This window comes from Agrobacterium sp. SOY23, from assembly GCF_027212525.1.
Taxonomy (GTDB): Bacteria; Pseudomonadota; Alphaproteobacteria; order Rhizobiales; family Rhizobiaceae; genus Agrobacterium; species Agrobacterium tumefaciens_I.
In genome coordinates this window covers 170,652-228,322 of sequence record NZ_JAPWDT010000003.1, presented here as the reverse complement: position 1 = coordinate 228,322, position 57,671 = coordinate 170,652, and the positions used below count along the sequence as shown (strand labels likewise).

Sequence of the window (57,671 nt, the reverse complement as noted above, 5' to 3'; positions counted from 1 at the left end):
TTGTTGGCGATGACGGCATTGAACTCGACGCCGCTGGAAAGCCAGTTGGTGACGAGGTCGGAACCCTGAGTGCGCTGCCAGTTTGCGGTCTGTTCTTCCACGATCGAAATACCCTTGCATTCGTCGGTTTTCAGAACATCGTGAACCGCCTGCGTGCGCATGCGAGCGCCCTGGTTGGACAATTCGCCCATCATGACGACGGCCTTGCCCTTGCCACCGAGAAGGCGGCAGACTTCCTTGGTTTCCAGCGTGCCGGCAACTGTTTCTTCAGAAGCCACAAATGCCTGGCCATCCGGCAGGCTGTCGACGTTCACCGGCTGGCGGTTGACGTAAACCAGCGGGATTTTCGCATCGGCGGCGAGCTTCGACATGGCCGCGGTCGCATCCGTATCGACCGGGTTGACGATGATCGCGTCGACCTTGGAAGCGATGAAATTCTGAATCTGGCTCTGCTGCTTGGCAACGTCGTTCTGCGCGTCCTCGACCTGCAGGGTGACGCCCTTCAGCTCCTTGGAATAATCCTGCATGCCGTTACGCAGCACGGTCAGGAAGTTGTCGTCGAACAGCGCCATCGAGACTCCAACGGTCTCCGCATGTGCCGCCGTGCCGAGAAGCACAGACATGGCTGCGCCGATGATAAGCTTCTTCATTTGTTTTTTCTCCTCCATGGCGTCCGGCGCCACCTCTCCCAGCCGGAAGCGAACCCGAGAGCCCGCCGCTACCTCCTCACATCCAGAAAACGGAATAATGAAACCGATTTTCTGTTTGTTCGATATATTTATTCCATTTTTGGTCCGAACGTCAATGCTTTCTTCACGGCAGCGCCGCAAAGCGGCACACAACGCGGTGATGAAAGGTGTTTCCGCAAAGACAGATGCACCGCATTCCGCCTTGAGAATGCGGGATGCCGTTCAAATCCTTATGAAATTTTGTCGGAAGCCGCCGGAGGAGCCGCTGGGGAACTCAACGTTCCGCAGGCTGCGATGCCGCCTCGTAAACCCTATCGTAGGTTGCAGGCTGTTCTACGGGAGACGCAGACACGTCGAACAGGGAGAGCACCCTGACGTTCAAACATCCCGGAATGGGCGGTGAGATTCCATTTCGGAAACCTGTTCCGAAAGTTCTATTGCGAACGCCGCGCGGGGGTGATCCGCGCGGCGAAAGCCTTGGCTGGCTTTGGGCTCAGCGGTTGTTCTTCTTGCGCCATTCGGCAAAGGCCGTCTGGTGCTCTTCCTTCGTGCAGGGATAAAGCCCGATGATGGTCTGGCCCGCCTTGACCTGTTCCACCACGAAATCTTCGTAAGCCGTCATTTCCACCGCTTCCGTCGCCACTTCATCGGCAATGCCGGCGGGGATGACGATGACGCAATCCGCGTCGCCGACGATGATGTCGCCGGGGAAAACCGGCGCATCACCGCAGCCAATCGGGCCGTTGATTTCGATCGCCTCGTGTTTGGTGAGGTTGGTCGGGCTGGAGGGCCGGGTGTGGTAGGCCGGAATATCCAGCTCGGCTATGGTGGCCGCATCACGGAAACCACCGTCGGAAACGATGCCGGCACCGCCGCGAACCATCAGGCGCGTGACCAGAATATCGCCGGCCGAGGCGGCAGTGGCGTCCTTGCGGCTGTCCATGACGAGCACATGGCCCGGCGGGCAGGTTTCGATGGCGACGCGCTGCGGATGGGCGGGATTGCGGAATTCGACAAGCTGGTTGCGGTCTTCGCGGGCCGGCATGTAGCGCAGGGTAAAGGCCGGGCCCACCATGTTCTTGCCCTTGTAACCCAGTGGGCGCACGCCCTGGATGACCTGGTTGCGCAGGCCACGCTTGTAAAGCGCCGTCGCCAGCGTGGCGACGGAAATCGTCAGCAGTTTTTCGCGCGTTTCATTGTTCATGTCTGTCTCCTCGCAATGGCGGATAAATGCGTTTCAGGTTCTGTGAATGGGCTCGTCGATAAAAACGCCGCCCTGATATTTCGCGATCGCGGCCTCCGGATCGGGGCGCGGCACATCGCGTTCGATTTCCGCCCGGTAGTGTGCGGCATTGTCGCGGCGCTGCCAGCCGAGAAAATCAACATGGGAATTATCCCACCAGCTGTCGTCATTGGCTGAAACGCCCCAGATGACCGGGCATCCGAGTTTCGGCGCGCGGAATGTGGCCTCGATCAGCGAGACGAAGTCGCCGTAGCTGAGCCAGGTCGACAACATCCGCCAGTTGGTGGGTTTTTCTTCGCAGGAGCCTATGCGGACAATCGCCGTCTCCTGCCCGAATTTGGAATGATAGAGGCTCGCCATCGCCTCGCCGAAAATCTTCGAGACGCCATAAAGGCCATCAGGCAGAAAGGGTGTCTCGGGCGCAAGCTGCTTGCCCTGCGGATGATAACCGATCGTGTGGTTGCTGGAGGCGAACAGAATACGCGGCATGCCGTTCAGCCGTGCGGCCTCGTAGAGATTATAAACCCCACGCAGATTGGCGGCCTCGATCGGGTCGAATGCCCTTTCCACGGAAATTCCGCCGAGATGGACGATGCCATCGCAATCCTTGACGAGATCGTGCACCGCCTGCTCGTCTTCCAGCGCGCAGGCAACGAGCTCTTCGTGAGGGGCTGGCGTACCGAGATCAACGACATCGGAAAGGCGGATGGTCTCGGCGACATGGCCAAGCCGTCCGCGCAGCATGCTGCCCAGCTTGCCGCCGGCACCGGTGATGAGCAATCGCTTCAACATGTCACGTCCTTAGAAAATATCAGGCTCGCCGGCGGTGCGGCCGAAATCCGTCTGCAGGAAGTCGAAGTCACAGCCCTGATCGGCCTGGGTAACATGCTTGGAGAAAAGATAACCATAACCACGTTCATACCGCGGTGCCGGCGCCTGCCAGGCCGCCCGGCGACGGGCGATCTCCTCTTCACTGACCAGCATGTCGAGACGACGCTGCGGCAGGTCGAGGCGCACGATATCGCCGGTTTTCAGGAGCGCCAGCGGGCCGCCGACAAAGCTCTCCGGCGCGACATGCAGCACGCAGGCACCGTAGGACGTGCCGGACATGCGGGCATCGGAAATACGCACCATGTCACGGTGGCCCTTCTTGATCAGCGCCTTGGGGATCGGCAACATGCCCCACTCGGGAAAACCGGGGCCACCGAGCGGGCCGGCATTGCGCAGCACCAGAACATGATCCGGCGTGACATCGAGGTTCTCGTCGTCGATGGCTTTCTTCATCTCCGGATAGCTGTCGAAGACCAGCGCCGGGCCTTCGTGAACATGATATTTCGGATCGCAGGCGGCGGGCTTGATGACGGCGCCGTCAGGGCAGAGATTGCCGCGCAGCACCGCAAGCGAGCCTTCCGCATAGACGGGATTATCGAGCGAGCGGATAACGTCGTCGTTATAGACCTTCGCGCCTTCGAGATTTTCGCCCATGCTGCGGCCGGTCACGGTCAGCGCCGAACAGTCGAGACGGCTTTCCAGCTGCTTCATCAGCGCCCGCAGGCCACCGGCGTAAAAGAAGTCCTGCATCAGATAGTCCTTGCCGGAGGGGCGGACATTGGCGATGAGCGGCGTAACACGGCCAAGCTCGTCCAGCTCGTCCAGCGTCATCGGCACACCTGCGCGACGCGCCATGGCGATCAGGTGCACCACGGCATTGGTGGAACAACCCGTCGCCATCGCGACGATGGCGGCGTTGCGGAAAGCTGCCGCCGTCAGGATATGGTCCGGTGTCAGGTCTTCCGAAACCATCTCGACAATGCGGCGGCCACAGGCTGCGGACATGCGCTGATGTTCGGAATCGACCGCCGGAATTGAAGAGGCGCCGGGCAGCGTGATGCCAAGTGCGTCGGCAATGGCCGTCATGGTCGAGGCTGTGCCCATTGTCATACAGACACCGGCAGAGCGGGCGATGCCGCCCTGCACGCCACGCCATTCCTCGTCGGTGACATTGCCTGCGCGGCGCTCATCCCAATATTTCCAGGCGTCCGAACCCGAGCCCAGAACCTTGCCGGCATAATTTCCGCTCAGCATCGGGCCGGCGGGCAGATAGATCATCGGCACACCGGCTGAGATCGCACCCATGACGAGACCGGGTGTCGTCTTGTCGCAACCGCCCATCAGCACCACGCCGTCGAGCGGATGCGAGCGGATCATCTCCTCCGTCTCCATTGCCAGCATGTTGCGGTAAAGCATCGATGTCGGCTTGGTGAAGCTTTCGTCCACCGAGAGCGACGGCATTTCGACGGGGAAACCGCCGGCCTGCAGCACGCCACGTTTCACATCCTTCACCCGTTCGGGGAAATGCGAGTGACAGGTGTTCAGCTCCGACCAGGTGTTGAGGATACCGATGACGGGTTTGCCGACAAAATCCTCCTCCGCATAACCGAGCTGCATCATGCGCGAGCGGTGGCCGAAGCTGCGCAGGTCGTCGGGGGCGAACCAGCGGTCGGAACGGAGTTTTTTATCGGTCATGTCAATGGTCCTGCGTTGCGGGTTGCACCTAAGGCTGTCAGTCCTGCCGGAGCGTCAGCCCGCTCGTCGTATCGAAAAGATGAATGTGTTCCAGCGGTGCCGACAGGCGGATGACTTCGTCCGCCGATGTCGAGGTCTGGCCGGAAAGATGCAGCGTCACCCGGGTGCCATCCCCGAGAGTACCGTAGAGATAGGATTCTCCACCGAGTTGTTCGGCGGTGCGCACAGACATGGTCAATGCGCCTTCGCCACCCGCCTGCACATGGTTCGGGCGGATGCCGAGCGTCACCTTCTGACCGGGCTTGTAGGCAAAGCCGGTCTGCGGCAGGGGAATCAGTTCGCCCGTTGCGATCTTGAGCGACGGCGTTGCATCCGAAGTTACTTCGCCAGCAAAGAAGTTCATCTTCGGCGAACCGATAAAGCCCGCCACGAAGAGGTTGGCCGGGCGATTATAAAGATCGAGCGGCACACCGAACTGTTCGAGCTTGCCGGCGCGCAGAACGGCGATCTTGTCGGCCATGGTCATGGCCTCCACCTGATCGTGCGTAACATAGATCATGGTATTGCCGAGCCGCCGGTGCAGGCTGGAAATCTCGCCGCGCATATCGACGCGCAGCTCCGCATCGAGGTTGGAAAGCGGCTCGTCGAAAAGGAATACGCGCGGCTCGCGCACCACGGCACGGCCGATGGCGACGCGCTGACGCTGGCCACCCGACAGATCCTTCGGGCGACGCTCCAGAAGCTGGTCGATCTGCAGCATCTTGGCGACCTGGTTGATCTTCTCGGCTATATCCTTCTTGGGGGTGCCGATGTTTTCAAGCCCGAAAGAGAGGTTTTCGCGCACGGTCATATGCGGATAAAGCGCATAGGACTGGAACACCATGGCAAGGCCACGGTCCGCGGCCGGTACCGTGTTGACCACGTCGCCGCCGATGACGATATCGCCGCCGCTCAGTTCCTCGAGACCCGAGATCATGCGCAGCAAGGTTGACTTGCCGCAACCGGAAGGGCCGACGAAGACGCAGAATTCGCCGTGCTTGATATCGAGATCGACACCCTTGATCACGTCGAGGGCACCATATGTCTTTTTGACCTGACGAAGCTGAATACTTGCCATTGTCGTGTTTCCTCCCTGAGGATTATTTGCCGCCCGTCGATGCAATGCCGGTGGCGATGTATTTTTGCAGGAACATGAAAACCAGCGCGATCGGGGCGAGTGTCAGCACCGTCATGGCCAGAAGATTGCTCCATTCCGTCGTCATCTCCCCCTGGAAGGAGTTGAGCGCCAGCTGCAGGGTGAAGTTGTCGTTGCGGGTCAGCACGATCAGCGGCCAGAGGAAGTCGTTCCAGCGCCACATGATCGCAAGGATCGCCAGAACCGCGAGAGCCGGGGCCGACAGCGGCAGGATGATGCGCCAGTAGATCTTCCACTCGCTGGCCTTGTCCATGCGTGCCGCATCGAGGATTTCATCCGGGATCGTCAGCATATATTGCCTGAGCAGGAAGACGCCGGTCGGTGTCGCCGCACCCGGAATGATGACGCCCCAGAGACTGTTGATCATGCCGAGCTGGCTGGTGATGAGGAACAGCGGCACGAGCACGACGGTCTGCGGGATCATCAATGTGCCGACGACCAGCGCCAGCACCACGCCCCTGCCCTTGAACTGATATTTCGAGAGCGCGAAGGCCGCCATGGAATTGACGATCAGCATGATGAGGGTGGAGGTCACCGTGATGAAGGTCGAGTTACAGAAATAGAGCGGGAAATTGAAACGCTGGAAAAGCTCGGTGTAGTTTTCCGTCGCGAGCGCCACCTTTTCGGCCGGCTTCAGCTCGTTGAACGGTATCTTCAGCACTTCCGCCGGCTTGGCAGGGTCGACCACCTGGGCCACGAGGCCGATGCGGCGAACCATGCCGAGCTTGCGGCCATCCTTGTCGACATAAGCCGGCAGCGGCGCTGCCTGCCCATCCACCACCACGGTTTCCTGTGTGTAAGGCAGAAGGCGCGGCGGAAAGCGCTGGAGATCGGCTTCCGTCTTGAATGAGGAGAGCACGAGCCAGACGACGGGACCGAACATCATCAGCACGGCCACGCCGAGATAGGCGTAGGACAACCAGTCAGTCCAGTGCAGCTTGCCGTTGCGGCCGCGGGTACGGGTCAGAAATGCGCCAATCCTAGCCATCGACCTTGCTCCTGTTTGCCCGGAATTGCAGGGCGGTCAGCACCACGAGCACCACGGCGAGCAGCAGCGAAGCGGCAGCCGCAAGGCCGAAATTGCGGGGCGTCCCGGCAAAGCCGGTCTGATAGATGAACTGAATGATGAAGGTGGTCGCCGAACCCGGGCCGCCACCCGTGAAGGCAAAGACTTCATCGAAGGTCTGCACGCCCTTGATGAGCGACAGGACGAGAACGACGAGCATGGTGGGTGCGAGCAACGGCAGGGTGATGCGCCGGAAGATGCGCCACGGGCTTGCCTTGTCGAGCTGCGCCGCCTCGTAGACATCACGCGGGATCGCCTGCAGGCCGGCCAGAAGAATGAGCGTGTAGAAGCCCATATGCGCCCAGACCGACAGGAAGACCGACCAGCCGAAGGCAAGATTGGCTTCGAGCAGCCAGTCCACCGAACCGAGGCCGAGCCCCTCCATCGCCGCATTGAGAACGCCGAAACGCTGGAGGATCCACTTCCAGATCAGCGCAACAACGACGGGCGACAGCAGAACCGGGAAGAAGAACACCGCGCGGAAGAAACCCCGGGCCCGGATATCGCGGTTGAGGACGATGGCCGTGATCAGCGAAAAACCGACCATGAAACCCACCTGCAGCACGACGAAGAACAGCGTGTTCCAGACGGAGCGCCAGAACAGGTCGCGCTGACAGGAATTGGGGTCAAGGTAATTCTGACAGGAGAGAAGGACCGAAAAGTTTTCGCCGCCCACCGAAGGGCGTTCCGAAAGCAATATGTGTTCGCTGCCGGTCACGGAATAGGCCATGTTCAGCACGATCGGCAGAAAGGCGAAGACCGCAAACAGGATCAGGTTGGGTGTCAGAAACGCCCAGGCGATCCGCCGGTGGCCGAGAACCTTCTGCAGGAAGGCAAAGGGCAATTCGACAATGCCCATGACGGGCGCAAGAAATTTATACATGAGGGTCCTCCTTCGATCCGGCGCGGCGCGGCATGCGCCGCGCCGGAAGGCGATGGATCACTTCGCCTGTTTCAACGCTTCCTCGAGGTCCGTCTTCGCACGGGCCATGGCTTCATCAACGGTGCTTTCACCGACGATGGCCTGGGTGATGCGCTGGACGGAGATGTTGAACATGGCGCGGTTGTTCTTGTAGCCCTGATAGGTATAGGCAATCGGGCTAAGGCTGGGGATCTGATCGAGCCAGGCATTCATGGCCTTCTGCGTCGCAGGCGTTGCACCCGTATAGGTCACGCCCTTTTCAGCCACGGCCTTGTGAGCCGGAACGTTGCGGGTGCGAACCGAGAAGTCGAGATAATTCTCATCCTGAGCGAGGAAGTTGAGGATATCGGCAACGATCTTCGGGTTCTTGGTCTGCTTGAAGCCAACGACGCCGGTACCGCCCGGCATGCCGGTGCAGGCAGCGCCACCGCAGGGCTGCGGAACGACTTCCCAGTCGAAGGCATCGCCCACCTGGCTGTCGAAGCGTGCAGTCTGCCAGCTGCCGGAATAATAATAGACCAGCTGGCCATTGATGAATTCCTGCGCGGCATCACGATAGGTATTGCCGCCCTGCCCGGCCCAGACGTCACGCGCCATGGTGCCGTCCTTGTTCCACTCCACGAACTTCTTCACGAAGGTGGTGAAACCTTCATCGACGAGGATCGGCTTTCCATCCGCGTCGAAAATCTTCGCGCCATAGGAGATGGCCGGACCGGCAATGCGGTGGCCGGAACGGTCGATTGCCATCGGATAGGGCGTGCCGGTTGCCTTGGCGACGGCATTTGCGGCCTTTGCCCAATCGTCCAGCGTCGCATCCCTGCCGGGAACGGCCACATTGGCCTGATCGAACAGGGTGCGGTTGATGAAGGCACCGGTGATGGTGAGCTGGGTATGCATGCCGTAGATGCCCTTGTCGTCAGGGCCGCTGCGGTACCATTTCAGCACGTTGGAGAAATTGTCTTCCCAATATTTCGCGTCCACATAGGGCGTGAGATCGAGATAATAGCGATTGAGACCGCCAAGGTCGGTCACGGTTGCGAAATCCGGGCCGCTGCCGCCGGCGAGCTGGACGGGCAGGCCTTCCAGCAGCGCCTTGTAAGGCACGACGTCGGTGACGATCTTCACGTCCGGATGCTGTTTTTCGTAACGCGCGAGAATGTCCTTGAGGATCTCGCAGCCATTACCGTCATAAGCGCAGGTGAAGCGCACTTCCTGGGCCGCCTGAGCAGCGCCTGCAAAGGACGCCGCGCCAATGGCGAGCGCCAATGCCATGCTATATTTACCGATCATCTCTTTTCCTCCCTTAGATGATTATGCGTTAGCGGATGCGCGCGGAGCCCAGCCCTTGATCCACTCGCCTTCGGCGGCGTCGGACAGGCGAACCGGCTTTCCTTCCCGCACCGAGCGATAGATGGCGGTGACGAGTTCGATGGACTGCAAGCCGTCCTTGACCGTCACTTCCTTGCCGCCGCGTCCTTCCATCGCGTCGGCAATGGCTTCGACAAAACCGGCAAAGCCGTTTTCGCCATCGGCCACCGTTGCCAGAACGGCGTCGATCTGGTCCTGCGTCGTCGGTGCACGGGCGATGAAACGCCATGTGTCTTCCGCCGGGCGATAGGGCAGCGTACCGCTTTCGGCGGTGAACCCTTCAAAGCAGAAGCGCAGGCGCGACGTATCTTCGGCCGCACCAAGCGTGACCGAACTCGTTGCCAGCGCACCGCTTTTCATGCGGAAGCTAAGGGCTGCGCAGTCCTCGGTTTCGATCGTGTTGACGCGCGTGTCGGCCATGGCGAAAACTTCATCGACCGGGCCGAGAATGTGGCAGAGAAGATCATGGGCGTGGATGGCGTGGCCAAGGATCGCGCCGCCGCACTCGCCCTTCCACGTACCTCGCCACGGAATGTCGTAATAGCTGGCGCCACGGTTCCAATGAACTTCCGAGCTTGCGACAAAGGCCTTGCCCGCAAGACCGGCATCGATGAGCGCACGCAGCTGCCGCATTGCGTGTCCGAAACGGTACTGGAAGACCGGAAACACGCCACGGCCGGTCTTCTTGACGGATTCGATCAGTGCATTTGCCTCTTCCAGCGAGCGAACGAGCGGCTTTTCGCAGACCACGTCCTTGCCCGCCGCATGCGCCTTCAGCGTCACCGGGAAATGCAGGTGCGGCGGCAGGCAGACGTCGATGAGCTGGATGTTCTCATCTGCCAGAACCTCGTCAAGATCGGTGGTCAGGCGGATCGACGTGTCGTCGCCTGCCACGGCGCGGGCACGTTCCAGATCGAGATCGCAGATCGCCTTGACGACGAAGCGCTTCGGCAGGGCGCGATAACCGCTCAGATGCTGGGCGCCGATGCCGGCGCCAATGATGGCAACACCGATCATTTCGAAGCTCCCTCGGCCTTGGCCTGTGCCTGCAGCGACAGATCGCAGACCTTGAAGACGTGTTCCTGCGTCATCGCCGTTTCCGTACGGTTGCGGATATCGTCGCAGATACGGGCGAAATAGGGCAGGCCCGCATCGGAAGCGTCGATGTACTCGCAGCGATCGCCGTTCACGAGAACGAGGCGGTCCGTGCCTTCGGTGTTGCCGACGTCGACATATTTACGCAGTTCGATGTAACCCTCGGTGCCGAGGATGGTCAGGCGGCCGTCACCCCAGGTCGGCAGCGCATCCGGCGTATACCAGTCGACGCGAATATAACCGTGACCCTTGTCGCCGCGCAGCACGACTTCGCCGAAATCCTGCAGGCCCGGATCGCCGGGGTTGGCGTAATTTGCAACGGTGGCGGCCACGATCTCCACTTCGGTCGAGCCGGTGAAGAACATGAACTGGTCGATCTGGTGGCTGGCGATATCGGTGATGATGCCACCGTAAGCTTCGCGCTCGAAGAACCACTTCGGACGGATCTGGCGGTTCAGACGATGCGGGCCGAGGCCAACGGTCTGGATGACGCGGCCGATGGCGCCCTGTGCGACGAGTTCAGCCGCCTTGGTCACGCTTGGAACTTCAAAGCGTTCGGAGAAATCGACGGTCCAGATACGCTTGGTCTTCGCCACGGTCTGGCGAAGGCGATCGAGCTGTTCGAAGGTGGTGCAGCCAGGCTTGTCCGACATGACGTCCTTGCCGGCTTCCATGGCGGCAATCGCGAGATCGGCGCGCTTGGACGGAATATCGGCGATCACCACGAGATCGACGGTGCCATCGGCCAGCAGAGCCTCCTTCGATGCCGCACGCGGCACATTCGGAAAGCGCTTGACGAAGCCTTCCACGACATCCGGTTCGCCTTCGGTCCACCAGCCAGCGAATTCCGCGCCGGCGTCCAGCAGGTTCTGGGCCATGCCAAAAATGTGCCGGTGCTCTATGCCAAGAGCGACGAACTTGATTGCTTTAGTCATCCTGCAGTTCCACTTCCTTGCCGGTGTCGGCCGAGTTGATGATCGCGTCGATCAATCTGTGAGACAAAAGAGCCGCTTCACCGGTGACGACCGGCGGGCGTCCTGAAGAGATGGCGTCTGCGAAATCCTCGAAGACGCCCTGATGCCATTCATGCGTGAAAGCCATGGGGTCAGCGCCACCGCCCGTGCCGGAGGCCGCGCCGCCGAAGGTCTCGTGCCGGCCATCGCGCCAGTCGACATGCAACAGGCCCGAGGCGAGCCGCAGGCTGCCATTGTCGAAGTGGAGCAGGATCGATTCCGCCGCACCGGGAAAACTTGCCGTGCTCGCCACCAGCGAACCGACGGCGCCATTTTTGAAGCGCAGGCCGGCCGCGACATAATCTTCGGTTTCCATGCGATGGAAACGCGTTGTCGCCGCCATGGCCTGAACCCGCGAGACCGGTCCCGTGAGGCTTAATGCCAGATCGATCGTATGGATTGCCTGGGAGATCAGAACACCGCCGCCATCACGCGCCAGGGTGCCGCGGCCGGGTTCATCATAATAGGATTGGGCGCGCCACCATGGCACGGAAATTTCGCAGAGACCGAGCGCTCCGAGCGTACCGCTGTCGACCAGTTCACGGGCCTTTTGCGATGCAGCCCGCATACGGTGCTGGAAGATGATGCCGAGCGTAACGCCCGCCTCGCGACAGAGGGCGACGAGACCATCGGCTTCCTCAGTGTTACGGGCGACGGGCTTTTCCATCAGAATGTGTTTGCCGGCTTTCGCAAGCTGTCCGACGATATCGATGCGGGCATTCGGCGGCGTCGCGATGATGGCGAAATCGACATCCGCATCGCGCGCGGCGTCCTCGACCGAGGAATAAACCGCAACTTCATATCCGGCGTGTTTCGACGCTTCGGCGGCCAGTGCTCTTGCGCGGCCGGAACCGCCATCGACGATGCCCTTCAGACGAATTTTTTCCGGACTTGCCGCACAGGCGAGCACATGCGTCTTCGCCACCATTCCGGCACCAACGATGACGCAGGTCTTGATATTTTGCATTTCGGGAGCCTCCTTCCCAATGCGCGATCAATTGCATACCGGTATGCCGGTTGTCAACAGACTTGTGTTCCGGTATACCGGTTATGAAAACGCTGGAGGGTATATGCCGAAAATTCCCGTGACAGGCGGCACCGTGCCGACGATGGAGAGACTGGACCTCAACCGTCCGGTCGTCGACCAAATCTATTCCGCGCTGAAATCCGCCATCCTTTCGCGGGAGCTTTTCCCCGGTCAGGCGGTCTCGGAAAACGAGATCGGGCAATCCTTCAGTTCCAGCCGCACCCCGGTGCGCGAAGCGCTGAGCCGGCTGAGAGATGACGGCCTGATCGTAACCCTGCCAAGCCGTGGCACCTATGTTTCGAAATTATCGGAAAAGCACATCCGCAGCGCGCAGTTCATCCGCGAGGCGCTGGAGGTGGCCGCCGTCTGCAGGCTGTGCCAGATCGGCATTACGCCGGAAGCCGAACAGGAGATCGAACATGCCCTGAGCGGCCAGCGCGCGGCCATGCGCAGGGGAGACCGAAAGGCCTTCCGTGTGCATGACGACCAGTTCCACAGCGCGCTTGCGGCTGCGACGGGGCTGGAAAGACTGGAGACCCTGCTGATCCGCGAAAAGGCCGGACTGGACCGCCTGCGTGCGCTCGCCATCACCGACGAAGCACATATGGCACGGCTGCTTTCCGAACATGAGGCGGTTTACGAGGCGATCAAGGCCGGGGACGAAACCCTTGCGGCCGAAGAATTGCGCAAACATCTGAGGCGCGTCCTCGGCATTCTGTCGCAGGTCTTCGAGAACCATCAGGATTATTTCGAATAGGCTGCGGCATCATTTTCAACGGTTCGAGCATCATGAATACGGCAAATCCCGGACAAGCGCTTGCCATGTCGCAAGCAAAACTTCTGTGCGACACCATGAGCACGCTGGCGGAATCCCCTGTTTGGGACGAGCGCCGACAGGTGCTTTTCTGGTGCGATATCCTGGGCAAGACGGTGCGCTCCGCTGCGCTCGCGCCCGGCCAATATCGCGAATGGTCATTTCCCCACACCGTGTCGAGCCTCGGGCTTTGTAAAAACGGCGATCTCGTCGTCGCCTGCGGCATGGATATCGTCACCCTCGATCCGGAGAGCGGCAAGACGCGTGTTCTCCATTCCATACCGGCCCCGGAGGGTATTCCGTGCCGGTTGAATGACGGGCGCGTAGGCCCCGACGGCGCTTTCTGGGTGGGGACGATGCATAATGTGCCGCTCTCGGACATGCAGCCTTATGGCGAACTCTGGCGGGTAACGGAAAAGAGCGCCGAGCGTGTGCAGACCGGGCTGACTTGTCCGAACGGGCTGGCCTTCTCCCTCGACGGGTCCATCATGTGGCAGAGCGATTCCGTCCAGAAATGGATACGCCGGCGCAAATTCGACAGCAGGAACGGCAGTTTCGATGAGGGCGTGCTGGTGGCGGAGATGACGGAAGAGACAGGAAGGCCCGATGGCGGCTGTCTCGACAGCAACGGCACCTATTACAGTGCGGGCGTTTCCGCCGGTCTGTTGAACGTTTTCACGCCAGACGGCAAGCAGACGGACGCGATCGCGGCGCCTGTTCCGCACCCGACCATGCCCTGCTTCGGAGGGCCCGATTTCACGACCCTTTTCCTGACGTCACACCGTCACAATATGTCCGAAGACCGGCTCAAACAGGTTCCATTTTCGGGCGGCGTGTGGGCAATCCCCACGGACACACAGGGCTTCGCCGCCTTCCGCTTCGGCGAGGCGGCGTAACGCCAAAAAAGCAGCGGCGGACACATGCCCGCCGCGAACTCCAATGGTTACTGGGGTCCTCAGCGCGCCCGAAGTGCGCCGGCCACCTTGTGAATATGCGCCGCGCCGATGCCGCAGCAGCCGCCGATCATGGTTGCGCCGGCATCCGCCCAGGCGCAGGCAAAACGCGAATAGACATCGTCCGTCAGATCCGCACGCGTGCCATGCAGTCCCTCATTGGCGGCGGAATCGCCCTGTTCTCCCTCAAAGGCATTGGCATAAACGCCGATCTCGATGGATACGCCCTTTTTCCTGAAGACGGCGGACGCCGTCTCCACTGCGGCCTTCATCACCTCCGGCTTGCTGCAGTTGAAAAGAAGCGCTGCCGCTCCCGAGCCCGCGGCCCATTCGGCAGCGGCGCGTACGGTTTCGCCGGACCTGAGTTTCGGTTCACCGCCTTTCACCTGCTCCGGTTCATCATCCAGCGTGAAGGAAACCCAGAACGGTTTGCCCGTTTCCGCGACAGCCTGGCGCACGGCCTCCCCTTCGGCGATGAGGCTCAGCGTCTCACCAAGCCAGACATCGACATAAGAACCGAGATTGTCGACCAGAACCTTCAGATAATCCTGAACGCGGGACGGATCAAAATTCTGCGGCTCGTAGGAGCCAAAAATCGGCGGCAATGAGCCGGCCACGGTGATCCTGCGGCCCGCTGCATCGGCAGCCTCGCGCGCAAGCCGGCCGGAGAGCGCGATCAGCGATGCGCCTTCCTTCCGGAAGCGTTCTTCGCCGATGTGAAACGGTACGAGCGCGTAGGAATTGGTCGTGACGACATCGGCGCCGGCTTCGATGAATTCCGCATGCACCTGCCGGACTATTTCCGGGGCGTTGATGAGCGCCAGCGCCGACCATTCCGGCTGCTTCAGCTCCGCACCGAGCCGCTGCAATTCGCGGCTCATGCCGCCATCCAGAATACGAATATCGCTCATGGGAAACTCCTTGGTAAGCTATCTGCGCACCGGCACCTGCGCTTCGATGAAACCGAAGCAGCGGGCAATGATGGCGGTGAGGATGAGGTAAAAAACAGTGACGACGAACAGCGGTTCATAGACCAGCAGCGTATCCTGCCGCACCTTATAGGCGACGGCATAAAGATCCATAACGGTAACGGTGAAGGCAAGCGGCGTGGCTTTCAGCTGCATCACCACTTCGCCGGCAATCGTCGGCAGCGCCGTACGGATCGCACGCGGTAGCCATATGCGCCGGGCAAGGGTGAAGCGGCCCATGCCGAAGGCTTTTCCCGCTTCCAGTTCGCCTTTCGGCACACCGAGCAGCGCGCCGCGCAGCACCTCGGCTTCATAGGCGGCATAATTCAAGGTGAAGCTGACAGCGGCAAAGAAAAAACCTTCGCGCAGCACCGGCCACAGGAAGCTCTGCCGCAAGCCGGGCACCATCGGCAACAGCGAGCCGACGCCATAATAAAGCAGCCAGAGCTGGATGAGCAGCGGCGTGCCCCGGAAGAAGGTGCAATAAGCCCGCGCCAGCGCCCGGGTCATCCGGCCGCCGCTGACCTGCGCGAAAGCAAGGCCGATCGCCAGAATGAAACCGAGGCTGACGGAGATCACCAGCAGGGCCACGGTCTGCCACGCGCCCGTCAGCAGAAGCGGCCAGTATTTTTCGATCCAGGAGAAATTCATCGCCCCACCCTCACGCCAGAACCGGCTGGCCACGGCGGACACGCCGCTCGATCAGCCTGAAGACGCCATTGGAAACGAGCGTGATCGCCAGATACAACAGGGCGGCCGCCATGAAGAACAGAAAATACTGCTTTGTGCTGGCGCCGGCGAGACGGGTTGCGAGCGCCAGTTCCTGATATCCGACAACGGCGACCAGCGCGCTATCCTTGGTCACCGCAAGCCAGAGGTTGGAAAGACCCGGCAGGGCGTTCGGCAAAAGCGCAGGCAGAACGACACGACGAAACCTCAACAACGGCGACATGCCGAAGGCCCGCGCCGCTTCGACCTGGCCGTTCGGTATCGCCAGTATCGCGCCGCGCAGCACTTCCGTCATGTATGCGCCCTGCACGAAGCCGAGCACCGCGACGGCGGCGACGAAACCGTTGACTTCCAGCGGCGGCAGGCCCGCCATCACAAGCAAACGGTTGAGGCCGTCGGTTCCGGCATAATAGAGCCCGACAATCAGGATCAATTCCGGGATGGACCGGATCAGCGTCGTGTAAAGATTGAGGATGAAACCGAGCGGCCGGTTGTTCGAGAGCTTGCCCAGGGCGCCCGCCATGCCGATGACGATACCGATGACATAAGCCCCGGCGGAAATGGCAAGCGTCGAGAGCGCTCCAGTCAGCAGCGTGCCGCCCCATCCCGGAGGATAGGGAGACAAAAGCTGCACCATGTTTTCGAAACTTGCCATTTGCGGGATCTGTCGAGCTTACTTCGCGCCGTAGATATCGAAGCTGAAGTATTTCTTCGTGATCTCGTCATATTTGCCGCTGGCGCGGACGGCAGCGAGGGCGGCATTCAGCTTCTGCTTCAGTTCCGCGTCGTCCTTGCGAATGCCACCGGAAACGCCAAGGCCGAGGATTTCCGGATCGTCGGCGACATTGCCCGCATCTGCACAGCAATCCTTGCCGGCATCGCTTTTCAGGAATGCATCGAGAACGAGCGAGTCGCCGAACACATAGTCGATACGGCCGGCCGCCAGATCCTGGAAAGCCTCGTCCAGCGTCTGGTAGGTCTTCTCGTCGGCCGCATCCTTGAAATATTTCGCGTAGTAGGCGGACTGGATGGTGGCGACCTGAATGCCGATGGTCTTGCCCTTCACGTCCTCGGCCGTCGCGCCCGGCTTTCCGTCCTTGGCGCCGATCAGCTTGCTCGGCGTGTTGTAATATTTGTCGGTGAAGTCGATGACCGCCTGGCGTTCTTGCGTGTTGGACATGGAAGACCAGATCACGTCGAACTTCTTGGTTTCCAGCGCCGGGATAAGCCCATCCCAGGAAAGCGCGACGATGGAGCATTTCTCCTTCATTTCGGCGCAGACGGCATCCATCAGGTCGATTTCCCAGCCATGCCACTTGCCGCTGGCGTCCTGCGCGAAAAAGGGTGGATAGCTCTCATTCATGACACCGAAGCGGACTTCGGCGCTGGCGGAAAAAGCGAATAGTGCAAAAGCCGTTCCGGCCAGCAACGAGGCGACGAATTTCATTTCATTCTCCTGTGACGAAAGACGTAAAATCAATTGATGAGTGTGCCGGTGAATTCCCGGCACCTGGCGCTGAAGGGATTGCCGAATATCTGTTCCGGCGGGCCTTCTTCCTCGACGCGGCCCTGATGCAGAAACATGACGTGGCTCGATACATCGCGTGCAAAGCGCATCTCATGGGTGACCAGAAGCATGGTGCGGCCCTCGTCTGCGAGATCGCGGATGACCTTCAGCACCTCTCCCACCAGTTCCGGGTCCAGCGCCGAGGTGGGCTCGTCGAACAGCATCACGGCGGGCTCGACACAGAGCGCGCGGGCAATCGCGGCCCGCTGCTGCTGCCCGCCGGAAAGAAAGGCCGGATAGGCATCCTTTTTCGCGTAAAGACCGACCTTGTGCAGCAGCGCTTCAGCCTTTTCGACAGCCTCCGCCCGCTTTACGCCCATGACATGCACCGATGCCTCGATGATGTTTTCGAGCACGGTGCGGTGCGCCCACAAATTGAAATTCTGGAAAACCATACCGAGGCCGGTGCGGAGACGCTCCACCTGCCGCCAGCTCTGCGGCACGGCCTTGCCATGCCGGTCCCGTTTCATGGCCACTTCCTCGCCATTCACGATCACCCTGCCCCGGTCCGGGATTTCAAGGAAGTTGATGCAACGCAAAAACGTGCTCTTGCCGGAACCGGAAGAACCGATGATGGAAATGACGTCACCCTTGTGGGCGGTGAGCGAGATGCCTTTGAGGACTTCATGTGTGCCGAAACCCTTGTGGATATCATCCACGGCAAGGGCGCAGGGGGCTTCAGCGGTCATTTAAACGGTCCTGACTCGGTCAATAGGCTGCGAATGTGTACCAAAGCGTACATTTTCTGACGCGGAAATAACCGCTCTATTGCACGATCAAAAGGAAAAAACATTCTGCCGGCGCGAAAAGAAACAAAATTGCGCGCCATGACGGCTATCGAGCCACAAGCCGCGCAGCCGAGACCTCCGGACGCCGGTGCCGTCACCGCCACCGGTTTGCCACCAGTGGCGGCGCTATTCCTCGCGGAAAGCGCGGCTGATCTGGTCCGTCAGGGGTTTCGCGATATAGGACAGCGCCGTCCTCTCGCTGGTCTGGATGAATGCCTCGGCCGGCATGCCCGGCACCAGCGGGGCATTGTTCAGCTTCTCCCGCTCGGTGGCCGGCACGGAAATCCGCGCCAGATAATAGGAGAGGCCGGTGCGCTGATCGGTGGTGATATCCGCCGCGATGCGGCTGACATGGCCTTCGAGTTCCGGCGTGACGCGCTGGTTGAAGGCGCTCATGCGCAGCATGGCTCTCTGCCCCACCTGCAACTGGTCGATATCCTTCGGCACGATCTGCACCTCAAGCGCCAGCTCGTCCCCGTCAGGCACGATGAGCATGATCGGATCGGCCGGCGTCACGACGCCACCGACGGTGTGCACGGCCATTTCATGCACCATGCCGGATTGCGGCGCGATGATATCGATGCGCTTCAATTCGTCTTCGGCGGCGACCTTGCGTTCGACGAATTCACCCATCTGGGCCTGTATTTCGCGCAGTTCCCGCCCGACCTCGGTGCGCAATTCCTGATCGATCTGCAGGATCTGCAGTTTCGTTTCGGTGATGCGCCCCGCGGTCTGCGCCTGATAGGCGATTTTTTCACCGCGTTCGCCGCCGAAAGTCGCGGCCTGCGTCTGCAGGCTGTTCAACCGCTGCACGGAGACGACACCCTGTTCGCGTAGGGATTTCTGCGAGGTGATTTCCGCCTCCAGCACGGCAAGGCCGTTATCATAGGCGACTTCCTGCGCCCGCAACCCTTCGATTTCATGCTCGAACTGGGTGATGCGTTCGGCAAGCTGCGCCTTGCGCCCCTCGCGGTAGGATTTGCGGAATTCGAACAGCTTCGTTTCGCTGCGCATGGCGGAAGCGACATCGGGATCATCCCGGCGCGCCATCAGGGCCTGCGGGAAGAGGAGTTCCGGCAGATCGTCGCGCTCAGCCTCCAGCCTTGCCATGCGCGCACCCAGCTCATCCAGACGCTTGGTCACGATGGCGAGATTGGCACGGGTCTGGGTCGCATCGAGACGCATGACGACATCGCCGCTCTTCACCCTGTCGCCTTCATTCACCAGAATTTCGCCGACGACCCCACCCTTCGGGTGCTGCACCTTCTTTATATAGGAATCCACCACCAGATGGCCGGAAGCGACCACCGCGCCAGCAAGATTGGTCGTCGCGGCCCAGCCGCCGACGCCGGCCAACAACACAACACCTGCGGCAAGGCCGGCCAGAAGATGTTTGCGGATGGAACGGGACACATGGGTTCGCTGGTCAATGTTTGACATCCGCGTCTCCTTCCTGACCGTTCTCCTCCGGAGCTTCTTCCAGCACCGCCACCTGAGACTGGGCATTGGCAACGACGCGCAGCGGTGAAACCGTCTGGGCAGATGCGCTGAAACCCTTGATCGCCTGCACCTGCGGAACGCGCAGCACTTTCGACAGCACCTCGTCGCGCGGGCCGAAGGCCTTCATCCGCCCCTCTTCCATCATCAAGATGAAATCGACCGCACCGATGGCGCTCGGCCGGTGGGCGACGACAACGGCAATGCCGCCCCGCGCCTTGACCGAGGCGATCGCCCGGACCACAGCGGCCTCACCTTCCGCATCGAGATTGGCGTTCGGTTCATCCAGCACCACGATGAAGGGATCGCCGTAAAGCGCGCGGGCAAGACCGATGCGCTGGCGCTGCCCGGCCGAAAGCGCGGACCCCGCCTCACCGATATCGCTGTCATAACCCTTTTCGAAACGCAGGATCAGCTCATGCGCACCGGCCGCCCTGGCGGCCGCGATGATGGCTTCGGGATCTGGATTGTCCTCGAAACGGGAGATGTTTTCGCCGATCGTGCCATCGAAAAGCTCGACGCCCTGCGGCAGATAACCGATATGGCGGCCGAGTGCGGCGCGATCCCATTGATCGAAACTCGCGCCGTCCAGGCGCACCTTGCCGGTGGCCGGCATCCAGGCGCCGGTGAGGATGCGCGAAAGCGTGGATTTGCCCGAGCCGGAGGGGCCGATGACGCCGAGCGCATTTCCGGCGGTTACGATGAAGCCAAGTCCGGTGACGGTCGGTTTTCTTTCTCCCGGCGGGACGATGGTGACGTTTTCGACCCGCAGCTCCCTTTCAGGCCTCGGCAGCGCCATGACGGCGGCATTGGCCGGCATCTGCGCGAAAAGCCCCTTCAGCCGCGCCCAACTCTGCCGGGCAGCCACGAAGGACTTCCAGTTGGAGATGGCAAGATCAACGGGCGCCAGGGCCCGGCCCATCATGATGGAACTGGCGATCATCACGCCGCCCGAGGCTTCCTGGTTGATGACCAGCCACGCGCCAACCGCAAGGATGGCCGATTGCAGCACGACCCGCAGAGATTTCGCGATATTGCCGAGACCACCGGCCACATCACCCGCCTTGCGGTTGGCGGCGAGATAAGCCTCGTTGGAATTCTGCCAGCGTTTGCCGAGCCTGCCGCCAAGCCCCATGGCCTGCACGACCTCGGCATTACGGCGCGAGGCTTCCAGCTGCCGGTTGCGGGCCATGTTTTCCACCATGGTGTCGCGGATCGGCTTCTGTGAAAAGATGTTGGTCAGGATCGTGAGGGAGACGAGCAATACGGCGCCGGCGAGCGCGGTCACGCCGATCCAGACATGGAAGAGAAAACATATGCCGAGATAAAGCGGCATCCACGGCAGATCAAAAAAGGCGGTCGGCCCCGTGCCGGATAGAAACCCGCGCACATTGTCGAGATCGCGCAACGGCTGCAGACCATCGCCCGGCATGCGGTTGACGAGCGGCAGGCGCACCACGGCATCATGCACCCTGCCGGAATAACGCATGTCGAAATCTTCGCCAATACGGATCAGCACCCGGGCGCGAATTATATCGAGCAGGCACTGGAAGCCGTAAAGGCCAAGCGCCAGAAGGGCGAGCCCTATAAGCGTCGGCAGGCTGCCGCTGGCCAGCACCCGGTCATAGACCTGCAGCATGAAGAGCGGCGACGTCAGCGCCAGTATATTGACCACGCCGCTGACGAGCGCGACGCCGAGGAATGTGCTTTTGAGGGGCGAAACAACCGCCGCAGTGAGGGACTGCGGCGGCGTCTGCTGGTGGTTTTGAAATCCCACAGCCTGATTTTCCTTTACGCGGCAAGCGCCGTTGCGCTGGCGAAAATAAAGTCCGATGCGTCGAGCACATTTGCATCGACGCCATTCAGCGTGATGGAGACGGACGTGTCTGTGGCCGAAAGGATAACGGCATTTCCGCTATCATTATACCACAACAAATCGTCCACCGATGTTGCGCCCCAGGCGGAGACATCAAGCGTATCCGTACCGTCCTGATAACCGTATGTTCCGGTCGGGCCAGCCGTCACAATGTCGTTGCCGCCGGAGAATACGAACGTATCCGCGCCGGCAAAGCCGGTCAGAGTATTGGAGGCAGCCGTATCCTCGATGACCGTGCCGGTGGCCGCGAAGTAGTCATAGAAACCGGCCAGCGAGCCGAAGCGGGCGAGCTGGTAAACGGCGAGATCGAGAAGATCGCGCGCGCCGGCCAGCGAATAGGCGCCATCGGGATCGATCAGCAGTTCCTGCTGGCTGACCGCGATGCCGCTGGTGGACTGGCTGTAGCCGGTACCGAGAACGATGCTGTCGACCGAACCCGTCAGGTTGCCCTGGGAGTACTGCAGGGCGCCGCTCATGACGATGCCCTTGCCGCCGGAGCTGCCATCGCCCCATGCCTCATAGGTCGTGTTCGGATCGATGGTGGTGGTGGCGAGAGAGCTGGTCTGAGCGTCGTAGAACGCACCGTAGGTCGAACCGAAACCGCTCGTCCAACCGTTGAGGTAACCGATCAGGTCGGAGGAAGACTGCGTCAGTTGAATTGTGGTAGCCATAGGTGTACTCCTTTGCTGGCCAATAGAGGTACCTTCGTCCTGTAGCGAAGGCGTTTCATCTCCGGGACGGGCTGCAACCCAGCCCGGAGAATTCTTTCCCGTCTCAGAACTTCACGTTCATCGTCGCGATAAAGGTGCGGCCCGGCGCGGTGTAGGCGCTGGCTGCCGGGATATATTTGCGGTCCGTCAGGTTGTTGACGGCGAAGCGAAGCGTCGCCTTGTCGTTGAAGGCGTAGGACCCATAGAGATCGACCGTCGTATAGGGATCGGTCACCTCACGCAGATTGCCTTCCGTATCCAGCACGCGCGACTGTGTGGGCGTGACGTGGTTGAGCCGTGCACCGAGAGAGAATTTTTCATCGAAGAAGCGCATGCCGCCATCGAGCGTCAGCTTCACCTTGGGCGCGACATCCCCCGGCCAGGCGACGATTTCGCCCGTTGTCGTCGTCGTTGCATTGGAAAAAACCTGCGTTTTTTCCGGCCATTCGGTCTTCAGCACCGTTGCCGATCCACCGATCCAGAAACTGCGCGCATCATAATTGCCCTCGAATTCGAGCCCGCGCATATAGGTCGTGCCGTCCAGATTGACGAAGCTGGTATAGGTGCGATCCAGAACCTGATCCGTGACGAGGTAACCGAGCGCGATATAGTCCTTCACCTCGCGGCGAAAGGCCGCCATTTTGATGCGGATGGAATCGTCATCCAGCAGCACGCCGTCGAAGCTCATATTCGCGCCGATCTCGTAGGTCGTCGCCTTTTCGGCGCGCAAGGCCTGGTTCGGAGCATATTCATAGCCGGGGCTATCCCCCGGACGCGCACCGGCGAAAAACGCCTCGAGAATTGTCGGCGGACGCAGGCTCTGGGAATAGCTCACATAAGGACGGAACCAGTCGACGGGTTTCAGTTCGATGGTGGCGGAGGGCAACCAGGCGCTGTAGGTGCGATCGATATCGACATCGTAAGAAGGATATTCAGTGACTGGTATCGGCGGATTGTCAACACCGGTTCCAGGCATGCAGCCTGCCGAGATATTGGACCAGGCGCGCGCGAGGAAAAGGGCGTACGACCAGCGCGGATTGGCGGGGCGGAATATCTGGTTGTAATAGTCGAGAGGCGTATAATTGGCTCGGACCGGATTGCAGGGGATCGAAGTTTGGATCTGATAGCTTCGAATATTATAATAGGTCGTCGATCCCTTCAGTCGCGACCAGTCGTAGCGTACGCCGCCGCTCAGCGTAATCCAGTCGGCCGGCTCCAGTTCACCGTTTAAAAACAGGCTGGCGACATCGCGCCGCCCAGCGGGGCTGAAAGCCGTGTAACTGCTGGCAAATGTGGGATTCTCCGCGATTTTGGCACTTTTTGCGACAGAGGTCGCAATATCGCGGAAGGCTTCGGCTCCATAATTCAGGCTGAGCGCGCCCGCCGCAGTGTCGAAGCGGCTGGTATTTTCCAGACTGCCGCCAAAGCTGCGAAGACCCATGTCGAGATTGGTTTCGGCCGCGTATCTCGCACGTTCCGCACGCAACTCATGCGTCATATTGTCGTTCAGCCACAGCGACGACTTGAAGTCGATGAGTTCGCTTTCGGGATCCCAATCGAGCTTTGCGACGACGCTGTCGTTTCGCACGCTTTCGCGGTCGATCACCGTGGAAGCACCCTGAACGAAATCATTCTCCTGATGCATCCATGACAGCGAGGCCTGCACATCGCCGAAGTCACCTTCGCCCTTGAAAAAAGTCGACCAGCCATCCCGGCCGAGCAGATCCTTCATCGTCAGCGCGGTGCTTCTGGCCTCGCCTTTTGTTCCGATCTTGTATTCATCCATGATCGTGCGGCTGTAACCGGCGACGAAGGAGAGAGGGCCTTCCGGCGAACGAACGGCGCCCAGAACCGAGCCCTGAAAATCATACCCATTGGTGCCGCGGGAAACGTTGACCTCGCCACCCTTGTTTTCACCGTCAGCGATCAGATCGTCGGCGCTGACGGTGCGGAATTCCACCTTCCCGCCCAAAGAACCCGCATTCCCCGACCGCGCACTGGTTATTTTCTCGATCTCGACGGCACGGATGAAGGCCACGTCGACATAACCCTGACCAGCGCTGGCGGTGTAGCTCGTGGCACCGCCGAAAGCCGCACCGCGCTGCGCATTCTGCCGCGCACCGTCGATGGAGACGACCACGCGCCCGCTTTCCTGCAAGCCGCGCACATTGGGCGAAACCGTCGGAAAGCTGCCATTGCCCTCGCCGGCATAGACGCCGGAGACCCGGTTGAAAACATCGCGGGTATTGCGCACGCCGGCCGACTGGATCGCCTCACGGCCGACCACGCTGACGCTTGCGGGTGTTTCATACACCCAGTCGGGTGTCCCCTGATAACCGGAACCGGTAAGGGAATTACGCCCGGTTTTACCGGTCAGGGTAATGGTTTCAAGAACCGTCGTACCCGCCGCCCCGGAAAGATCGACGGTGGATTCCCCCGTGCCGATGATGACGCTTCTGCCATTTCCGGCAATACGGAAATTGACACCCGTGCCGGCCAGGAGGCGTGACAGGGCGTCCCGGACCGTAAAACTGCCGGTGACGGCATTGGTGCGCACATTGCCTGCCGATGGCGTTGCGAGCGTGACCTGCAGACCGGATTGCCGTCCGAAAGCCCCCACGACGGACGCCAGCGACTGTGCCGGAATATTGAACGGACGCGCTGCCCCCTGTTCACCACCCCGGCGTTCGGAATTTGCCGCAACAGCCCCGGTCTGGGCAAAAACAGGCGTCACGCAAGAAACGGCGATCGCCGTCGTCGCCAGCAGCGCCGCCCCGCGGACCCGCCTTATCGCTTTTTCCCCTGAACCGGTCTTGCATATCTGGAGGCGCATGATGTTCTTGTCTTCCTGTCTTTCGCTCCGGATATATCTTGACCGGATTACTCAACAAAAAGACGATTGCCTCAGAGATTTTTTTCAGGCTTTCGGAAGAAAATTTATAAATAACTGAAAATAAATATAATTTTTTGCTTCAGCTTCAGAAGCGGGTGATGATGCGGGCGGTGCCGCCGATCGCGTGCACCTTGCCCCTGTAGGGTTCCACCAGGGCTTCCAGCGCGCGGTCCGGATCGCGCAGATTGTAAAATCCCGTCACGCGCTGCTCGGCAAGCCGCTTGTCGGCCATGGTCAGCCATGCCGGATGGTAACGCTGGATCTGCTCAACGACCGAACCTATCGTCGCGTCGACCACATAGAGTTCGCCCTTGCGCCAGCCGCCAATATCCTCGACGGATACATTCTCTTTGCGAATTGCGCCCGAAGCGTCGACGATCAGCATTTCGCCCGGCACAAGCCGCGTTGGCGGCGCATTGCGGAAGGAAGCCTCCACGGAACCGTGCGCCAGCGCAACCTGCGTCACGCCATCCGTCAGGTCGACATCGAAAGCCGTGCCCAGCACCTGAACGGTCACGTTCTTGGCCTCCACGACAAAGGGACGCGCCTTGTCCGGCACGACATCGAAAAAGGCTTCGCCCTTCAGCACCTTCACAGTGCGGCGGCCATCCTTGAAATTCGTGGAAAGTGCGCTCGCCGCGGCAAGCTCCACCCTGCTTCCGTCTTCGAGGGTGATGGTGCGGGCTTCGGCGGTGCTGGTCTGATAATCCGCTTCAAAACGCACGAAAAAGGCGGGGACGAACAGCACCGCAAGACAGAGGGAAGCCGCCGCCACGGCCACGCCGGCATAATGCCGCACGGACCAACGCCGCCGCGATGGCTTTGTCGCGGCCTCACCCGGCAGATGCGGAGCGTCTTCCCAGAGGTTCTTGAATTCCGGCTCGACCAGGCCGAGGTTCCGCCAGACCTTGCACGTCCGCTCCCAGGCGAGACGGTTTCCCAGAGAAGCCGCCAGCCACCGTTCAAATTCCGCCTTCAGACGCGGCTCCGTTGCACCCTTCTGCAGCCTGAGCAGCCAGTCGGCCGCCTCCTCCGCCTTCCCGGTCGGCAATTCAATCTTCTTATCGGGATCAACAGTCATTGAACCGGGCCAGTTCCTTTGCGGGGCAGACGGGAAACGTCGTCTTGCTCAATTGCTATAAAGACGTTTGACGACGGGATTTTTTTCACAAGGCAGGACAATAAGGCAATTTTACTTCATTTCTCTGGTAATCGCGACAATGCTGCCTTTGATGAGGCGATGGGCGCTGGCCACCGAGACGCCGAGATGACGCGCGATTTCCTCCATATTGTAACCACCGAATCTGTGCATTTCCAATGCCACCCGCGCCTGAACCGGCAGGCCAGCCAAAATAGTCTGCATCTGCCGGACTTCATCGCAGAAGAGGGCATGTTCCTCCGGTGTGCCATTGTCCTGCGGCATGCCCCAGAAGGGGGTATCGTCCGGCCGTTCCCTGAGGTCCTGCCGGCTGCGCCGGCGATTATCGAGCGCAAGGTTGCGAACGATACGGAAGAGATAGGATTTGAGATTGGTGGGACTGCCGGAGGCTTCGGGCACAAATTTCAGAAACGCTTCCTGAACCACGTCCTCCGCATCCGCCCTCGACCCTAAAATGAGCGTGGCGTATTTGATCAGGTCGACCCTATGCGTGACGTAAGCGTTATAACGCTTGTCATCTTCCCGTATGCCCATGTCTCAACCGAGAGAAATTTTAAGGATCGACGAAACCTGCCGGACCGCCGAATGACCGCGCAGTTTTACCGTTCAAAGCTCTAGCATCCAAACCTGGGACCGAACAGATATTTCATGACTATTATTATCAAGAATCCGTGCGAACAGCGCCCGTGCGTAACGGACATAGGGCTTTGGCAAGCGAACCCGGCAACGGATGCTGCCGGGTCTCAATCAGTCAGATAGCCCCGTCGACGATGACCATCGGCCGACCTTGCGAGCAGGGTTCGATGCGTGCATCGATGCGATAGATATCCCGCAGCATGGCAGGCGTAATCACCGCCTCGGTGTTGCCGCTCACCACCATTTCGCCACGCGCGATCACCATCGTGTTTGCGCAGTAACGCAGCGCATGATTGAGGTCGTGCAAGGCGATCAACACGATCATGCCGGTTTTCTGCGCGAGATCGGAAACGAACCCCAAAATCTCGATCTGCCGGTGAAGATCGAGCGCCGAGGTCGGCTCATCCATCAGCAGCACTTCCGGCTTGCGGGCGAGCGCCTGCGCCAGCGACACGAGCTGCCGCTGGCCGCCCGACAATTCGCCGAGACCGCGAAAGGCGAGATCGTGGATTTTCAGCGCCTTGAGAATGGCGTCGATCTCGAACAGCTCATCGTCATGAACCCGCCAACCGCCGCCCTGCTTGGCGGAAAGAAGCACGGATTCATAAACCGTCAGCACGGCATTGGCGCCGGTATCCTGCGGCATGTAGCAGATGGCGCGGTTGCCGCGGGCCGTGTCGGACAGTTCGACAAGGCCGGGGCCGGAAATGAGGCTGGCGATGCGCTTGAACAGCGTGGACTTGCCGGCGGCGTTGGGGCCGATCACGGCAGTCACGCTGCCGCTTTCCAGCGTATCGATGCCGACCTTGGAAAGGACCGTGGTGCGGCCATAGGCTGCGCCGACATCCTTCAGTGCGAGCATTACCATGCGCGTCTCCTGTTGCCGAAAATAAGCGCGAAGAAGAAGGGTACACCAACAAGCGCTGTGATGACCCCAATCGGCAGGATCGCGCCGGGAATGAGGATCTTGCTGATGACCGAGGTTGCCGACAGAAGCAGCGCGCCGCAGATGACCGAGCCCGGCAGGAAGAACCGCTGATCCTCACCCACCACCATGCGGGCGATATGCGGCCCAACCAGCCCGACAAAGCCGATGGTGCCGACGAAAGAAACCGGAATAGCGGCGAGAAGGCTGACCGTCAGCATGGTCGTCAACCGCAGCCGGCGCACATTGATGCCCATGCTGGCCGCCTTGTCATCGCCAAGCCGGAGCGCCGTCAACGCCCAGGCGTTGCGCATGAACATCGGCACGGTGACGAGGAGGATGGCGGCGGTGATATAGACTTTGTCCCAGGTCGCCTTGGTCAGGCTGCCCATGGTCCAGAAAACGACGGCGGCGAGCGCCTGTTCGGAAGCCAGATATTCGAGCAGCGACAGCGCCGCATTGAAGGTGAAAACCAGCGCGATGCCGAGCAGCACGATGGTTTCCACCGTCACACCGCGCATGGTGGAGGCGAAATGGATGAAGAGGGCCGCAACCATGGCCATGATGAAGGCATTGATCGGCACCATGTAATGCACGGCGCCCGGAAAGATCGCCACGCCGCCGACAAGCGCCAGCGCCGCGCCGAAGCTTGCGGCGGCCGAAATGCCAAGCGTGAAGGGGCTGGCGAGCGGGTTGGACAGGATGGTCTGCATCTGCGCGCCCGCGACCGAAAGCGAAGCGCCAACAGTGACCGCCATCAGCGCGATCGGCATGCGGATATCCCAGATCACCACCCGAAGCTGGTTTCCGACGGCCGCCGGATCGGCAATGGTCGCGAGGACTTCGGAGAGCGTATACCGCGCCGGGCCGAGTGCCATGTCTGCGGCCATGCTGAAACACAGGGCGAGGAAAAGCCCGACGAGGATGAGGATCCTGCGCGCGGCAAGGGCGCGATATTGATCGCGCCCGCTGACGCCATCGGCGCTTTCATTCAGCGAAGTCATTGGTTCAAACCTTTTTCGAGCGAGGCGAAATAGCCCGGCTTGTAGGTGACAGGGAGGAATTTCCGGTGGAATTCCTCAAAATTCTTTTCCGGATCGAGATCGGCGAAGAGATCGGGATGGAACCACTTGGCAAATTGCTGGATCGGGAAGAACTCGTAAGGCGCGCCGTAGAACTGGTGCCAGACGGCATGGACATTGCCCTGCTTGACGGCTTTCAGTTCCGGAAATGGCGTGCGCTTCATCAGATTGGCCAGTCTCTCACGAGAAAGCGCCATATCGGCGCCGCGCCCGACGGGAACGAACTGGTTGATATCGGATTCCGCCGCCCAGTTGGAGCCGGTGACGATGACGTGGTCGGGATCGGCAATCACCAGCTGCTCGGGATTGAGATCACCGAAGGTCGTCTTGATGATGCCGTCAGCGATGTTGTGGCCGCCGGCGAGATCGACCATCGCACCGAAATTGACCGGACCGAAGCTGCGGCAGCAATTATTCTCACCGGAAATACCGGGGGCGCGCTCGATGAAGACATTCGGACGCTTCAGATCCTTGACGCCGGCAAGGCGGTCGGTCACGCGGGCGATTTCAGCGCGGCGATAGGCGATGAATTCCTTGGCGCGCTCTTCCGCGCCGAAGAGTTTGCCGAGGATTTCGACGGAAGCTTCGCTGTTCTTCTCGGGATCGATGCGAAAATCGAGATAGATGACCTTGATGCCGGCGGCTGCGGCCTTGTCTTCGAAACCGCTTTCCTTCGCGGACTTTTCCGCTTCAAGATTGAGGGTGATCACATCAGGTGACAGGGTGATGGCCGTTTCCAGGCTGAAATCGCCCTGCGGCACATAACCGAAACGCGGCAGTTTTTCGATCTCAGGAAAACGCTCGACATAGGCGGCGTAGCTGTCCGGATCCTTCTTGAGGAGATCGTCACGCCAGCCGACGATGGTATCGAAGGTCTTGTCGCCCTTCAGCGCCGCGATGACATGCACCTGGCGGGCTTCACCCACGATAACGCGTTTGGCCGGCAGGTCCAGTTCCACCTTGCGCCCGGTGACATCGGTAATCTCCCCGGCATGCGCCGCGGTGGCGAGAAGGGAGAAGGCCAGCACCGCAAGATGCCTGAGAGCGTTGAGCCGCATGAGAAATCCTCACTGAGTTCCTAAACAAAACGATGAAGCCGCAGGGCTGCGGCTTCATCCATCGGTCGGACGGCGCTCCCCTTCACCGTCCCTGTATTACTTGGCGTCCTTCAGCGAAACGAAGTAGCCGGGCTTGTAGTCGAGCGGCAGGAAGCGGGCGTGCAGCTCCTTGAAGGTCGCCTCGGGATCGAGGTCCTTGAAGAGGTCCGGATGCAGCCACTTGGCGATTTCCTGAATGGCCACGAACTGATAGGGGTTGTTGTAGAACTGGTGCCAGATGGCGTGGACATTGCCGTCCTTGACCGCCTGCACGCCGGTGAAAGCCGGGCGCTTGGTGAGGTTCTCCAGCTTGCGATGGGCTTCCTTCAGATCTGCGCCATAACCAACGCCAACCCAGTTGCCGCCGGGAACATAACCGTTCCAGTTACCGCCGGTGATGATGATCTGCTCCGGGTTGGAAGCGATGATCTGTTCCGGGTTGACGGTGCCGAAGGTGCCGGGAATGATGCCCTTGGCCATGTTGATGCCACCGGCGAGCTCGACCATCTTGCCGAAATTCTCGTCACCGAAGGACATGCAGCAATCATCGGAGTAACCGCCGGCACGTTCCATGAACACGACAGGCTTCTTCGGATTGGCCTTTTCAAGCGTATTGGTGACCTTGGCGATGGAGTCGGCGCGGAACTTGATGAAGTCCTCGGCGATCTTTTCCTTGCCCGTCAGCTTGCCCATGACGCGCATGCTCGGCTCGGTATTTTCCATCGGCTTTTCGCGGAAGTCGACGTAAACGAGCGGAATGCCGACCTTGGCGAGCTTTTCGATATAGCCCGCTTCTTCGGTCGCCGTCTTGGCGTCGATGTTCATCAGGATCACATCGGGCTTCAGTGCAACCGCCTGCTCGATGTCGAAGGTGCCGTCCTTCATGCCGCCGAAAGTCGGCAGCTTGGCGATCTCGGGATATTTGGCGAGATAGGCAGCATAGGTTTCCGGGTCGGCTTTCGCCAGGTCATCGCGCCAGCCGACAACGTGCTGGAAAGGGTTTTCCTTGTCGAGCGCCGCCAGGAAATAGATCTGCCGGCCTTCGCCGAGGATCACATGCGAAACCGGCACATTGACTTCGACATCGCGGCCGGTCACATCCTTGACGGTGACCTTTTCGGCCAATGCCGGCCATGCGGCGGATACGAGAAGGCCAAGGGCAAGTGCCGCGGATTTGGCTGAGATGCGCATCGGATATTGCTCTCCAGTGTTGACTGGCGCGGCTGTATTATTTTCTGACTGTACTAGTCAACATTTATGTTTTAGAGCCATTCTTAACTGACCGGTACATGAGCTGAAGACCGATGATCGACACTATCCAATATGGCAAAAACGACAGCCTGAGAGACGAAATAAAGGCCTATTGGTCCGGCCGCGCCGCGACTTTCGACCTTTCACCCGGGCATGAAATTTTCTCCGAGGACGAGCGCGCGGCCTGGCACGCGCTTATCCTGAAACATCTGGGCCGCGGCGAGGGCCGCAAGGCGCTTGATCTCGCCAGCGGCACCGGCGTCATCTCGCACCTGATGGACGATCTCGGCTTTCAGGTCACGGGCATGGACTGGTCCGAGACGATGCTGGGGCTTGCCCGGGAGAAGGCGAAAAGCCGTGGGCGCAACATCCGCTTTTTTGTCGGCGACGCCGAAAATACGATGGAGCCGGACGAAAGCGCCGACGTCATCATCACCCGCCATCTGGTCTGGACGCTGGTGGACCCGCAGGCAAGCTTTGCCGAATGGTTCCGTGTTCTGAAACCCGGCGGGCAACTGCTGATCGTCGACGGCGATTTTGTGAATACCGGCTGGCGCGAAAGACTGGTGAAGAAACTGGCCGCCGGCCTGGAGAACATCGGCCTCGTCAAACCGGACCAGCCGCACAAGCCGGCGGACCCGGAAAACACCTTCAACAGCATTCTCTCTCGAGTCTATTTTTCGAAGGGTGCGAGGGCCGGCGATGTCGCGACGATGTTGCGTGCGGCCGGTTTCGAGCCTGTCTCGATCGATCAGGAGCTTCAGGCCATTCACCGCGCCCAGGCGAAAAATTTCAGCCTGCTGAAGGGCATCCTGCGCGGTCTGCAGCACCGTTATGCGGTCTGTGCGGTGAAGCCCGGTGTCTCCTCCGTCACCCCGGACTAGATCCGGGGTCCAGCACGATCAAGTCCTTGATCGAAAAAGACTCTCTTCACGGCGCAGACGCGCCGTGACTGGATGTCAGATCTAGTCCGGCTGACGGATAAGAGCTCGGCGCGACCTCATTTTCCCGCCTGCTCGAAAAGATCATCAAGCCGGGTCTTGGCACGGCCTGGCACGTCGACTTCCCTGTAGCTTTGCGGCAGGGTCGCCTCGCCCACCTTGATCAGCATGACCATGCCCATGCCGTAATGCGGCGAGCATTTGATGCCGTAAAAGCCCGGCTTTTCGAACCCCGTCTCGAACTCGTCATTGATCCGGCTTTTGAACCCTTCGACACCTTCGGGAACCATGCCGTCGATGGTCGCGGCATTGTGGCTCTTGTGGGTGGGCACGAAGCGCACACGGTCGCCGGGGGCGATTTCCAGGAAATCTGGCTCGAATACCATCGGGCCTTTTTCACCCCGGTTCAGCATCTTCACCTCGAAGGTCTCGGCCGAAGCATGAAGGGGAAACCCTGTGGCCACCACGGCAATTGCGGCAGCGGCGCAAAACCTTCTGGCCTTTGCAGCGGCGTTTACGAGCGTCGTCAATGTCATCATCGTGCCAGTACTTTCCTTGCTGGATCAGCCCGCCCATGGGCCGGCAGAAAACGAATATGGGAAAAACCGCCCTCATCCATGGTGACCGCACATTTCACCCCGAAGACGTCGGCGATCGTTGCCGCCGTCAGGACCTCGCGCGGCGGCCCGACCGCGATCATCTCACCCCGATGCATGATGGCTACGCGGTCACAGAACATGGCGGCGTGATTGAGATCATGCAGCGCCGCCACGACCGTCAGCCCCTGCCGGCGCACCAGATCGAGCAAGCCGATCTGGTGGCCGATGTCGAGGTGATTGGTCGGTTCGTCCAGCAGCAGGATATGCGGCTCCTGCGCCAGGGCTCGGGCAATATGCAGGCGCTGCCGTTCACCACCGGAAAGGTGGTGCCAGCTGCGCTCCGCCTTGTCGGCCATATCCACATTGGCAAGTGCTGCATCAACGATGGCGCTGTCATTCTGCGACCATGCGGAAAGCGGGCCGAGATAGGGCGTGCGCCCAAGTTCCACCGCCTGCCGCGCGGTGATGCGCTCGGTGGTTTCGGCCTGCTGCTCCACGAAGGCCAGCCGGCGCGCGAGTTCGCGCCGCCCTAATGAGCCAAGCGGCTCCTCGCCAAGCGTAACGTGGCCCCGGCGCGGTTTGCGGATGCCGGCCAGCATGGACAGAAGCGTGCTCTTGCCGGAACCGTTCGGGCCGATGATGCCGAGAAACTCCCCGGAACCGACATCGAGCGAAACGCCGCTGACGATATCGATAGCGCCGGCATGGAAATGCAGGCCGTGGGCGGATAATTTCATGACCGCCCCCTTTTCTGCCCCAGGATGAAGGCGAAGGCGGGCGCGCCGACCAGCGCGGTGATGACGCCGATCGGCAGCACCTGGCCCGGAATGACGATGCGCGAGAGAACATCGGCGATAATCATGAAAACTGCACCTGTCAGCGCCGTCACCGGCAGCAATATGCCATGACGGACACCAACGAAGATGCGCGCGGCATGCGGAATGACGAGCCCGACAAAACCGATGGAACCGACCAGCGACACCATCGCGGCCGTCATGATTGCGGAAACGGAGATCAGCACCGCATAGACCCAGCGCACCGGAATGCCGAGCGAGGCTGCCGCCTGACCGCCGAAGGCGAAGGCATCTAGCGCCCGGGCATACCAGAGGCAGACCGCAAGGCCCGCAAGGCTGACCGGCAAGGCCAGCCAGACATCCGGCCAGCGCACGCCGGAAAGATTGCCGAGCAGCCAGAACATGATGCCGCGCGCCTGTTCGGCATTGGCGGATTTGGTGACGACGAAAGAGGTCATGGCGTTGAACAGCTGCGAACCGGCAACCCCCGCCAGAATGATGGCGCTGTTACCATGCCCCGCGCGCACGGCGAGAAGGCTGACCAGCGAAAAAGCCACGAAAGCGCCGATGAGCGCGCCGGCCGGCATCGTCAAAAACCCCGCGCCGAAACCCAGAAGCGCCACGGCGACGGCACCGGTGGAGGCCCCGGCGGAAATGCCGAGAATATAGGGATCGGCAAGCGGGTTGCGCAAAAGCGATTGCAACACCGCCCCGGCAAGCGCCAGCGACGCCCCGCAACAGGCGGCAACAACGGCGCGGCTGAGGCGGTAACTCCAGACGATGCCCTCATCCAGCGGTTCAAGCGGATAACCCGCGTGGAAGACGCGGTTGGCGATGGTTTTCGCCACGACATCGAAAGGAATGGCAGTCTCGCCGATGGCCGCTCCGGCCATCAGCGCGACAAGCAGCAGGGCAAGCGCGGCAAATGCCAGCCCCGCCCTGCCAAGATGGGTAGAGAAACGGTTCACTTGGCGAGGCCAGCGGCCGAAATAGCCTCGGCCAGCGTTTCGATACCTTCGATGGTGCGAATGGTCGGGTTCATCGCCTGCGCATCCATGTCGAACACATGGCTTTCCTTGACGGCAGGCATGATGCTGGCCACGGGATCGGTTTCCAGGAACTTGCGCTTGACGGCAATATCGTCGGCAGGGAAGCGGCGGCGGTCCATCTTGCCGGCCACGATCACGGTCGGATTAGCCTTGGCGATGGTTTCCCAGCCTACGGTCGGCCATTCCTCATCGCTTTCGATGACATTCTTCAGGCCGAGCGCGGACATGATGTAGCCGGGAGCGCCGTTGCGGCCGGCGACATAGGGGTCGATATCCAGTTCGGCGCTGGAGAACCAGAAGACGGCGGAAAGCTTGCCATTCGCGGAGGCGATCTTGGCGCGGGCGGCTTCCTCGCGCTTTTTCAGGTCGGCAACGACGTCTTCACCGCGATCCTGCACGTTGAAGATTTTGGCGAGGTCGCGGATTTCCTGATAGATCAGCTCCATGGTGAAGCCCGTGTTGCGCACGCCATCACCACCGCCGGAATTGTCCTTGCCGACGCAATCGGCAGGCGATGTATAGACGGGAATGCCGAGTTCGGCGAATTGCGCCGCCGTGCCAACAACACCTTCCGGGCCGATCTGCCACTGGAACTGCGTCGTGACAAGATCCGGCTTCTTGCCGACAACCGCCTCGAAGCTCGGATCATTATCGGCCAGCCGTTCGACCTTGGCATTGGCCTCCTCATAACCCTTCAGAACCGGGCCGATCCACAATGCCGTGCCCACTACCTTGTCAGCGACACCGAGCAGGTAAAGAACCTCGGTCGTGCTCTGGCCGACGGATACGGTGCGGGCGGGAGCCTGCTTGAAGGTGATCTCCTGGCCGCAGCTGTTGATCGTCAGGGGATAGGTGGTTTCGGCAGCATTGGCGCTGGCAACAGGCAGAACCGCAAGCACGGCGGCCAGAAAGCCGGCATGGACCGGCAGGCGTCTAGAATGAAACATGTGTTCTCCAGTCGAAAGTAAAACTTATTCCAGAGCAGCAGGCGTCAGAACGCGCAGCAACAGCGGGACGTCTTGTACGGAGAACGGTAATAGGACGCAAACGAAATGTTATGAAATAACATTACAATCTCCTCTTCCGGGCTTCCCCGCCCGTAACGATGGTTTATATTTTGACGGCAGGTCTCCTGGCTCACGGATTTACGTCACTCACCTGCCTTCCCGTATTCCGGAGAATACAGTGGCATGACGCCTTCAAGCGTCACGGGGATGAACGACAATCCGCTTACAGTTGCGGGGGCAGCCACGGCATTGGACGAAAAAATCGCCCGCACCATGTTCCCTATTAATCCCTTCGCCTTTCGGCTGCAGGAACCGTCGCTTTCTCACATAAGGGGCAAGAGGCGGGGCGTCAATTGCGATCGTGTCGCAGCTCAACACAAAGTCAGAACAGGGAAGGACCGGCCAGCGCAAAAACTCTCGCCGTGCCGGAGCCCGTGGGCTGCGGTTCGTCTTTCGTCATGGTCGTCAGCGTTTCGATCGCCACCAGGCCGGATTGCGCAAGAAAATCAGCGAAGGGACCGCTGTCGCGCACGGCATCGAGACGGACAAGCTGTTCTTCCAGATCGACAAAATGCCGCCTGACGAGCGCAATCGCATCCATTTCCTCCACGGCAACGACCGGACCGATGATGTGGCCTCGCCCCGCCGCCCGGCACAGCGCAAAGGCGACAAGCCGGCCGGTCTCGAACAGACCGTAACCCGTCTTTTCCCTGAGAAGGCGCGACAGGACACTGCTGCGCGAAACGCCGAAAGCCACCCGGTCCAGGTCAGCCACATCGGCAAGGTGTTCTTCGGATAGCGGCTCAATTTTCTGTTTTTTGCCAATGGGCGACATCTCCGCCGGGCATTGCGCCTTTCCCCGAAACAGATGCACTTTTTCCGTCTCTCCGGCGAAACCCAGCCCGGCAAATAACCGCCTCGACTCATCCGTGGCATTGAGCCGGAGCGATACGGCAGGGAACTTCGCCAGAAGCCGCCGCACCAGCCAAGGTGCCACGCCCTGCCCCTGCAGGCGCGGCGAAACGATGACCATGCCGAGTGTTGCGAAACCCTCATCATAGGGAAACAGCATCGCGGTTGCGACCACGCGATCAATTTCGTCAAGTGCAGCGAGGCCAACGCCGCATTGCCGCAGAAAACACCATTCGTTCGCGTGATATCGCCACCCCACAGCCATGGAAAGAGCGTGCAGATGATCGGCCTCGACATCGGCGATATCCACGGTCCGCAACTCGAAACTATCGACCTTGAGCAGCTCCATAGCAAACGGCTCTCATTTCCTCCGGCGCGGAACCTTGATCCCGGCAGCCCAGCCACGACATCCGAAGATAACCAGCCTTGCCAGCACGAATTTTCCGAAAGCACTGGAAGGACACAACAATCTACCGAAATCATCCGCATTTCAGCAGATAAACGCCGCTCACCACTTTAAGCTTTCGACGTTGAAACGACGGGGGCAGCCGTGAACGCAATCGAAATTCTGGAGCGTCTTGTCGGCTTCCCATCGGTCGTCGGAACCGCCAATGGCGATATCGCCGGATGGATCGCCGACTATCTGGAAAATCACGGCGCGAAAGTATCGCTGCTTGCCGGCCCTGAAGGCGACCGCGCCAATCTCTTCGCGAGCTTCGGCCCGACGGATGTCGCCGGATACATCCTCTCCGGCCATATGGACGTGGTGCCCGCCGGTGAGCCCGAATGGTCCTCCGATCCCTTCACGCTGAGAGCCGAAGGCGAGCGTGTTTACGGACGCGGAACCACCGACATGAAGGGTTTTCTCGCCACTGTTCTCGCCGCAGCACCGACATTTTCGCGCCTGGCACTGAAGCGACCCGTGCATATCGCCTTTTCCTATGACGAGGAGGCGGGTTGCCGCGGCGTGCCGCACATGATCGCCCGATTGCCGGAACTATGCGCAAAACCGGCGGGCGCGATCATCGGCGAACCGAGCAATCTGCGCGCCGTGCGCGCCCACAAGGGCAAGGCCGCCGCGCGCATCACCATTCGCGGCCGCTCCGGTCATTCGTCGCGACCCGATCAGGGCATCAACGCCATTCATCTGATGGCTGACATCATGGCAAAGGCGGTCGCAACAGCGCAGGCACTGACACATGGCCCCTTCGAAACGACCTTCGAGCCTCCCTACTCTTCCCTGCAGATCGGCACGGTGAGGGGCGGACAGGCGCTCAACATCATCCCCGATCATTGCGCCATCGAACTGGAAGCCCGCGCGATTGCCGGTGTGTCGCCGATCGCACTGCTTCAGCCGGTGCGCGATGGCGTGCAGGCGCTTGCCGCCAAGGGCATCGATATCGAATGGGCGCCGATGAGCGACTATCCGGCATTGTCCCTCGCCGCCGATGCGCCGCTCGCAAAGCTTCTGGAAGAGTTGACCGGCGCTCCCTGCATTCCCGCCGTCAGCTATGGCACGGAGGCCGGCCTTTTCCAGGCGGCCGGCGTCGACGCCATCATCTGCGGCCCGGGCGACATCGGCCGCGCCCACAAGCCGGATGAATATATCACCGCCGGTGAGCTGGCGGCCTGCCAGTCAATGCTGGAAGCACTGGCAAACCGCTGCACGGCTTGAACCTTCGGAACATGGATTCAGATGACGTTTTTCTTCAATTCCGACGCCAGGCGCGGCGAAATTTTCCGGCAGGCCCTGGCCCGCGACCTGCCGGAACTGCCCTTTTCGATGGATGCCGCAAGCGTAGATCCGGATGCAGTTCGATACCTCATCAGCTGGACGGTGCCCGAGGATATAGGCCGCTACCGCAATCTCGAAATCCTGTTCTCGATCGGCGCCGGTGTCGACCAGTTTCATATCGACGCAATCCCCTCCCATGTGAAGGTCGTGCGCATGGTGGATGAGGGCATCATCCGCATGATGCAGGAATATGTCAGCCTCGGCGTGCTGGCGCTTCACCGCAATTTGCCCGCCTATTTGGGCCAGCAGCGTCAAGGCCTGTGGAAGGCCCTGCCCCAGCGCCAGGCGGAAGAATGCCGGGTGGGCGTTCTCGGCCTCGGCATGCTGGGCGTTGCAGCGCTGGAACGGCTGAAACCCTTCGGTTTTCCGCTGTCCGGCTGGAGCCGCTCACCGCGCGAGATCGATGGCGTGACCTGCCATCATGGCGAGGCCGGATTGGCGACGATCCTCACGACAAGCGATATTCTCGTCTGCCTGCTGCCGCTGACGGAGGAGACCACGGGTCTTTTGAACAGCGAACGTCTCGCAATGCTTCCCGACGGCGCGGGGCTGGTCCACGCCGGACGCGGCAGGCAGCTCGATCACAACGCCCTCCTCGACGCGCTGGATAGCGGCAGGCTTTCCGGCGCGGTGCTCGACGTCACCGAGCCCGAACCGCTGCCGGAAGACCATCGTTTCTGGACGCACCCTAAAATTCTCCTGACGCCGCATATCGCCAGCGTCACCCAGCCACATTCGGCAGCGCGCACCGTTGTCGAGAACATCAAACGATACCAGTCCGGTCTCGAGCCGCTCGGCCTCGTCGATCGCAACCGCGGATATTAACCCACCCGTTCCAGGAAAGGACACCCATGCCGCTTCTCAAGACCATCGACACCAATCCCGCCTTCGAACCGAAGGCCTCCAAGGCCCTGCCCGAACGCCTCATCTCCGGCGACCCGGCCTTCAAGACCTGGGCGCTGGACGAAGCCCGCAACGGCACTGTCCACACCGGCATCTGGGAAGCGACCCCGGGCGAAAGCCGCTCGATCAAGGGCGAGACCTTCGAATTCTGCCATATTCTCGAAGGCGTCATCGAAATCACGCCGGAAGGCGGCGCACCGCTGCGTTACACGGCGGGTGACAGCTTCGTCATGAAGCCGGGTTTCGTTGGTGTTTGGAAGACCATCGAGACCGTGCGCAAGATCTACGTCACCGTGAACGGATGAGCTGAAATCCTGCATTTTCGGCATCACCCGTGAAGGTTCGTGCCGGGAAAATGCCGGCGGACATGCGCACCGAAGATTGCTCTGTCCGCCGGCGGCAAAACAGGATTTTCGTTCACCGCCCCCGCCGCAGTCGGTCGATGCTGCTTGCCATCCGGGATTAGCCTTGAGGCATATCCACAGGGGATTTCCCATGACGCTCAGCTTCGATCCAGACAGCCTGTCTTTGCCTATCGGCCATTTCATCGGTGGCCGGTTGATCCCGGCTCAAAATGGCATCGACATGCACCGCCCGTCGGACGGCATCGAATATGCCGGTTGCCCCAGGGCGGATGCCGCACTGGTCGATGAGGCGGTCCAGACCGCCAAGGCCGCGCTGAAAAGCAGTAACTGGGGTGGCGTGCGCCCGCGTGAACGCACGAAGGTTCTGCAGCGCTGGGCCGACCTGATCGAGCAGGAAGCCGAGACGCTGGCGAAGATCGAAGCGCTGTCCTCTACACGGCCCGTCGGCCAGCTGATTGCCGGCGACATCGCCGTGACCGCCGAACAGATCCGCTTCTTCGCCGAATTCGCCGACAAGGAAGGCGGCGATCTCGTGCCGACTGACGATGCGAGCCTCGGCATGATCATGACAGAGCCCTATGGCGTGGTCGGCGCGATTACGCCGTGGAATTTCCCCGTCTCAATGGCTGGCTGGAAACTCGGCCCGGCGCTCGCGGCCGGCAATGCCGTGGTGCTCAAACCATCGGAAATGACGCCTTTCTCCAGCATTTTCATGGCTGAACTGGCCATCAAGGCCGGCCTGCCCGCCGGCCTCATCAACATCGTGCTGGGCGACGGGCCAGTGACGGGCAACGCCATCACCGGCCATCCCGAGATTTCCAAGGTCAGCTTCACCGGCTCGACAGCAGCCGGAGCCGCCATCATGGCGAATGTCGCCCGCACCGGCATCAAGCCCATGACGCTGGAACTGGGTGGCAAAAGCCCGCAGCTGGTGTTTGCCGATGCCGATATCGAAAAGGCAGCCGCCGCGATCGCCGGCAATATTCTCTCCAATGCGGGACAGGCCTGCGTCGCCGGCTCGCGCATCATCGTTGAGGAAAGTGCGGCCGACGCCCTTTCCGCTGCGATCATCGCCCGCATGAAGGCGGTAAAGCCCGGTCCGACCTGGGACGAGGCCACCCAATATTCGCCGATCATCTCCGAAGTTCAGCGCCAGCGTATCGACGGCATTGTGCAGGCAGCCGTCGCCCATGGCGGTGAATGCCTGACGGGCGGCGCGATCATGGATGGTCCCGGCTATTTTTACCAGCCGACGCTGATCGCCAATGTCGACCAGACCTCGCCCGCCGTTACCGAGGAAATCTTCGGACCGGTGCTGACGCTGCAGACGTTCCGCACGGAAGAAGAGGCTCTGGCGCTTTCCGATCATCCGACCTACGGTCTGGCGGCGGGCCTTTTCAGCCGCGACGTCTCGCGCGTCCTGCGCCTGTCGCGCGCGATCCAGGCGGGAACGATCTGGGTTAATCGTTACGGGCGTTCGCGCGATCACATCCTGCCGACCGGCGGTTACAAGCGTTCCGGCATCGGCAAGGATCTTGGTCGGGAGGCCTATCTCGCCAACCGCAAGAGCAAAAGCGTCCTCATCGGACTGTAACAGGGGAATTCTCTTGAAAACGCATCGCATCGCACTCATTCCCGGGGACGGCATCGGCCAAAGCGTGACGGACGCCGCGTGGCAGGTTCTCAACGCCGTCGCCAAAACCTCCGGTTTTGCGCTTGAAGGAACGGAATTCCCCTGGTCCTGCGCCTTCTACAAGGAAACCGGGGCGATGATGCCGAAGGACGGCATCGAAACGCTGCGCGGCTTCGACGCCATTCTGCTCGGCGCCGTCGGCTGGCCGGCGGAAGTGCCTGACTCTGTGTCGCTGCATGGCCTGCTGCTGCCGATCCGCAAGGCTTTCGTGCAATATGCCAATATCCGCCCGCATCGGCTTCTGCCCGGCGTGCAAGGCCCCTTGAAGGCCGATGGCTTCGACATTCTGTGCATTCGCGAAAACACGGAAGGCGAATATTCCGGCGCCGGCGGCCGCGTGCATCAGGGCACGGAGGACGAGGTGGCCGTCGAAACCTCGATCTTCACCCGCAAGGGCGTGGAGCGGATTTTGCGTTTCGGCTTCGAACAGGCGCAGAAGCGTCGCGGCAAGCTCGCCTCCATCACCAAGTCCAATGCCCAGAAATATTCGATGGTGTTCTGGGACGAGGTGACCCACAAGCTTGCGGCGGAATATCCTGACGTCGAGGTTTCAAGTTACCATATCGACGCCATGGCGGCGCGCATGGTGATGGCGCCGGAAAGCCTTGATGTCGTGGTCGCTTCCAACCTCTTCGGTGACATTCTGACCGATCTCGGCGCCGCCATTCAGGGGGGCCTTGGTTTTGCCGCTTCCGCCAATATCAATCCCGACCGCACCGCCCCCTCGATGTTCGAGCCGGTTCATGGTTCAGCCCCCGACATCGCCCATCTCGGCATCGCCAACCCCATCGCTGCCATCTGGTCCGGCGCGATGATGCTCGAGCATCTTGGCGAAAAGGATGCCGCCGAAAAGATCATGAGGGCGCTGGAAACGGCGACCGGCCGCGGCATCGGCACGGTACCCGGCAAGGACAAGACGGACACCATCACCGCCGCGGTTCTTGCGGCACTCGCCTGATTTCGGAGAATTATGATGCAGGGCTTGAAGGACAAGGAACTCTTTCGCCAGACGGGTTTGATCGGCGGCGCTTGGAAAGCGGCAGCATCGGGCAAGGTGGTGGATGTCACCGATCCGGCGACGCAGGCGGTGATCGGCACTGTGCCGGATATGGGCGGCGCAGAGACCCGCGCGGCAATCGAGGCCGCCAACGCCGCCTTCGGGCCATGGAAGAAAAAGACCCATGCCGAGCGTGCCGCGCTGCTTGAAAAATGGTTCGCGCTGATGATCGAGAATATCGACGATCTCGGCCTGATCCTGACCATCGAACAGGGCAAGCCGCTTGACGAAGCCAAGGGCGAAATCCGCTACGGCGCATCCTTCGTCAAATGGTTTGCGGAAGAGGCCCGGCGCATCGGCGGCACCACCATTCCTTCACCAACGCCGGACCGGCGCATCGTGGTGCTAAAGGAGCCTGTCGGCGTCTGCGGCATCATCACGCCGTGGAATTTCCCGAATGCGATGATCACCCGCAAGGTTGCGCCCGCGCTCGCCACCGGCTGCACCGTCGTCATCAAGCCGTCGGAATTCACACCCTATTCGGCGCTGGCGCTTGGTGTGCTCGCCGAACGGGCGGGCATTCCCACGGGCGTCATCAACATCGTCACCGGCATGCCGACGGATATCGGCAATGAAATCATGGCCAACGAGACGGTTCGGAAAATTTCCTTCACCGGCTCCACCCGCGTTGGCTCGCTTCTGATGCGCGGCGCTGCCGATAGCGTCAAGCGGCTGTCGCTGGAACTCGGCGGCAATGCGCCCTTCATCGTTTTTGATGATGCCGATCTCGATCTCGCCATCGAAGGCGCGCTCGTTTCGAAGTTCCGCAATGGCGGCCAGACCTGCGTCTGCGCCAACCGTATTCTCGTGCAGTCGAGCGTTTACGACGCCTTTGCGAAAAAGCTGGCGGATCGCGTCGACGCCATGCGGGTCGGCCCCGGAACGGAAGCGGGCGTCTCCATCGGCCCGATGATCAACGAACCGGCCATCGCAAAAATTCGCGCCCATATCGATGACGCCGTTGCCAAGGGCGCAACCATCATCACCAGGCCGCGCAACCTGCCGGAAGGCCCGCAATATACCGCACCCGTGGTGTTGACGGGCGCAACGACGGCAATGCAGCTGGCTAGCGAAGAGACCTTCGGACCGGTCGCGCCGCTCTTCCGTTTCGAGACGGAAGAAGAAGCGCTCGCCATTGCCAATGGCACGCCCTTCGGCCTTGCCGCCTATTTCTACACCGAGAGCCTCAAGCGCGCATGGCGGGTGGGTGAAGCGCTGGAATTCGGCATGGTCGGCCTCAATACCGGGCTGATCTCCACCGAGGTCGCCCCCTTCGGTGGCGTCAAGCAATCCGGCCTTGGCCGCGAAGGCGCGCAGATCGGCATCGAGGAATATCTGGAAACGAAGACGTTTCATATCGGTGGGCTTGCCTGACGCCCGCTTCTTCCTCCCCGCCTAAAGGGCCGCTCTGCGGCCCTTCTTTTTTACACAAAAAAGCGGCCCTGAGGCCGCAGTGCGATTGATGCGAAGTCCGAAAACCTCCCCTCGCTCGTCATGCTCGGGCCTGTCCCGAGCATCTGCAACGGTTTGATTTTACGAGACGTGATTGGATCCTCGGGACAAGCCCGAGGATGACGTCAAATCTGGGTGAGGCTTTGTCTGACGGAAGGCCATCGCCTTCTACTGAAACTTGTCCAGCATCTTATAATAATAACCCACCAGCGGCAGGAACCAGGGCTTGCCGAAATGACCCGGCACCGCCGGCCAATCGAGCCCCTTCAGCGGGTTCCTGTCCGGCCGTCCCAGAATGGCGTCGGCCATGATCATGCCGAGATGGGTGGAAAGCTGCGCGCCATGGCCGGAATAGCCCATCGCATACCACACGCCGTCATGAAAACCGGCACGCGGATAACGGTCCTTGGTCATATCGACCAGACCACCCCAGCAATAATCGATCGGCACATGCGAAAGCTGCGGAAAGATGCGATGCAGGCTTTCCGTCAGGATCGCGCCGCTCTTGGCATCCGAACGCTGGTCCGAGGTCGCGGAAAAACGGGCTCGGCCGCCGAAGATCAAGCGATTATCCGGCGCCAGACGAAAATAATTGCCTATGTTCATGGAGTTGACATAGGTGCGGTTGCCCGGAACCGAAGCCTTGATCTCGGCATCCGTCAGCGGCCGCGTGGCGATGATGAAACTGCCGACCGCGATGATACGCCGGCGGAAATAACCGAAGCCGGACGGCGTATAAGCGCCGGTCGCGACCAGCACATTGTCGGCCGTCACCGTGCCGCGCGGGGTTTCGAGCTCATGAAGTTTGCCGTTCTGGGTGTGTTTCGTCACGGCAGCATTTTCGAAAATCACCGCGCCATGACGGCTGGCGGCCTCGGCAAGGCCGGCGACATAACGGCCCATATGCATCATGGCGCTCTTCTTCGAGAGCATCGCGCCGTAAAAGGGCGAGCCGATCTCCGCCTTCAGATCCGCCTCGGACAAAAGCGCCGTATCGGGATCGACCTCGGCGTGAAGCGCCTCGAAATTTTTAGCCAGGCCTTCGAAATGCTGCGGCTTGGAAGCAAGCTTCAGCTTGCCCGAGCGGCGGAAATTGCAGTCTATGCCCTCCTCCGCGATCAACGCCTCCAGCGTGTCGATCGAATCGTCCAGCGCCCTGTAAAGGGCGATGGCGCGTTCCTTGCCGAGTTCCGCCCTGGCGGAAAGATAGGAGTGGGCAAGACCATTATTGAGGTGCCCGCCATTACGGCCGGAGGCACCCCAGCCGACCCGCTGCCCTTCGAGGACAACCACGCGCGCACCCGCTTTCGCGAGCTGGCGCGCCGCACCGAGACCGGTGAAACCGCCGCCGATGACGGCCACATCATAGTGGCCCTCCACAGGTCCCTCCGCCGCTCCCGAAAACAGGGGAGCGGTGTCGTGCCAGTAGGAGACGAGCTTCATGGTCATGGTCCTTTCCTTACAGTCCGACGACACCCGCAAGACCGGAAATATCGGCAATTTCCACATAACCATAATAGGGGTTTGCGGGCTCGTGACCGCGATTGACCCAGACCTTGTTCTTGATGCCGAGATCATGGGCCGACATCAGGTCGTAGCGGAAGGAGGAAGAAACATGCAGCATGTCCTCCGGCCCGCAGCCCAGCATGTCGAACATATATTCGAACGCCTGGAAGCGCGGCTTGTAGGCCTGCGCCTGCTCGGCGGTGTAGACCGCGTGGAAAGGCGCGCCGAGTTTCTCGACATTCGACATGATCTGCGAATTCATGGCGTTGGACAGGATGACGAGGGGAATTTCCTTCGCCACCTTGGCAAGACCGGCCGGAACGTCGGCATGCGGACCCCAGGTTGGAACGCGCTCGTAAACGAAAGTGGCGTCTTCATCCTTGAAGGTAACGCCGTTGCGCTTGCAGCTGCGCGAAAGAGAATTATGGACCACCTCGGCATAGGGCTTCCAGGCACCCATGATCTCGTCCAGACGGTAAGCCGCGAAATTCTTGATGAACTGCTGCATCTGCGCTTCGTCCAGGCGATCGCCATAGAGATCGCGGGCGGCTTCGGCCATCTGGAAATTGATCAGCGTGCCGTAGCAATCAAAGGAGATGTATTTCGGGCGGAAGATGGTCATGTCGTCGTCATCCTTGCTTGGGGATCGGCCGTGCCGGAATAAACTGATCATAGAAAGCCTTTGCCCGGTCGGCGCACCGCAATTGCCATTCGCGGAAGCAGATTGTTGCGTATGCAGCCGCCAGTTTGGCAGAGAGTTGCGTTGGGGCAAACCGAAAGCCGTCGCCCGCCCCAGGTTTACCGGCTGGCGCGGACAGGATGCGGCATAAGATGCGGCGGTGGATAAAAGCAACAGCGAAACATATCGAACCTTCCCATTTGTCGGGACAATCTTCTTCCGGCATCAGTCTATCAATGAAGAGTGAGAACAAACGGAGTTCCGGCATGCAAGCGAGCCTGATCGATATCCAACCATTTCAACCGGAGCATCTCGATGCGGCCGTTGAACTTTCCCGTCAGGCCGGATGGCCGCACCGGAAAGAAGACTGGGCGCTGGTCCTCTCTTTAAGCAAAGGTTTCGTCGCCCTTGAAGACGGTCGTGTTGTCGGAACCGCCATGGCGACGCTGCTCGGCGAAACCTGCGCCACCGTCAATATGGTGATCGTGGATGAGAGCATGCGCGGCCGCGGCCTCGGGCGCCAGCTGATGCAGGCGGCGCTGGATGCAGCGGAAAATCGCGAGTGCCGTCTTGTCGCCACGGCCGACGGCCTGCCGCTCTACGAAAAGCTGGGCTTTGCCGCCTGCGGCGAGGTGCGCCAGCATCAAGGCATTCCTTCTGCGGCCGAACGCCCGGTCGGCGTGGCCTGGGTGGATAGTATTGACCCGGCCGGACTTGCGGCGCTGGATGCGCAGGCTTTCGGCGCAGATCGCGCGGCGCTCTTTGCGGAACTTGCCAGCCGGGCGCGTTTCGCGCTTGTGCGGGAACAGGGCGTCATCAAGGGTTTTGCCGCCCTGCGCGCCTTCGGACGTGGTGAAGTCATCGGCCCGGTCGTGGCGGAAGATGTTGAAATCGCAAAAGATTTGATTACCTTCATCTTGTCCGAACGGGCGGGCGCATTCCTGCGCGTCGATACCACGGTGGATACTGGCCTTGCCCCCTGGCTGGCCGAACACGGCCTTGCCCATGTCGGCGGCGGCATCGCCATGCGCCGGCCGAAAGCCGACATCTCAGCCGACAAGAAATTCAGAACCTTCGCATTGACCAGCCAGGCACTCGGCTGAATCTGGAGAGACCCATGTTAAGCAATTCACTGATCGAACTGGACCGCGCCCATCTGGTGCACCCCGTCTCCTCCTTCCGCGGCCATGAAAAGCTCGGCGTGCGGGTGCTGAAATCGGCAAGTGGCGCAACCGTCACCGACATGACCGGCCATCAGCTGATCGACGGTTTTGCCGGCCTCTGGTGCGTCAATGCCGGTTACGGGCACGACAGCATCGTCGAAGCGGCGGCAAAGCAGATGCGTGAATTGCCCTATGCCACCGCCTATTTCGACATTGGCAGCGAACCGGCGATCCGGCTGGCCTCAGAACTTGCCGACCGCGCACCGGGAGATCTCAACCACGTCTATTTCACGCTTGGCGGTTCGGACGCCGTGGACAGCACAATCCGGTTCATCCGTTATTACTGGCATGCGAAAGGCCAGCCGCAGCGCGACCAGTTCATTTCCATCGAACAGGGCTATCACGGCTCCACCACCGCCGGCTCGGGCCTCACCGCCCTGCCCGCATTCCATGCGGGTTTCGGTGTACCCTATGACTGGCAGCACAAAATTCCGTCTCATTATGCCTATCGCAATCCGGCTGGCAGCGATCCGGCCGCCATCATTGCATCTTCCCTGCAAATTCTGAAGGACAAGATCGAGGCCATCGGCCCGGACCGGGTCGCCGCCTTTTATGCCGAACCCATTCAGGGCTCGGGCGGCGTCCTGGTGCCGCCGCCGGGCTGGATCAAGGCCATGCGCGAGCTCTGCCGTTCCTATGGCATTCTGTTCGTCGCCGATGAAGTCATCACCGGTTTCGGCCGCACGGGACCGCTCTTTGCCTGTGCTGACGAGGACATCGTGCCCGACTTCATCACCGCCGCAAAAGGCCTCACCTCCGGCTATGTGCCAATGGGCGCCGTCTTCATGGCAGACCATGTTTATGATACAATTGCCGACTTCGCGGGCGAGGCAGCCATTGGGCACGGATATACCTATTCCGCCCACCCCGTCAGCGCCGCCGTCGGTCTCGAAGTGCTGAAACTTTATGAAGGCGGATTACTGGAAAATGGCCGCCGTGCCGGTCAACGGCTGATGGCTGGCCTTGAAGGATTGAGAAGCCACCCGCTGGTGGGCGATGTACGCGGCCGGGGCATGCTGGCCGCCATCGAACTCGTGACCGACAAGGACAAGAAGACGCCCTTGCCGGCCGCAGCCACCCCCGCGCGAAAAGTTTTCGACCGCGCCTGGGAAAACGGCCTCATTGTGCGCGCCTTCGCGAACGGCATCCTCGGCTACGCGCCGCCGCTCTGCTGCACCGATAACGAAATCGATGCCATCGTCGAGCGGACGCTGAAGACGCTCGATCAGACGCTTGAAGACCCCGCAGTGCGGGCGGCGATGGCCTGAGAGGAAAAGCGGGCAGCGTTGCGGCACCCTCTCGAAATGTCGCAACGCACCGCATATTCGCAATATTCTGCCGAACAGCCGATCCATTTCGGCGTATCCAACGTGCTGGAAGTGCCAAACTATCAATGCAAACGGCACTAAACGCCATAAAAAAGGGCGTAATCACAAATGGGAACGGGGCAAGGATCCCGTCCGGGAACAGAATAATCTGCCGCAGGCTCCCCAAGAGGCCGAAGCGGCGAAGCGGAGACCGACATTGCCCAAAAAACTGAGCGACTTCAAATATATGAGCTTCGACGTGGTGGGAACACTCATCGATTTCGAAGGCGGTCTGAAAGCGACGCTTGCCGAGATCGGCACGGAACACGGCGTGGAGGTCGATGGTGAAAAGGCGCTCGCGCTTTATCGCGCAGCCCGTTATTCCGATGCGACAGACCTTTTTCCGGACGATCTCGTCCGCGTTTACCTGATCATCGCTCCCGAACTCGGCCTGCCGGCGGAACGCGCGCTCGGCGAGCGCCTGCGGGACGCGGCAAAAAGCTGGAAAAGCTTTGAAGACAGCCGCGCCGCCATGGCCGAGCTTGCAAAGACGCACCGCCTCATCGCCATGACCAACGCCCAGCGCTGGGCCTTTGAATATTTCTCGAAGGAGCTCGGCAATCCCTTTCACGCCGCCTTCACAGCGGATGACACCGGCACGGAAAAACCGGACCCGGCCTTCTTCGAAAAGGTGTTCGCCTTTGTGGAAAGCGAGGGCGCATCGAAGGACGACATTCTGCACGTCGCGCAAAGCCAGTACCACGATATCGGCATTTCCCGGAAACTCGGCATGACCAATTGCTGGATCGAGCGCCGCCACGCCCAGAAGGGATATGGCGGCACGATCGAGCCGGAAAACTTCACCGAGCCGGATTACCACTTCACCTCGATGGCCGGCCTTGCCGGGGCCGCGAGGCAAACGGGCGGCTGAACCGCTCCGCCCATGGCCTGCCGCGAACTGGGATGCGGCATGCCGGACATTTCTGCTGACGCATTTCAACAAATCATACAAAAGGGGAAGACCATGAGTGACAGAATTACCAACTGGACCCGTTCCGACGATGCCGCCGTTGAACAGGCGATCCGCCGCGGTGCGACGCGGCGTGAGCTGCTTCACATGATGCTGGCGGGCGGCGTTGCCCTTTCCGCCGGCTCGGCCATTCTCGGCCGCGCCTCAAAGGCCGTGGCCGCAACACCGGTATCGGGCGGCACGCTGAAGGCGGCCGGCTGGTCCTCCTCCACCGCCGATACGCTCGACCCGGCAAAAGCCTCGCTTTCGACGGATTATGTCCGTTGCTGCGCGCTTTTTAACCGGCTGAGCTTCCTCGATGCTTCCGGCACGCCGCAGATGGAACTTGCCGAATCCATCGATTCCAAGGACGCCAAGACCTGGACGGTCAAGCTGCGTTCCGGCGTCACCTTCCATGATGGCAAGGCATTGACGGCCGATGACGTGGTCTATTCGCTGAAGCGCCATCTCGATCCCGCCGTCGGCTCCAAGGTCGCCAAGATCGCCGCGCAGATGACCGGCTTCAAGGCAGTCGACAAGAGCACGGTCGAGATCACGCTGGCCAGCGCCAATGCCGACCTGCCGACGATCCTTGCCATGCACCATTTCATGATCGTCGCCGACGGCACGACCGATTTTTCCAAGGGCAACGGCACCGGCGCCTTCAAGCTCGAAAAATTCGAACCGGGCGTGCGCTCGATCATGTCGAAGAACACCAATTACTGGAAATCCGGCGGACCGCATGTCGACAGCTTCGAGTTCTTCGCGATCTCGGACGACAATGCCCGCGTCAACGCCCTTCTTTCCGGTGATATCCAGCTCGCAGCCGCCATCAACCCGCGCGCGCTTCGCCTGCTCGACAAGCAGGAAGGTGTGACCCTGTCGAAGGGAACCTCTGGCAACTACACCAATCTCAACATGCGTCTCGACCAGGCGCCCGGCAACAAGGCCGATTTCATTGCCGGCATGAAGTCGATCGTCAATCGCGAGCAGATCGTCAAGGCGGCCCTTCGTGGTCTCGGCGAAGTGGGCAACGACCAGCCGATCCCGCCGATGAGCCCCTATCACAATCCCGACCTCAAGCCGAAAGCCTTCGATCCCGACAAGGCGAAGTTCCACTTCGAAAAGGCTGGCGTCATCGGCCAGTCCATTCCGGTCATCACTTCGGATGCGGCGAATTCGGCCATCGACATGGCGATGATCATCCAGGCCTCGGCTGCGGAAATCGGCATGAAGCTGGACGTCCAGCGCGTTCCCGCCGATGGTTACTGGAGCAATTACTGGCTGAAGGCGCCGATCCATTTCGGCAACATCAACCCGCGCCCGACGCCGGATATCCTGTTCTCGCTGCTTTACGCATCCGATGCGCCGTGGAATGAAAGCCAGTACAAGTCGCCGAAATTCGACAAGCTGATGCTTGAAGCGCGTGGTTTGCTCGATCTCGAAAAGCGCAAGCAGATCTATTTCGAAATGCAGACGATGATCGCCGACGAAGCCGGCACCATCATCCCTGCCTACCTTACCAATGTGGACGCGATCAGCTCCAAGCTGAAGGGCCTGGAGGCCAATCCGCTCGGCGGCATGATGGGTTACGCCTTTGCGGAATACGTCTGGCTCGAAGCCTGATAAACCATGGAGCCGGGCGTGAAACAACGCCCGGCAACTTTCCGCAGCATGCGGGAAGTCTCCACCATCAGGCAGATCGCAGGAGCATGTGAATGAACAGCCGTATATTGTCCCTTATCGCCAGGCGGCTGGTCGTCATGCTGACGACGCTGCTGATCGTGTCGTTCATCGTCTTTTCCGCCACCAGCCTGCTGCCGGGCGACACGGCGACGATCCTTCTCGGCCAGGCGGCGACACCGGAGGCCGTGGCCGGCCTGCGCACCGCCATGCATCTGGATGACCCCGCCCTTCTGCGCTTCGTGCGCTGGCTCTTCGGCCTGCTGCACGGCGAGCTCGGCACCTCCTATGCCAACAACATGGCGATTGCCGATCTTATCGGTCCGCGTTTCGTCAACTCCATGAAACTGGCCGGCATCACCACCATCATTGCCGTGCCGCTGGCACTCACACTCGGCATCAGTTCCGCCATGCTGCGCGGAACGTTGTATGACCGGGCCGTCACCATCCTGACCATCGGCGTCATCTCGGTGCCGGAATTCATGATCGCCACACTCGCTGTCCTGCTTTTCGCCGTTTACCTGAAATGGCTGCCGGCGCTGTCGCTGGTCAGCGAGATTCACTCGGTCTTCGATGTGCTCCGCGTCTACGCCATGCCGGTCATCACACTCACCTTCGTCGTCTCGGCGCAGATGATCCGCATGAGCCGCGCCGCCGTGATCGAAACGCTCGATACGCCCTATGTGGAAATGGCGCTCTTGAAGGGCGCGCCGCGCATGCGCATCGTGCTGCGCCATGCGCTGCCCAATGCGCTCGGCCCCATCGTCAATGCGGTGGCACTGTCGCTTTCTTACCTTGTCGGCGGCGTCATCATCGTCGAGACGATCTTCAATTATCCCGGTATCGCCAAGCTGATGGTCGATGGCGTCGCGACCCGCGACCTGCCGCTGATCCAGACCTGCGCGATGATCTTCTGCGTCGGTTATCTCCTCCTCATCACCACAGCGGATATCATCGCCATCATGTCCAATCCGAGGCTGCGCTGATGACCGATCATATCAAGACATATCAGGGAACTTCGCGTTTGGGTTACAAGATCAACGCAGTCGGCGTTTTCGGCTTTCTCGTCATTTTTCTCTGGGCGATGGTTGCGATTTTCGCGCCCTATCTCATTCCGCATCCGGTGGGTGAAATCGTCGATTTCGATTATTTCGGGCCGATGACCTCCGATCTCTGGCTTGGTTCCGATTATCTCGGCCGTGACGTCTTCTCCCGCATCTTGATGGGGGCACGCTTCACGGTCGGCATTTCGCTGGCGGCCGTCACCATCGCCTGTGTGTCCGGCGTTGTGCTCGGCATGTGCGCGGCCGTCATCGGCGGCTGGTTCGATGCCGCCCTCAGCCGGTTTCTGGATGCGGTGAATTCCATTCCAAGCAAGCTGTTCGGCCTCGTGGTCGTCGCCGCCGTCGGTTCGTCCATTCCGGTGCTGATCATCACGCTTTCGGTCATCTATACGCCGGGTGCCTATCGTTTCGCCCGGGCGCTGGCGGTGAATGTCAACACCATGGATTTCGTCACCGTCGCCCGTGTGCGCGGCGAAAGCCTGCTCTACCTCATCGGCTCGGAAATCCTGCCGAACATCATCCGTCCGGTGCTTGCCGATCTTGGCGTGCGTTTCGTTTTCATCGTGCTGCTTTTGTCGGGCCTCTCCTTCCTCGGCCTCGGCCTGCAGCCGCCAAATGCGGACTGGGGTGCGCTGGTGCGTGAAAATATCGGCGGCCTGCCGTTTGCGGCACCGGCCGTTATCTTCCCGTCGCTGGCCATTGCCAGCCTGACGATCAGCGTCAACCTGCTGATCGACAATCTGCCGCAGAAAATCCGCGACAGGAGCGAAGCATGAGCAATCTCGTTGAAATTCGCGGACTGAAGGTCGAAGCGACCACCGATTCCGGCCGCCGCATCGATATCATCAAGGGCGTCGACATCGACATCGCCGATGGCGAAATCGTCGCGCTGATCGGCGAAAGCGGCTCCGGCAAGACCACCATCGCGCTGACGCTGATGGGTTATGCCCGGCCTGGCTGCCGCATTTCCGGCGGCAGCGTAAAAGTCGCGGGCCGCGACATGGTGCAGCTTTCGGAAGCCGAGCGTGCCAGGGTGCGCGGCACGAAAGTGACCTATGTGCCGCAAAGTGCCGCCGCCGCCTTCAACCCGGCGCAGAAGATCATCGATCAGGTCATCGAAGTCACACGCATCCACCATTTGATGCCGCCGCAGGAAGCGCGCGCCCGGGCGGTGGAACTTTTCAAGGCCCTGTCACTGCCAAACCCGGAGACCATCGGCGAGCGTTACCCGCACCAGGTCTCCGGCGGCCAGTTGCAGCGCCTTTCCGCCGCCATGGCGCTGATTGGCGATCCGAAGCTGGTAATCTTCGACGAACCGACCACCGCCCTTGATGTGACGACCCAGATCGAGGTTCTGCGCGCCTTCAAATCGGCCATGCGCAAGGGCGGCATCGGCGGCGTCTACGTATCGCACGACCTCGCCGTCGTCGCCCAGATCGCCGACCGGATCGTCGTGCTGAAAGGCGGCGAGGTGCAGGAAACCGGCACCACAAAGGATATTCTCGAAAATGCGCAGCATCCTTATACAAAGGAACTGCTGACAGCCTTTCACGATAAGGCGCGCGTCATCGCCCCGGCTAAACAGGAGCAGGCCACACCGCTGCTGAACATCGACAAGCTCATCGCCGGTTATGGAACCAAAGGCGAGGACCGGATGCCGCTGGTGCGCGCGGTGGATACCGTCAGCCTGTCGGTCTACCCCGGCCGCAATCTCGGCATTATTGGCGAATCCGGCTGCGGGAAATCGACGCTGGCGCGCGCGATTGCCGGTATCCTGCCGGCGGCAAGCGGCCATGTCGTCTTCGAAGGCAAGCAACTGGATGCCGATGCCCGGCGCCGGACCAGCGACCAGCTGCGCCGCATGCAGATCGTTTTCCAATATGCGGATACGGCACTCAACCCGTCAAAACCCATCGAGGATATTCTCGGCCGGCCGCTGACCTTTTATCATGGCATGAAGGGCAAGGCCCGCGACGCACGGATCGACCAGCTTCTCGATATGGTGAAGCTGCCGCGCTCGGTGCGCCATCGCCACCCCTCCGGCCTTTCGGGCGGCCAGAAACAGCGCGTCAATTTCGCCCGGGCGCTCGCGGCCGAACCGTCGCTCATCATCTGCGATGAAATCACCTCGGCCCTCGATACCGTGGTCGCGGCCGCGATCATCGATCTTCTGGGAGAACTCCAGCGTGAGCTTGGCTTGTCCTATATCTTCATCAGCCACGATCTTTCGGTGGTGGAGACCATCTGCGACGAAATCGTTGTGATGTATGGTGGGCAGAAGGTGGAGCATCTGGAAACGGAAGCGATCAAATCGCCCACCCATCCCTATTCGAAACTGCTCTTCTCCTCGGTGCCGAAACTCGACCCGACATGGCTCGACAATCTTCAGCAGGATGCAGAGCTGGTGCGGGCGTTTTCTAAGCGGTGAGAAACTCTCCTTCGTCATGCCGGCCTTGAGCCGGCATCCAGCCACGGCGCGTCTGTGCCGTGGAAAGACGATTTTTCGATCAAAGACTTGATCGCGCTGGACCCCGGATCAGGTCCGGGGTGACGGAGTGGGGATGCAACAACCCTGCCAAACCCATCGGTTCTGCGGACGGCCGAGGCCCCTCCTCCGCCTCAAAGCGGAAACAGGCTGGTCAGTGGCATATGCGATTTGATGATCGGCGATTTCAGCACCACGAAGCTGAAATATTTGTCGATGCCGACATCCATATCCGTCAGCCGCTCCATGATCGACTGATATTCGACGATGCCTGAGGTGACGAATTTCAGCAGATAATCATAACCGCCGGAAACGAGGTGGCATTCCACCACCTGGTCGATCTTTTCGACAACGCCAAGGAAACGGGCGAAATCGATCTGGCGGTGATTCTTGAGCGTGATCTCCGTGAAGACCGTCAGCGTCTGGCCGAGCTTGTTGATGTTGATCTGCGCCGAATAACCTTCGATATAACCTTCGGCCTGCAGCTTCTTCACCCGCATCAGGCAGGGGCTGGGCGACAGGTTGACGAGCTCCGCCAGTTCGACATTGGTGATACGACCGTTTTTCTGCAGTTCGTACAGGATCTTGATGTCGATCCGGTCAAGTTTCATCATGTGCGGAACCCCTTTTTTGTTTTTTGTAAAGCGCAGCATAAAATTCTGGCGCGTTAACGGAAATCTTATCACATGGGCGAGCCCTGTCGACGTGGGGATATTTTTTTGATGCAGCATAAAGAGTTGCAGAAGCATCGCCGAACAGCAGGAGATTCCGGCAACGGGCCCAGTCTGGCAGCGTTTACACGTCGGCTGAGGTAAATTAGGACGAATATAAGGAGTCCGACCATGCCCGCCCCGCTGCAACAGATCACGACATCGCCGGAACTGCCGAAATCCGCGGACGCCGTCATTATCGGCGGCGGCATTGTCGGTGTTTTCGCGGCCTATTACCTCGCCCGGCGCGGCCTGAAAGTGGCGCTGGTCGAAAAAGGCCTGATCGGGGCGGAGCAATCCAGCCGCAACTGGGGCTGGTGCCGCCAGCAGAACCGCGATGCCCGCGAATTGCCGATTTCGACCCAGAGCCTGGCACTCTGGGAACAATTTGCCGCCGAGAGCGGCGAAGACACCGGTTTTCGCCGCTGTGGGCTGTTTTACCTGAGCGACAATGAGGCGGAACTTGCCGGCTGGGCGCGCTGGCGCGATTTTGCCATCACGGCCGGCGTGACGACCCATATGCTGAGCGCCAACGAGGCCAGCGAACGCGGCCGCGCCACCGGAAAACGCTGGAAGGGCGGTGTCTTTTCACCCACGGACGGCACGGCAGATCCTTCCATGGCGGCACCCGCCGTTGCGCGCGCCATCATCAAACTGGGTGGCACCGTGCATCAGAACTGCGCCGCACGGGGACTGGAAACGGAGGGCGGTCGCGTCAGCGCCGTCGTCACCGAAAAAGGCACCATCCGCACCAAAACCGCCATCATGTCCGGTGGGGCCTGGGCCTCCTCCTTCTGCCGCCAACTCGGCATTCGTTTTCCGCAGGCCTCGGTTCGCTCTTCCATTCTGGCCGTCACGCCGGGCGCGGAAGGCCTGCCGGATGCGCTGCACACCGCCGCTGTTTCGGTAACGAAGCGGCACAATGGCGGCTACACGCTTGCCATCAGCGGGCTGGGGCGCATTGATCCGACGGCGCAGCAGATGCGGTTCTCCCGCGAATTCGTTCCGATGTTCCTGAAGCGCTGGCGCAGCCTGCGGCCGGGCGGGCTGGAGGGCATTCGCGGCGGCCATGAAACACTTAAGCGCTGGCGGCTCGATGCGCCGACGCCGATGGAGCGGGTGCGTATTCTCGATCCGAAACCCAATGCCGCTGCCATCCAGGAAACCCACAAAAGGGCGCTGGAACTTCTGCCGGCGCTAAACAAAACGCGGATTGCCGCCACCTGGGCCGGTTTCATCGACAGCACGCCGGATGGGGTGCCTGCCATCGGCGAAACCAGCGAATTGCCGGGCTTCATCCTCGCCGCCGGTTTCAGCGGCCATGGTTTCGGCATCGGGCCCGGTGCCGGCCATCTGATCGCCGATATCGTGACGGGTTCAAACCCGATCGTCGACCCTGCTCCCTATCATCCCAGCCGTTTCCAGGGCTCGGCCTGGGGCAAAGTCGCGGATTTCTAAGGCTGCCGACGAAACAATATCCGCAGGCCGGAACCCGCGGAGATTGCCGTCCACCGCATTTACTCGGGCAATCAGCTTTTCGGCAGACCGGGCGGGTTGGTGCGTGATTCTGGCAGGGCCTCTTCCGAAAGCTGCCAGCGATTCAGAATTTTCGCGTAGGCACCGCTCTTGATCAGATCATTGGTCGCAAGCGTCAGCGCATCGGCGAGGCCCGACCCCTTGCGCGTGGTGATGGCGACATCGGAGCGCTCCGGCCAGCCGGCGGAGAGGGTTCCCACACGCTTGATGGTCTTGTCACGCGCGGCGATGAAAACCAGCTGCGCATGCGGCTGGACGATGACATCTGCCCGTCCTGCCGAAAGCGCCACAAGCCGGGTGGCCTCGTCGTCGTAATATTGCAGCTCGATCGGCTTCAATCCGGCGGCGACATTCTCGTCGCTCCATTTCAGCAGAATACGCTCCTGATTGGTGCCCGCGCCGACGATGATCCTCAGACCTGCGGCGTCCTTCGGCTCCTTGATGGCGGTGATGCCGCTGTCTGACTTGACGAAAAAGCCGTGCAGGCCCTGGCGATAGGTGGAGAAATCGAACTTCTCCTTGCGCTGCTCGGTCACGCCGACATTGGAGATGACGGCATCGTATTTTCCCGAAGCAAGGCCAAGCGGCCAGTCCGCCCAGGCAACCGCCACCAGCTCGAGCTCAAGGCCAAGGCTGTCTGCTACCGCAAGCGCATATTCAGGATCGGCACCCACCACCGTCTTGGCGTCTGTTGCATAAGTGGCCAGTGGCGGCCCTCCCGGGGAAACCGCGACGGTGAATTTGCCCGGCGTGACGAATTTGAAATCCTTCGGTACGGCGGCAATCGCGCCGGGGTCCTTTTCAACCCTGATG

The 57,671-nt window shown here is 60.7% G+C and carries 53 protein-coding genes and 1 riboswitch (2 of these 54 cut by a window edge); of the genes, 17 read left to right on the top strand and 36 right to left on the bottom strand.

Annotation, left to right across the window (positions count from 1 at the left end; all coding sequences use genetic code 11):
- From O3S81_RS09955 to O3S81_RS09905, 11 genes are all read right to left on the bottom strand, one after another.
- On the bottom strand, positions 1-650 hold the 5' portion of the coding sequence (locus O3S81_RS09955) for a sugar ABC transporter substrate-binding protein (protein WP_269342790.1). Its footprint begins 280 nt before the window's first position; only the first 650 of its 930 coding nucleotides appear in the window; the start codon lies at positions 648-650; its stop codon lies off the left edge, out of view.
- A 532-nt stretch (positions 651-1,182) separates the two neighbouring features.
- Positions 1,183-1,893 carry a ribonuclease activity regulator RraA gene (locus tag O3S81_RS09950; RefSeq protein ID WP_269342788.1) on the bottom strand — a complete coding sequence of 237 codons (711 nt, stop codon included), beginning with the start codon at positions 1,891-1,893 and terminating at the stop codon, positions 1,183-1,185.
- Positions 1,894-1,926: 33 nt separating this feature from the next.
- Positions 1,927-2,724 carry an NAD-dependent epimerase/dehydratase family protein gene (locus O3S81_RS09945; protein WP_269342787.1) on the bottom strand — a complete coding sequence of 266 codons (798 nt, stop codon included), beginning with the start codon at positions 2,722-2,724 and terminating at the stop codon, positions 1,927-1,929.
- Positions 2,725-2,733: 9 nt separating this feature from the next.
- Complete coding sequence (araD, locus tag O3S81_RS09940; protein ID WP_269342786.1) at positions 2,734-4,458, bottom strand: L-arabinonate dehydratase; 1,725 nt, start codon at positions 4,456-4,458, stop codon at positions 2,734-2,736.
- Positions 4,459-4,495: 37 nt separating this feature from the next.
- Positions 4,496-5,575, bottom strand: coding sequence for an ABC transporter ATP-binding protein (locus O3S81_RS09935; RefSeq protein ID WP_269342785.1), 1,080 nt, complete (start codon positions 5,573-5,575; stop codon positions 4,496-4,498).
- Between the two features lie 22 nt (positions 5,576-5,597).
- Positions 5,598-6,641, bottom strand: a complete 1,044-nt coding sequence (locus O3S81_RS09930) for a carbohydrate ABC transporter permease (protein ID WP_269342784.1) — start codon at positions 6,639-6,641, stop codon at positions 5,598-5,600.
- Positions 6,634-7,602, bottom strand: a complete 969-nt coding sequence (locus tag O3S81_RS09925) for a carbohydrate ABC transporter permease (RefSeq protein ID WP_269342783.1) — start codon at positions 7,600-7,602, stop codon at positions 6,634-6,636. Before O3S81_RS09925 ends, O3S81_RS09930 begins: the two co-directional genes overlap by 8 nt.
- Before the next feature lie 57 nt (positions 7,603-7,659).
- Entirely contained in the window at positions 7,660-8,931 is a 1,272-nt protein-coding gene (locus O3S81_RS09920) for an ABC transporter substrate-binding protein (protein WP_269342781.1), read from the bottom strand.
- A gap of 21 nt (positions 8,932-8,952) precedes the next feature.
- Positions 8,953-10,026: a Gfo/Idh/MocA family protein gene (locus O3S81_RS09915; protein ID WP_269342780.1), complete on the bottom strand. Its 1,074-nt coding sequence runs from the start codon at positions 10,024-10,026 to the stop codon at positions 8,953-8,955.
- Positions 10,023-11,039 (bottom strand): Gfo/Idh/MocA family protein, encoded by a 1,017-nt coding sequence (locus O3S81_RS09910; protein ID WP_269342778.1) that lies wholly within the window; start codon positions 11,037-11,039, stop codon positions 10,023-10,025. The genes O3S81_RS09915 and O3S81_RS09910 overlap by 4 nt, the downstream gene beginning before the upstream one ends.
- A complete protein-coding gene (locus O3S81_RS09905) occupies positions 11,032-12,084 on the bottom strand; it encodes a Gfo/Idh/MocA family protein (RefSeq protein ID WP_269342777.1) in 1,053 nt (350 codons plus the stop codon). The genes O3S81_RS09910 and O3S81_RS09905 overlap by 8 nt, the downstream gene beginning before the upstream one ends.
- Before the next feature lie 103 nt (positions 12,085-12,187).
- Between O3S81_RS09905 and O3S81_RS09900 the strand changes: the two genes are divergently transcribed.
- Both O3S81_RS09900 and O3S81_RS09895 read left to right on the top strand, forming a co-directional pair.
- Positions 12,188-12,901: a GntR family transcriptional regulator gene (locus tag O3S81_RS09900; RefSeq protein WP_269342776.1), complete on the top strand. Its 714-nt coding sequence runs from the start codon at positions 12,188-12,190 to the stop codon at positions 12,899-12,901.
- Between the two features lie 32 nt (positions 12,902-12,933).
- A complete protein-coding gene (locus O3S81_RS09895) occupies positions 12,934-13,854 on the top strand; it encodes an SMP-30/gluconolactonase/LRE family protein (RefSeq protein ID WP_269342775.1) in 921 nt (306 codons plus the stop codon).
- A 59-nt stretch (positions 13,855-13,913) separates the two neighbouring features.
- Here O3S81_RS09895 and O3S81_RS09890 read toward each other — a convergent pair whose 3' ends face one another.
- The 15 genes from O3S81_RS09890 to O3S81_RS09820 all read right to left on the bottom strand — a co-directional run bounded on the left by O3S81_RS09890 (position 13,914) and on the right by O3S81_RS09820 (position 31,029).
- Complete coding sequence (locus tag O3S81_RS09890) at positions 13,914-14,822, bottom strand: homocysteine S-methyltransferase family protein (protein ID WP_269342774.1); 909 nt, start codon at positions 14,820-14,822, stop codon at positions 13,914-13,916.
- Between the two features lie 18 nt (positions 14,823-14,840).
- Positions 14,841-15,530: an ABC transporter permease gene (locus O3S81_RS09885; protein WP_269342773.1), complete on the bottom strand. Its 690-nt coding sequence runs from the start codon at positions 15,528-15,530 to the stop codon at positions 14,841-14,843.
- A 10-nt stretch (positions 15,531-15,540) separates the two neighbouring features.
- Positions 15,541-16,263, bottom strand: coding sequence for an ABC transporter permease (locus tag O3S81_RS09880; protein WP_269342772.1), 723 nt, complete (start codon positions 16,261-16,263; stop codon positions 15,541-15,543).
- A gap of 18 nt (positions 16,264-16,281) precedes the next feature.
- Positions 16,282-17,055 carry a transporter substrate-binding domain-containing protein gene (locus O3S81_RS09875; RefSeq protein WP_269342771.1) on the bottom strand — a complete coding sequence of 258 codons (774 nt, stop codon included), beginning with the start codon at positions 17,053-17,055 and terminating at the stop codon, positions 16,282-16,284.
- Positions 17,056-17,084: 29 nt separating this feature from the next.
- Entirely contained in the window at positions 17,085-17,864 is a 780-nt protein-coding gene (locus tag O3S81_RS09870; RefSeq protein WP_269342770.1) for an ABC transporter ATP-binding protein, read from the bottom strand.
- 225 nt (positions 17,865-18,089) lie between these two features.
- Entirely contained in the window at positions 18,090-19,403 is a 1,314-nt protein-coding gene (locus O3S81_RS09865) for an HlyD family type I secretion periplasmic adaptor subunit (protein WP_269342769.1), read from the bottom strand.
- Positions 19,390-21,237, bottom strand: a complete 1,848-nt coding sequence (locus O3S81_RS09860) for a type I secretion system permease/ATPase (RefSeq protein ID WP_269342768.1) — start codon at positions 21,235-21,237, stop codon at positions 19,390-19,392. The genes O3S81_RS09865 and O3S81_RS09860 overlap by 14 nt, the downstream gene beginning before the upstream one ends.
- 14 nt (positions 21,238-21,251) lie before the next feature.
- Positions 21,252-22,007 (bottom strand): hypothetical protein, encoded by a 756-nt coding sequence (locus O3S81_RS09855; protein WP_269342767.1) that lies wholly within the window; start codon positions 22,005-22,007, stop codon positions 21,252-21,254.
- A gap of 103 nt (positions 22,008-22,110) precedes the next feature.
- The gene (locus tag O3S81_RS09850; protein WP_269342766.1) at positions 22,111-24,879 is read right to left on the bottom strand and encodes a TonB-dependent receptor; all 2,769 of its coding nucleotides are present in this window, start codon (positions 24,877-24,879) and stop codon (positions 22,111-22,113) included.
- 145 nt (positions 24,880-25,024) lie between these two features.
- Positions 25,025-26,020 (bottom strand): FecR family protein, encoded by a 996-nt coding sequence (locus O3S81_RS09845; RefSeq protein WP_269342764.1) that lies wholly within the window; start codon positions 26,018-26,020, stop codon positions 25,025-25,027.
- Positions 26,021-26,131: 111 nt separating this feature from the next.
- Positions 26,132-26,632 (bottom strand): RNA polymerase sigma factor, encoded by a 501-nt coding sequence (locus O3S81_RS09840; protein WP_269342762.1) that lies wholly within the window; start codon positions 26,630-26,632, stop codon positions 26,132-26,134.
- A 217-nt stretch (positions 26,633-26,849) separates the two neighbouring features.
- The gene (locus O3S81_RS09835) at positions 26,850-27,602 is read right to left on the bottom strand and encodes an ABC transporter ATP-binding protein (protein ID WP_269342761.1); all 753 of its coding nucleotides are present in this window, start codon (positions 27,600-27,602) and stop codon (positions 26,850-26,852) included.
- Entirely contained in the window at positions 27,596-28,663 is a 1,068-nt protein-coding gene (locus O3S81_RS09830; RefSeq protein WP_269342758.1) for a FecCD family ABC transporter permease, read from the bottom strand. Before O3S81_RS09830 ends, O3S81_RS09835 begins: the two co-directional genes overlap by 7 nt.
- Positions 28,660-29,799, bottom strand: coding sequence for an ABC transporter substrate-binding protein (locus O3S81_RS09825; protein ID WP_269342757.1), 1,140 nt, complete (start codon positions 29,797-29,799; stop codon positions 28,660-28,662). The genes O3S81_RS09830 and O3S81_RS09825 overlap by 4 nt, the downstream gene beginning before the upstream one ends.
- 96 nt (positions 29,800-29,895) lie before the next feature.
- Positions 29,896-31,029, bottom strand: coding sequence for an ABC transporter substrate-binding protein (locus O3S81_RS09820; protein WP_269342755.1), 1,134 nt, complete (start codon positions 31,027-31,029; stop codon positions 29,896-29,898).
- A 113-nt stretch (positions 31,030-31,142) separates the two neighbouring features.
- Here O3S81_RS09820 and O3S81_RS09815 point away from each other — a divergent pair, with 113 nt between their 5' ends.
- Positions 31,143-31,973: a class I SAM-dependent methyltransferase gene (locus O3S81_RS09815; RefSeq protein ID WP_269342753.1), complete on the top strand. Its 831-nt coding sequence runs from the start codon at positions 31,143-31,145 to the stop codon at positions 31,971-31,973.
- Between the two features lie 116 nt (positions 31,974-32,089).
- Here O3S81_RS09815 and O3S81_RS09810 read toward each other — a convergent pair whose 3' ends face one another.
- The 5 genes from O3S81_RS09810 to O3S81_RS09790 form a co-directional block, all read right to left on the bottom strand.
- Positions 32,090-32,569, bottom strand: coding sequence for a pseudoazurin (locus O3S81_RS09810; RefSeq protein WP_269342751.1), 480 nt, complete (start codon positions 32,567-32,569; stop codon positions 32,090-32,092).
- Positions 32,566-33,366, bottom strand: coding sequence for an ABC transporter ATP-binding protein (locus O3S81_RS09805; protein ID WP_269342749.1), 801 nt, complete (start codon positions 33,364-33,366; stop codon positions 32,566-32,568). Before O3S81_RS09805 ends, O3S81_RS09810 begins: the two co-directional genes overlap by 4 nt.
- A complete protein-coding gene (locus O3S81_RS09800) occupies positions 33,363-34,391 on the bottom strand; it encodes a FecCD family ABC transporter permease (RefSeq protein WP_269342747.1) in 1,029 nt (342 codons plus the stop codon). The genes O3S81_RS09805 and O3S81_RS09800 overlap by 4 nt, the downstream gene beginning before the upstream one ends.
- Positions 34,388-35,419: an ABC transporter substrate-binding protein gene (locus O3S81_RS09795; RefSeq protein WP_269342745.1), complete on the bottom strand. Its 1,032-nt coding sequence runs from the start codon at positions 35,417-35,419 to the stop codon at positions 34,388-34,390. The genes O3S81_RS09800 and O3S81_RS09795 overlap by 4 nt, the downstream gene beginning before the upstream one ends.
- Positions 35,420-35,577: 158 nt before the next feature.
- A riboswitch (cobalamin riboswitch) is annotated at positions 35,578-35,811 on the bottom strand.
- Positions 35,812-35,861: 50 nt separating this feature from the next.
- Positions 35,862-36,740: a GNAT family N-acetyltransferase gene (locus O3S81_RS09790; RefSeq protein ID WP_269342743.1), complete on the bottom strand. Its 879-nt coding sequence runs from the start codon at positions 36,738-36,740 to the stop codon at positions 35,862-35,864.
- A 201-nt stretch (positions 36,741-36,941) separates the two neighbouring features.
- On the opposite strand from O3S81_RS09790, the gene argE reads away from it, so the two are divergent.
- From argE to O3S81_RS09760, 6 genes are all read left to right on the top strand, one after another.
- Complete coding sequence (argE, locus tag O3S81_RS09785; protein ID WP_269342742.1) at positions 36,942-38,066, top strand: acetylornithine deacetylase; 1,125 nt, start codon at positions 36,942-36,944, stop codon at positions 38,064-38,066.
- Between the two features lie 21 nt (positions 38,067-38,087).
- Entirely contained in the window at positions 38,088-39,011 is a 924-nt protein-coding gene (locus O3S81_RS09780) for a 2-hydroxyacid dehydrogenase (RefSeq protein WP_269342741.1), read from the top strand.
- A 26-nt stretch (positions 39,012-39,037) separates the two neighbouring features.
- Entirely contained in the window at positions 39,038-39,394 is a 357-nt protein-coding gene (locus O3S81_RS09775) for a cupin domain-containing protein (protein ID WP_269342740.1), read from the top strand.
- A gap of 190 nt (positions 39,395-39,584) precedes the next feature.
- Complete coding sequence (locus tag O3S81_RS09770) at positions 39,585-41,048, top strand: aldehyde dehydrogenase family protein (protein WP_269342738.1); 1,464 nt, start codon at positions 39,585-39,587, stop codon at positions 41,046-41,048.
- 13 nt (positions 41,049-41,061) lie between these two features.
- Positions 41,062-42,105, top strand: a complete 1,044-nt coding sequence (locus O3S81_RS09765; RefSeq protein ID WP_269342736.1) for a tartrate dehydrogenase — start codon at positions 41,062-41,064, stop codon at positions 42,103-42,105.
- 15 nt (positions 42,106-42,120) lie between these two features.
- Complete coding sequence (locus O3S81_RS09760) at positions 42,121-43,578, top strand: NAD-dependent succinate-semialdehyde dehydrogenase (RefSeq protein WP_269342734.1); 1,458 nt, start codon at positions 42,121-42,123, stop codon at positions 43,576-43,578.
- 246 nt (positions 43,579-43,824) lie between these two features.
- On the opposite strand, the gene O3S81_RS09755 is transcribed toward O3S81_RS09760, so the two are convergent.
- From O3S81_RS09755 to O3S81_RS09745, 3 genes are read right to left on the bottom strand one after another with little or no spacing between them, the layout of a single operon-like run.
- On the bottom strand, positions 43,825-45,099 hold the full coding sequence (locus tag O3S81_RS09755) for an NAD(P)/FAD-dependent oxidoreductase (RefSeq protein WP_269343498.1): 1,275 nt from the start codon (positions 45,097-45,099) through the stop codon (positions 43,825-43,827).
- Positions 45,100-45,115: 16 nt separating this feature from the next.
- Positions 45,116-45,784: a haloacid dehalogenase type II gene (locus tag O3S81_RS09750; RefSeq protein WP_269342732.1), complete on the bottom strand. Its 669-nt coding sequence runs from the start codon at positions 45,782-45,784 to the stop codon at positions 45,116-45,118.
- A 7-nt stretch (positions 45,785-45,791) separates the two neighbouring features.
- A complete protein-coding gene (locus O3S81_RS09745; protein ID WP_269342730.1) occupies positions 45,792-46,109 on the bottom strand; it encodes a hypothetical protein in 318 nt (105 codons plus the stop codon).
- Here O3S81_RS09745 and O3S81_RS09740 point away from each other — a divergent pair.
- From O3S81_RS09740 to O3S81_RS09710, 7 genes are all read left to right on the top strand, one after another.
- Positions 46,108-46,944: a GNAT family N-acetyltransferase gene (locus O3S81_RS09740; protein WP_269342727.1), complete on the top strand. Its 837-nt coding sequence runs from the start codon at positions 46,108-46,110 to the stop codon at positions 46,942-46,944. The two genes, O3S81_RS09745 and O3S81_RS09740, sit on opposite strands and share 2 nt — an antisense overlap.
- Before the next feature lie 14 nt (positions 46,945-46,958).
- Complete coding sequence (locus O3S81_RS09735; RefSeq protein WP_269342726.1) at positions 46,959-48,332, top strand: aspartate aminotransferase family protein; 1,374 nt, start codon at positions 46,959-46,961, stop codon at positions 48,330-48,332.
- A gap of 256 nt (positions 48,333-48,588) precedes the next feature.
- Positions 48,589-49,302 carry an HAD-IA family hydrolase gene (locus O3S81_RS09730; RefSeq protein WP_269342724.1) on the top strand — a complete coding sequence of 238 codons (714 nt, stop codon included), beginning with the start codon at positions 48,589-48,591 and terminating at the stop codon, positions 49,300-49,302.
- A gap of 93 nt (positions 49,303-49,395) precedes the next feature.
- A complete protein-coding gene (locus O3S81_RS09725) occupies positions 49,396-51,006 on the top strand; it encodes an ABC transporter substrate-binding protein (RefSeq protein ID WP_269342722.1) in 1,611 nt (536 codons plus the stop codon).
- Between the two features lie 92 nt (positions 51,007-51,098).
- Complete coding sequence (locus tag O3S81_RS09720) at positions 51,099-52,049, top strand: ABC transporter permease (protein ID WP_269342721.1); 951 nt, start codon at positions 51,099-51,101, stop codon at positions 52,047-52,049.
- The gene (locus tag O3S81_RS09715) at positions 52,049-52,903 is read left to right on the top strand and encodes an ABC transporter permease (protein WP_269342720.1); all 855 of its coding nucleotides are present in this window, start codon (positions 52,049-52,051) and stop codon (positions 52,901-52,903) included. The genes O3S81_RS09720 and O3S81_RS09715 overlap by 1 nt, the downstream gene beginning before the upstream one ends.
- Positions 52,900-54,555, top strand: a complete 1,656-nt coding sequence (locus O3S81_RS09710; protein WP_269342718.1) for an ABC transporter ATP-binding protein — start codon at positions 52,900-52,902, stop codon at positions 54,553-54,555. Before O3S81_RS09715 ends, O3S81_RS09710 begins: the two co-directional genes overlap by 4 nt.
- Before the next feature lie 191 nt (positions 54,556-54,746).
- Here O3S81_RS09710 and O3S81_RS09705 read toward each other — a convergent pair whose 3' ends face one another.
- Positions 54,747-55,223: an Lrp/AsnC family transcriptional regulator gene (locus O3S81_RS09705; protein WP_003506856.1), complete on the bottom strand. Its 477-nt coding sequence runs from the start codon at positions 55,221-55,223 to the stop codon at positions 54,747-54,749.
- Positions 55,224-55,454: 231 nt separating this feature from the next.
- Here O3S81_RS09705 and O3S81_RS09700 point away from each other — a divergent pair, with 231 nt between their 5' ends.
- The gene (locus tag O3S81_RS09700; RefSeq protein WP_269342716.1) at positions 55,455-56,780 is read left to right on the top strand and encodes an NAD(P)/FAD-dependent oxidoreductase; all 1,326 of its coding nucleotides are present in this window, start codon (positions 55,455-55,457) and stop codon (positions 56,778-56,780) included.
- Positions 56,781-56,851: 71 nt separating this feature from the next.
- Here O3S81_RS09700 and O3S81_RS09695 read toward each other — a convergent pair whose 3' ends face one another.
- On the bottom strand, positions 56,852-57,671 hold the 3' portion of the coding sequence (locus tag O3S81_RS09695; RefSeq protein WP_269342715.1) for an ABC transporter substrate-binding protein. 116 nt of this gene lie beyond the right edge of the window; 820 of the gene's 936 nt are visible here — the last part of the coding sequence; its start codon lies off the right edge, out of view; its stop codon occupies positions 56,852-56,854.

Excerpts from the sequence above, each read along its gene's own strand:
- O3S81_RS09950 (WP_269342788.1), bottom strand. The coding sequence starts at position 1,893 with ATGAACAATGAAACGCGCGAAAAACTGCTGACGATTTCCGTCGCCACG.
- O3S81_RS09945 (WP_269342787.1), bottom strand. The coding sequence starts at position 2,724 with ATGTTGAAGCGATTGCTCATCACCGGTGCCGGCGGCAAGCTGGGCAGC.
- araD (WP_269342786.1), bottom strand. The coding sequence starts at position 4,458 with ATGACCGATAAAAAACTCCGTTCCGACCGCTGGTTCGCCCCCGACGAC.
- O3S81_RS09935 (WP_269342785.1), bottom strand. The coding sequence starts at position 5,575 with ATGGCAAGTATTCAGCTTCGTCAGGTCAAAAAGACATATGGTGCCCTC.
- O3S81_RS09930 (WP_269342784.1), bottom strand. The coding sequence starts at position 6,641 with ATGGCTAGGATTGGCGCATTTCTGACCCGTACCCGCGGCCGCAACGGC.
- O3S81_RS09925 (WP_269342783.1), bottom strand. The coding sequence starts at position 7,602 with ATGTATAAATTTCTTGCGCCCGTCATGGGCATTGTCGAATTGCCCTTT.
- O3S81_RS09920 (WP_269342781.1), bottom strand. The coding sequence starts at position 8,931 with ATGATCGGTAAATATAGCATGGCATTGGCGCTCGCCATTGGCGCGGCG.
- O3S81_RS09915 (WP_269342780.1), bottom strand. The coding sequence starts at position 10,026 with ATGATCGGTGTTGCCATCATTGGCGCCGGCATCGGCGCCCAGCATCTG.
- O3S81_RS09910 (WP_269342778.1), bottom strand. The coding sequence starts at position 11,039 with ATGACTAAAGCAATCAAGTTCGTCGCTCTTGGCATAGAGCACCGGCAC.
- O3S81_RS09905 (WP_269342777.1), bottom strand. The coding sequence starts at position 12,084 with ATGCAAAATATCAAGACCTGCGTCATCGTTGGTGCCGGAATGGTGGCG.
- O3S81_RS09900 (WP_269342776.1), top strand. The coding sequence starts at position 12,188 with ATGCCGAAAATTCCCGTGACAGGCGGCACCGTGCCGACGATGGAGAGA.
- O3S81_RS09895 (WP_269342775.1), top strand. The coding sequence starts at position 12,934 with ATGAATACGGCAAATCCCGGACAAGCGCTTGCCATGTCGCAAGCAAAA.
- O3S81_RS09890 (WP_269342774.1), bottom strand. The coding sequence starts at position 14,822 with ATGAGCGATATTCGTATTCTGGATGGCGGCATGAGCCGCGAATTGCAG.
- O3S81_RS09885 (WP_269342773.1), bottom strand. The coding sequence starts at position 15,530 with ATGAATTTCTCCTGGATCGAAAAATACTGGCCGCTTCTGCTGACGGGC.
- O3S81_RS09880 (WP_269342772.1), bottom strand. The coding sequence starts at position 16,263 with ATGGCAAGTTTCGAAAACATGGTGCAGCTTTTGTCTCCCTATCCTCCG.
- O3S81_RS09875 (WP_269342771.1), bottom strand. The coding sequence starts at position 17,055 with ATGAAATTCGTCGCCTCGTTGCTGGCCGGAACGGCTTTTGCACTATTC.
- O3S81_RS09870 (WP_269342770.1), bottom strand. The coding sequence starts at position 17,864 with ATGACCGCTGAAGCCCCCTGCGCCCTTGCCGTGGATGATATCCACAAG.
- O3S81_RS09865 (WP_269342769.1), bottom strand. The coding sequence starts at position 19,403 with ATGTCAAACATTGACCAGCGAACCCATGTGTCCCGTTCCATCCGCAAA.
- O3S81_RS09855 (WP_269342767.1), bottom strand. The coding sequence starts at position 22,007 with ATGGCTACCACAATTCAACTGACGCAGTCTTCCTCCGACCTGATCGGT.
- O3S81_RS09850 (WP_269342766.1), bottom strand. The coding sequence starts at position 24,879 with ATGCGCCTCCAGATATGCAAGACCGGTTCAGGGGAAAAAGCGATAAGG.
- O3S81_RS09845 (WP_269342764.1), bottom strand. The coding sequence starts at position 26,020 with ATGACTGTTGATCCCGATAAGAAGATTGAATTGCCGACCGGGAAGGCG.
- O3S81_RS09840 (WP_269342762.1), bottom strand. The coding sequence starts at position 26,632 with ATGGGCATACGGGAAGATGACAAGCGTTATAACGCTTACGTCACGCAT.
- O3S81_RS09835 (WP_269342761.1), bottom strand. The coding sequence starts at position 27,602 with ATGGTAATGCTCGCACTGAAGGATGTCGGCGCAGCCTATGGCCGCACC.
- O3S81_RS09830 (WP_269342758.1), bottom strand. The coding sequence starts at position 28,663 with ATGACTTCGCTGAATGAAAGCGCCGATGGCGTCAGCGGGCGCGATCAA.
- O3S81_RS09825 (WP_269342757.1), bottom strand. The coding sequence starts at position 29,799 with ATGCGGCTCAACGCTCTCAGGCATCTTGCGGTGCTGGCCTTCTCCCTT.
- O3S81_RS09820 (WP_269342755.1), bottom strand. The coding sequence starts at position 31,029 with ATGCGCATCTCAGCCAAATCCGCGGCACTTGCCCTTGGCCTTCTCGTA.
- O3S81_RS09815 (WP_269342753.1), top strand. The coding sequence starts at position 31,143 with ATGATCGACACTATCCAATATGGCAAAAACGACAGCCTGAGAGACGAA.
- O3S81_RS09810 (WP_269342751.1), bottom strand. The coding sequence starts at position 32,569 with ATGATGACATTGACGACGCTCGTAAACGCCGCTGCAAAGGCCAGAAGG.
- O3S81_RS09805 (WP_269342749.1), bottom strand. The coding sequence starts at position 33,366 with ATGAAATTATCCGCCCACGGCCTGCATTTCCATGCCGGCGCTATCGAT.
- O3S81_RS09795 (WP_269342745.1), bottom strand. The coding sequence starts at position 35,419 with ATGTTTCATTCTAGACGCCTGCCGGTCCATGCCGGCTTTCTGGCCGCC.
- O3S81_RS09790 (WP_269342743.1), bottom strand. The coding sequence starts at position 36,740 with ATGGAGCTGCTCAAGGTCGATAGTTTCGAGTTGCGGACCGTGGATATC.
- O3S81_RS09780 (WP_269342741.1), top strand. The coding sequence starts at position 38,088 with ATGACGTTTTTCTTCAATTCCGACGCCAGGCGCGGCGAAATTTTCCGG.
- O3S81_RS09775 (WP_269342740.1), top strand. The coding sequence starts at position 39,038 with ATGCCGCTTCTCAAGACCATCGACACCAATCCCGCCTTCGAACCGAAG.
- O3S81_RS09770 (WP_269342738.1), top strand. The coding sequence starts at position 39,585 with ATGACGCTCAGCTTCGATCCAGACAGCCTGTCTTTGCCTATCGGCCAT.
- O3S81_RS09760 (WP_269342734.1), top strand. The coding sequence starts at position 42,121 with ATGCAGGGCTTGAAGGACAAGGAACTCTTTCGCCAGACGGGTTTGATC.
- O3S81_RS09755 (WP_269343498.1), bottom strand. The coding sequence starts at position 45,099 with ATGAAGCTCGTCTCCTACTGGCACGACACCGCTCCCCTGTTTTCGGGA.
- O3S81_RS09750 (WP_269342732.1), bottom strand. The coding sequence starts at position 45,784 with ATGACCATCTTCCGCCCGAAATACATCTCCTTTGATTGCTACGGCACG.
- O3S81_RS09740 (WP_269342727.1), top strand. The coding sequence starts at position 46,108 with ATGCAAGCGAGCCTGATCGATATCCAACCATTTCAACCGGAGCATCTC.
- O3S81_RS09745 (WP_269342730.1), bottom strand. The coding sequence starts at position 46,109 with ATGCCGGAACTCCGTTTGTTCTCACTCTTCATTGATAGACTGATGCCG.
- O3S81_RS09735 (WP_269342726.1), top strand. The coding sequence starts at position 46,959 with ATGTTAAGCAATTCACTGATCGAACTGGACCGCGCCCATCTGGTGCAC.
- O3S81_RS09725 (WP_269342722.1), top strand. The coding sequence starts at position 49,396 with ATGAGTGACAGAATTACCAACTGGACCCGTTCCGACGATGCCGCCGTT.
- O3S81_RS09720 (WP_269342721.1), top strand. The coding sequence starts at position 51,099 with ATGAACAGCCGTATATTGTCCCTTATCGCCAGGCGGCTGGTCGTCATG.
- O3S81_RS09715 (WP_269342720.1), top strand. The coding sequence starts at position 52,049 with ATGACCGATCATATCAAGACATATCAGGGAACTTCGCGTTTGGGTTAC.
- O3S81_RS09710 (WP_269342718.1), top strand. The coding sequence starts at position 52,900 with ATGAGCAATCTCGTTGAAATTCGCGGACTGAAGGTCGAAGCGACCACC.
- O3S81_RS09705 (WP_003506856.1), bottom strand. The coding sequence starts at position 55,223 with ATGAAACTTGACCGGATCGACATCAAGATCCTGTACGAACTGCAGAAA.
- O3S81_RS09700 (WP_269342716.1), top strand. The coding sequence starts at position 55,455 with ATGCCCGCCCCGCTGCAACAGATCACGACATCGCCGGAACTGCCGAAA.